Here is a 40,485-nt window from a genome sequence, read left to right as displayed (position 1 = left end):
CAGGCCCTCGCGCAGCGCGTGGCCGACCACCTTGTCCACCGCGTTGTGCCGGCCGACGTCCTCGCGCAGGCAGAGCAGCCGCCCCTGCGCGTCGACTCTGGGTGGAGCGGCGGCGGGACAGGGCGACCAGCGCCGCGCCCGCGGCGACGGCCGCGGCGGCGCCGCCGGCCTCCCAGCCGAGCCCGTCGGTGCCGGTGGCGGCGAGCGCGCCGGTGCCGGAGGTGGTGCCGGTCCCGCCCGTGGTGCCGGTCGCAGCGGTGGTGTCGTCGGCCTTGGTCAGGGCGGCGGGCTGGACGGCCGCCGGCTGCTGGGCGCCCTGGTCCTGCTGCCCGGCGGGCTGGTCGGCCTGCTTCTCGGCGGGCTTGTCGGCCGGCTTGTTCCCGGCGGCCTCGTCCGCGGCGCGGGCCGTGGCCCAGCCCTCGGCGAGGAAGGCGGCGATGTCGGCGTCGCCGCCCTCCATCGCCTTGCCGGCGGCGGCTCGCACGGCCGGGCCGCCGGTCTCCATCAGCTGCGAGACCTTCACCCGGTTGTCGGAGGCGCGCAGCTTGGGCAGGTCGCGCAGGAACTGGGCGACGTCGGCCGGGGTGCCGCTGAGTGCCTTCTTGGCGGCCTCGACGGTGTGCGGGCCGGTGTTCTTGTCGGACAGTGCGACGAACACGGCGACCCGGTCGTCCGAGGCCTTGGCGGCGGGGTAGCCCTCCGCCAGCCACTTCGCGACCTCCGCGTCGCTGCCGTCCAGCACCTTGTTGGCGCCCTCGCGCACCTCGCGGCCGCCGGTCGCCAGCAGCTGGGAGACCTTGACGCGGTTGTCGTCGGCGCGGTTCTTGGGCAGCTCGACCGTGAGGAAGTGCCGCAGCTCGGCGGCGCCGCCCTTGAGCGCCTGCTCCCCCGCCGCGCGCACACCGGGACCGGTCTCCGGGTCGGCCAGGATCCTCTGGACCTCGGCGCGGTCCGCGTCCTCGGCCTGGGCGGCCGGCAGGCCCTCCTCGAGGAACTTCACGAGGGCGGCCTCGCCGCCGTCCAGCGCCTTGCCGCCCGCCGCGCGCACGGCCGGGCCGCCGGAGGCCATGAGCTGGGAGACCTTCACCCGCAGGTCGTCGCCGCGGTTCTTGGCCAGGTCGACCTCCAGGAAGTGCCGCAGCTGGGCGGCATCGCCCTTGAGGGCCTTCTCGGCCGCCGCGCGCACGCCGGGGCCGGTGTTCCTGTCGTCCAGGATCTTCTGGATCTCGGCGCGGTCGCGCTGCTCCTGCCCCTCGGGGGCCCGGGGGCCGGTGCTGTTGCCCGGGCCGCCGTTGACGCCGTCGTCGCCGGGGGTGACGTCCGGCGCGGAGCCGGAGGCGGTGTCAGGGCCGGAGAGCCCGGTCGGCTGCGGGGCGTCGGCCGCCATGGCCGAGGAGGGGAACAGGACGGCGGGGGTCAGGACGGCGGCGGCGACGACGGTGGACACCCGGGGCAGCTTCATGCAGCGGAACTCGTTTTCCTGTGAAGGGATCATGAACGCCCGACAGCATAGATCCTTTTTTACTATCGCCATACCAGGTATTTGCCGGGCTCCCCGGCGCCGGTCGGCCCCCCGCCCGGAGGGGAGTCACGGCCTGTCAGGGGGACGCTCTAGGGTGGGCGCGTGAGCTTCCATCTCGTCGTCGGACACGGGCCCGCCGGGGCCGCCACCGCCCGCCTGCTGGCCGAACAGGGCCACGAGGTCCGGGTCGTCACCCGCACCGAGCACCCCGCCGCCCCCGTCGACGGCGTCGAGCACCTCGCCCTGGACGCGAGCGACCCCGTGCGGCTGGCCGAGGCCGCCCGCGGCGCCGTCGCCATCCACGGCTGCGCCGCGCCCCCGCTGCCGCAGTGGTCCGCCCGCTGGCCCGCGCTCGCCTCCGCGCTGTGCGCGGCGGCCGAGGACAGCGGAGCGGTGCTGGTGATGCTCGGCAACCTGTACGGCTACGGTCCGGTCGAGGGCCCGATGACCGAGGACCTGCCGCTCGCCGCCACCGGCCCCAAGGGCCGGGTCCGCGCGGCGGCCTGGGAACAGGCCCGGGCCCTGCACGAGGCCGGGCGGATCCGCGCGGTCGAGGTGCGCGCCTCGGACTTCTTCGGCCCCGGCGTCACCGACGGCGGCCACCTCGCCGCCCGGGTGCTGCCCGCCCTGCTCCAGGGCCGCCCGGTCTCCGTCCTCGGCGACCCGGACGCCCCGCACAGCTGGACCTACCTGCCGGACGTCGCCCGCGCCATGGCCGAACTCGCCGGCGAGGAAAGCGCCTGGGGCCGCCCCTGGCACGTCCCCACCGCCCCCGCCCTGCCCGTGCGCACCATGGTCGAGCGCCTCACCGCCGCGGCCGGCACCGACCCCGTCCCGGTGCGCCGCCTCTCCCCCGTCCTGCTCGGCGCGGCCGGCCTCTTCTCCCCGCTGCTGCGCGAACTACGCGAGGTCCGCTACCAGTTCGACCGGCCCTTCGTGGTGGACTCCAGCGCCTACGAGGCCGCCTTCACCGTCGGCGCGACCCCGCTGGAGGAGCAGCTCGCGGCGACCGTCGCCTGGTGGCGCGAGCGCTCGTAGGCCCCCGGGGCTCAGTGCCCCTTGAGGCTTTCCGCGCCCCGGTAACCGGCCGGCACGCCCTCCGCGATGATCACGTCGGCCACCATGTGCCGGGTGCGCAGCGGCAGAACCTCCCGGTAGGCGGGCGAGTCGTACCAGGCCCGGGCCCGCCCGTAGTCGGGGAACTCGATCAGGATCAGCCCGAGCGCTCCCCAACTCCCCTCCAGCGTCTCGAACTTCCCCCCGTGCACGACGAACCGCCCGCCGAACTCGTCCAGCGTGGCGTCGATCCGCTCCAGGTACTCCACGATGTCGGGGCACATCTCGGCGGAGTGGACCTGGGCGAGGGCGTAGGCGGTCATGTGCTGCTCCCGTGATGTCGTAGGACGCGGTCTCGTTGACGTCTCCGACGGTAGGACGCGGCAGGTACCGGCCGAATCAGTCACGCATCGGCAGGGGTGACGTACGTACGGCCGGCCCCGGGTTCCGGGGCCGGCCGTACGTCGACGGTCGAGCGGTCGTCAGAACGACTGCAGCGGTCCGCCCTTCCAGGGGTGGACCCCCGCGGCGATCAGGCGCTTCTCCTCACGCCAGTTGAGGAAACGCGGTTCCCGCGCGCCCCGGAGCGAGAGTTCACCGATGGGGCACTCGTCGAACTCTTCCTGGAAGACGCCGACCAGGAAGTCGACCATGCCGCAGTCGTGGATCGCCCAGCGGGCCTTCCCCCGGTGGAAGACGGCAACCGGCCAGGAATCCGCGGGGGATTCCGAGGTGACCCAGCACAGGAGGTCGGCACTGGAGTCGATGCCCCACGTCAGGATCGCCTCGGGGCCGTCGATCCGCTCCCCTCCGGCCTTCTCGAACTCCCAGGCCTTTCTGGCCTCCATCGTCGCTTCGGAGATCGTCAGCGGCGGTCCGCCCGGAGAAGTCGACTTCCCCGGGACGGCCACCTCCAGGGCGTCCTCGATCGAGCCTCCACCGTAGACCGAGAGGAACTCCAGATAGTCCTCGGGAAGCCTCTCCCCGAGGTGGCCGGGAATCGACAGCTCATCCGCTTCCGCCCCGGACCCCGGTGGCATGATGCGGCGAATGAGATCGAGCCGAGAACCGCTCTCCATCTACCTCGCCGGTTTCCGCTCTTCCGCGACGCCGCGCCTCATTCGGTGGAGAACTCCGCCCACGACCGCGCACCCGAGGCGACGTCGAAGACCTCGGAGAGCGTCGAAAAGAAAGCGGCATCGCCGTTCCCGACCCAGAAGTACCGCTTCTCCGGGGATTCCTCATCCCACACGAGGAAGATCCCCACGGTACCGTCCGCGTTCACCGACAACGGGGCCAGTACCGCGTCCTCCGTGAGCCCCTCGTCGATGTGGACGTCGATGCTGGTGACGATGTCGCGGAAACGGAGCGCCCGCGAGAGCGTGTCCCCGGACGGCCAGTCGCGCCACCCCAGGAGGGGCATCCCCGAGCGGAGGTTGTCCATCCCGTCGGAGAACTCCAGGAACTCGCGGTAGCCGGGCTCGATCGGCTGCCGCAACCACCTTTCAAGTTCCGCGATCTGCCCCGCGTCCGCCGGCGGCCGCAGCCCCGGAGGCGCCGAGAGGTCGGATTCGGGATCCGACCGGTGGTCGGCGTTCCTCGCGGCCACGAGCCTGTCGATCCACCCAGCCAAATCGCACCGTTCCCATCGTCATCGTGTACCTGCTAGCGGGTGATGTTACAGATCCCGTATTCACCGCGTGTGACGGACCCGTGGATGTGCTCGGTCGTGTAGGTACTCGGGGTCTTGTTCACACCGGCATAGATGAACTCAGTGGGTTTGTAGCCTTCGTTGTACTTGTTCGCATATGCACCCACAAGCGAGTTCACATCATTGTCCTGTTGGTGCCAGCAGTAGGGGGAGTACTTCCCGGACCACGTGGTGTCGGGAAGGTGACCGGCCACGTTGCCGTTGTACTCGTACGGAGTCCCCTTCACCTCCTTGATGTGGAGATCCTTGTACTTGTCCGCCAGGTCGGAGAGGGTGATCTCCTTCCCATTACGGGTGAAGTCCACGATCTCCTTGCCAGGGGAAACGCGACCCGTGGGCGACCAGTAGCTCGACACTGCGTTCAGTGCGGCGATGTGATCCTTGAGTTCGTCGATCTGCTCCTGGCTCGCCCCTTCGGGCGCGCGGAGGCAGACTATCCCGGACATACCGCGCTGCTTCTTGGTCTTGCTCAGGTGCGTCGTGCAGTCGTCCTGCTGCTGGTTGGTCGTGCTACCGCTTCCATTGCTCGGATTGACTCCGGGCGCGGTCTGGGTGCCGGTGTCCTGGTCCGGGGTGGTGTTCTGGTTCGTGGTCAGCTGGTTGAGCAGGTCGGCGGCGTTGTAGATCGCGGAGATGATCTTGAGGATGTCGCCGGGCTTCGGCGGCTCCCAGTCGGGCTTGGGCAGCGGGCGCTCGACCGAGGGCTTGGTCTTGTCCCACAGCTTGTCGCCGAGGCCGTCGCGGTCGTCCCTCTTGGGCTTGACGGGGCGTGGTCCTCGCCCGGTCTTGCAGGTCACGCAGCCGCCGCGACCACCACCGCCACCACCGCCGCCACCGCCACCGCCACCACCGCCGCCTCCGCCACCGCCGCCACCGCCACCGCCGCCACCACCGGGCCAGGGGTCGGAGTCGGGGTCGGCGGTGACGTCGACGGGGCGCGGGCGGGCGGCAGCGCGGGCGCGGGCGTCGGCCTTGTCCAGCTGGATGTCCCAGCTGCCGGGGATGGTGGTGGCCGGGGCGTAGGTGGTGGAGGCCGCCGCGGCGTTGCTGCTTGCGCCGGCGCCGGTGATCTTGTCGTGGGCCCAGTCGTAGGTGTTGGAGAGGCCGTTCGCCGTGTTGTTGACGACCTGCTGGCCGGCCTGGGCCATCTGCTTGCAGGAGAAGTAGCAGACCACGGCGGCCCCGAGGGCCCACGCGGCGGCCCCCTCCATGACGCAGGCGTCCCAGAAGCAGTGCCCCGAGGGGTCGGTGCCGTTGAGCGGGCCGGCGTTGCCGTAGGTGTAGCGGTTGGCCTGGGCGGAGGGGCTGGGGTTGAGGAGGTAGGAGTCGCGGCTGGTGAAGGCGCCGGTGCCGGGGCGGTACCAGCGGGCGGCCATGTTGACGTCGCCGGTGGCGGGGTCGGTCCAGCCGCTCTGGTAGCCGAGGGTGGTGCCGGTGCCGCTGGTGGCGGTGGGCTTGCCGAAGGGGTCGTAGGTGGTGGAGCCGGTGACGGCGGCGCCGTTGTGGTCGAGGGTGGCGGTGACGTCGGTGTGCTGGTCGGTGCGCAGGCGCACGCTGCTCGTGCCGCTGCCGGCGCCGAGCAGGTTGCCGGCGGTGTCGCGGGCGTAGGTCCAGGTGCCGTCGCCGGTCACGTTGTTGGAGCCGCCGTCGTAGCTGAAGCGGGCGGCGCCCCGGGTGGCGACGCGGTCGAGGCCGTCGTAGGTGTAGGTGGTGGTGCCTTCGGTGATCAGGCGCCCGAAGGCGTCGTAGGCGAGGGTGTCCTGCTTGGCTCCGGTGGTGACGGCGGCCAGGGTGCCGCGCGCGGTGTAGCGGTAGGTGCTGGTGCCGTCGGACAGCAGCCGGTTGCGCTCGTCGTAGGTGGCGGTGGCGCTGCCGTTGCCGGTGCGGTTTCCGGCCGCGTCCCAGGTGTACGCGGTGGTGGCGGTGCCGTCGGCGGTCCAGGAGGTGAGGCGCCCGGCCTGGTCGTAGCCGTAGCGGTTGTCCTTGACCGGGTCGGTGGCGGAGCCGCTGACGGTCTTGCGGGTGAGGCGGTTGTCGAGGTCGTACTCGTAGGCGGTGCCGGCCAGCGGGGTGCCGGCGCCGCCGACGGCGAGCAGCTGGTCGCCGGCCAGGCGGCCGAGCGGGTCGTAGCTGAGGCGCCGCTCGGTGACGGCCTTGTCCTTGGTGACGTCGACCGGGTCGGCCTGGATGTACCACTGCTTGCTGGGGCGGCCGTCGCCGTCGTAGCCGTACCAGTTCTTGATGTTCAGCCTGGGGTTGTTGGACCAGTCGAGCTGGCCGTCGGCCTTGTAGCCGAGGACGGTCTCGCCGGTGTCCTTGTCGCGCCGCTTGGTGACGCGTCCGTCGGCGTCGTACTCCCAGGTCTGGTCGGGGGCGGTCAGGTCGGAGCCGGCCGCGAGGAGCAGGCCGCGGTCGTTGTAGGCGTAGTTCTGGCCGTTGACGGAGGCGGAGTTGTGCCGGATCAGGTGCCCGGCCTTGTCGTAGGCCAGCTCCCGGTCGGTGGTGGCGGTCTCGGCGCCGGTGCCGCTCTCGCGGACCAGGCGTCCGAGCGGGTCGTAGCTGCTGGTGCGCACGACGCCGCCGGGCTCGATGGCGCGCACCGCCTGGCCGGCCACGTCGTAGGCGGTGGTCCAGGTGCGGTCGGCGGCGCCCGGGTGGGCGGTGGTGGCGGGCTCGACGGTGGACTCGGGCAGGCCCCAGGTGTTGTACGTGTAGAGGGTGGTGTTGCCCTTGCCGTCGGTCAGGCGGGTGCGGTGGCCGGCGGCGTCGTAGCCGAGGGTGGTGGTGATCGCCTGGCCGGCGGCCACCGGTTCGGTGAGCTTGACCGCGCGGCCCAGCGCGTCGTAGTCGGTGCTGGTGACGGCGCCGGTGGCCGGGCTGGTGCTGGTGAGCGGCTTGCCCTCCAGGTCGAAGGTGGCGGTGGCGGTGCGCAGCACGGTGCCGGCCGCGTCGAGGTTGTCGGTGGCGGCGGGGTTGCCGAGGCCGTCGTAGCGGGTGCGGGTGGATTCGCCGAGGGGGGCGATGGCACGCACGGCGCGGCCGAGGCCGTCGTACTCGACCTTGCTGACGCGTCCGACGGGGTCGGTGCTGGTGACGGTCTGGCCGGCGGGGTTGTAGGTGGCGGTGGTGCTGCTGCCGGCGGGGGTGGTGACGGCGGTGCGGTTGCCGGCGTCGTCCCAGGCGAACTTGGTGGTCAGGTTCTGGAGGGTGGGTCGGCGCTCGACGACGGTGGCGGTGAGGAGGCGGCCGAGCTGGTCGTAGGTGGCCTCGCCGCGGGCGCCGAGCGGGTCGGTGGTGGAGAGCTGGAGGCCGGTGGGGGTCCAGGTGGTGGTCCAGGTGGGCGGGGTGTCGCCGGTCTGGGGCTGGAAGGGGCCGGTGGAGTTGGGGGCGACGCGCTGGTTCTGGTGGCCGAGGCGGTCGTAGCCGAAGGTGGTGCGCCGCCCGGCGGGGTCGGTGCTGGCGGTGACCCGGGAGAGCTTGTCGTACTCGGTGCGGCCGACGGGGTTGAGGGCGGTGGTGGCGCCGGGCGGGGTGTAGGCCGGCAGGCGGGTCTCGGTGACCCGGCCGAGCGCGTCGACGGTGGTCCTGGCGATCTGGCCGAGCGGGTCCTTGGTGGAGACGGCCTCGCCGAAGGCGTTGTAGCCGGTGGTGGTGGTTGCCCGGACGGTGGCGGGGGCGCCGCCGGTGTTCTCCGCCGTGACGGGCGGGGCGGTGGCCGAGATCCGCCGGCCGAGGACGTCGTACTGGTAGGTGGCGGTGTAGGCGGCCGGGTCGGCGCCCGGGGCGTTGCCGTTGGGGGAGGTGGTGGAGGTGAGCAGGCCGCGCTGGTCGTAGCTGAACGTGCTCACCGCGGTCGGGCCGCCGGTGGAGGAGGCGAGTTGGCTGCGGGTCAGGCGTCCGGCGGTGTCGTAGGTGCTGGTCTGGACGCTGCTCTCGGTGTCGCTGATCTTGAGGGTGCTGGTGGTGACGCGGTCGTCGGCGTCGTAGCCGAGGGTGGTGGTGCGCGCCAGGCCGCCCGGGTCCAGGACGGTCTGGGTGACGCGTCCGGAGGGGTCGACGGTGCGCACGGCGGTGGTGCGGCCGCCGCCGGTGGTCTGCTTGACGAGGTGTCCGGCGCCGTCGTACTCGTCGGCTTCCAGGACGATGGAGCGGGTGCTGCCGTCGGCCTGGGTGACGTTCTCGGCGGTGGTGGTGGCGGGCAGGCCGTCGTCGAAGTAGGTGTAGCTGGTGACGGCGCCCATGGCGTCGGTGCGCGAGGCCAGGCGGCCGGCCGGGTCGTAGGCGCGGGAGTCCAGGGTCAGGTCGCGCACGCCCTTGCCGTCGCCGTTCCAGCCTTCGACGACGGTGGTCGCCGGCTGGCTGCGCGGGGTGTAGGTGTAGCGGGTGACCTGGCCGAGCGCGTCGGTGACGGTGGCCGTGCGGCCGAGTGCGTCGTAGCCGTAGCGGGTGACGGAGCCCATGGCGTCGGTGTCGCTCTCCAGGCGGCCGGCGCTGTCGTAGCTGCTGCTGGTGGTGCGGGTGCCGTCGCTGCCGGCGATGTCGGTGCTGGTGGTGCTGGTGGGCCGGCCGTCGGCGTCGAAGGCGGCGGTGGTCCTGGTCTGGTGGGTGTCGCCGGTGACGGCGTCGGTGGTCTTGGGGCCGGTCTGGGCGGTCCGGCGGCCGAGTTCGTCGTACTCGTAGGTGGTGACGACGCCGTCGGGCTGGGCGTCGGAGACCTCCTTGGACCAGACCCGGCGTCCGGCCAGGTTGTAGCCGTAGGTGACGGTCAGGCCGCTGGGCGCGGTGGTGCGGGCCAGGTCGCCGGTGGAGTAGTAGGCGTACGTGGTGACGGCTCCGGCGGCGGTGGTCTCGCTGGCGAGCAGCCCGGCGGGGGTGGTGCCGCCGCTGTAGCCGGGCTCGGTGCCGGCGGTGTAGGCGGTGCGGGTGGTGCGGCCGTCGGGGCGGGTGGTGGATTCGGGCAGGCCGAGGGCGGTGTAGGCGACGGTGGTGCGGTAGGTGGTGTCGCCGGGCCCGGCGGAGCGGGCGTCGCGGGTCTCGGTGGGCTTGTCGTTGCGCGGGTCGCGCGGGTTGTCCTTGTTGAGGTAGTAGCTGGTGTAGGAGGTCCAGCAGGAGTTGACGTCGCGGCAGGTGGTCAGGGAGAGGGTGTTGCCGCGGGCGTCCTGGCCGCTGACGGTGGAGTGGCCGTTGGGGTCGGTGACGGTGTGGACGAAGCCGCCGGTGTCGTAGGTGTAGCTGGTGGTGTTGCCGGCTTCGTCGGTGCGGGAGATGAGGCGGTTGCCGCGGGTGGCGTCGTGGACGTCGGTGGTGGTGTTGCCCACCGGGTCGGTGAGGGTGACGCGGGCGGCGAGTTCGGTGGCCGAGGAGGCGGAGCGGGCCTGGTAGTGGGCGGCGACGCGCTCGGCGGACAGCGGGTGCTGGTAGATCGCGACCTCGTCGATCTGGCCGGCCAGCCAGGCCCAGCCGCCGTTGCCGGCGGGCCAGTTGCCCAGGTAGCCGCCGCCGAGGGTGAGGCGGTCCATGTCGAGGTGGTTGATGCCTCCGGTGGCGGTGCCGGCCAGGGTGCCGTCCAGGTAGAGGGACTGGGTGCCCTTCTCGGCGCTGATCACGGCGTGGTGCCAGGAGCCGTCGGTGACGGTGCCCGCGGAGGTGATCGGGCCGCCGTTGAGGCCGTAGAACCCGCCGCGCAGCTTGCCGTCGGTGCCGACGTACAGGTCGGGGACGGTGTTGCCGCTGGTGTTGTTCGCCTGGTTCAGCAGGATGCCGGTGCCGCTGGTGCGGAACCACAGTTCGGCGGCCAGGTCGGTGGTCTGGCTGCGCACGATCTGGGCGGGCAGGTCGACGTAGGAGGTGTTGGTGGCGTTGAACTCGACGGCGTGTCCGTCGCCGGGGCCGAAGACGCCGGTGGTGCCGGGCTTGGCGCCGGGCGCGTAGGTGCCGTTGCCCTTGATCGCGGCGACCTCGCTGGCGGCGGTGGTGCCGCCGCTCTCGTCCAGGCGCCAGTAGCCGCCGGGCGAGTCGGCGACGACGGAGCCGCGGTAGCCGATGCCCTGGCCGCCGACCTGGGCGCTGCGGGCGCGGTAGTGGGCGACGACGTCGCGGTCGCTCAGCGGGTGCTGGTAGACGGCGACTTCGTCGATGCTGCCGGTGAAGTGGCTGATGTCGTCGGTGGGGGCGGCGGGCCAGAAGCGGGCGATGCCGGCGCCGAGGTAGGTGTGGGCGTTCTGCTGGTGGTCGACGCTGCCGTTCTGGACGCCGACGATCTGGCCGTCGAGGTAGACGGTCTGGGCGGTGCCCTGGACGGAGAGGACGGCGTGGTGCCAGGAGCCGTCGGTGACGGCGTTCGGGGAGGCGACGGTGGCGTCCACGGTGCCGTAGAAGCGGTTGCGCAGTTTGCCGTCGGAGCCGATGTACATCACCGGGGTCCAGGTGCCGCCGATGCCGTTGGGGTCGTCGATGGTGCGGCTCTGGTCGCCCAGCAGCACGCCGGGCTTGGTGGTGTTGAACCAGAGTTCGACGGCGAGTTCGGTCTTGGCGTGCAGGACGTCCTGCGGGATCTCGATCTGGGACTTGGCGGAGCCGTCGAAGCGGGCGGCGGTGTCGTCGGTGGGGGCGAAGACGCCGGGGGCCTTCTTGACGACGGCGTCGCCGTAGGTGCCGGCCAGGCCGTTGCCGACCTCGCTGGCGGCGGTGGCGCCGTCGCGCTCGCCCAGGCGCCAGTAGGCGGTGGGGGCGGAGGCCTTGACGGCGTTGCTGTAGAGGAAGGAGCCGCCGCTGTAGGTGGGGTCGGAGATCTTCCATTCGCCGCCGGTGGCGTCGGTGACCTTGGTGACGCGCTCGGTGGCGGCGTCGTAGGCGACCTGGGCGCTGGTGCGGCCCGAGGGCAGGGTGGTCCTGGTGAGCTGGGCGCTGCCGGTGCGCAGGGCGTAGTGGTCGGCGACGGTCTGCTCGGTGAGCGGGTAGTCGTAGACCGCGGCCTCGTCGATCTGGCCGGTGAACCAGGACCAGCCGCCGTTGCCGGCGGGCCAGTTGCCGGTGTAGCCGCCGCCGAGGTAGGCGCGGTCCATGTTGAGGTGGTCGATGTCGCCGGGGGTGGTGCCGACCAGGGCGCCGTCGAGGAACATCGCGGTGTTGTCGCGGGCGCCGGCGAGCACGACGTGGTGCCAGGCGTTGTCGGTGACGTCCGCGGTGGAGGTCACCGGGGGGTTGGGGCTGTTGAACTTGCCGCGCAGCTTGTTGTCGGTGCCGACGTACAGGGCCGGGACGACGTTGTACGGGGCCTCGCCCATGGCGCGGTTCTGGTAGCTGAGGATGACGCCGGGCGCGGCGGTGCGGAACCACAGTTCGACGCTGCGGTTGACGGAGGCGCTGATGGTGCGGTTGGGCAGCTCGACGTAGGAGGTGGCGCGGCCGTTGAAGGTGACGGCCTTGTTGCCGCTGGCGCCGAGTGCGCCGTCGGCGCCGAAGGTGACGTCGTTGGCGGAGGCCGGGGAGCGGTCGCTGACCTGGGCGTCGTTGGTGAGGGAGCTGCCGTCGGCCTGGCCGAGGCGCCAGTAGCCGGCCGGGGCGGCGTCGCGCACGGCGGTGCGGTAGCGCGATCCGGTGCCGTAGTCGTAGACGGTGCAGCCGGTGGGGGCCGCGGGGGCGATGCCGGGCGGGCAGACCTTGGTGAGCTTGTCGCCGTCGTACTGGTACTGCCAGCCGCCGGTGGAGCCGGAGGCGGTCACCGAGGTGACGTGCTTGCCGGTCCAGTTGAAGTACAGGAAGCGGCCGGAGGCGGAGTCCTTGACCTGGACGAGGGTGCCGGAGGCGTAGACGAGGTCCTGGGTGTGGCCGGCGGTGTCGGTGATGCGGGTGAGCTTTCCGTCGGCGCCGAAGGTGTGGACCCGGCCGGTGCGGTCGGTCAGCGTCCAGCCGCCGCCGTCCTCCTTGCGCAGGTCGGCGGCCATGCCGCCGCCGGGCACGTAGGCGTTCTTGCCCGGGTCCCAGCCGAAGCGGGCGCGCGAGCCGTTGGAGGCGGTGAGCAGCACGTTGCCGGGCAGGGTGAGCCAGTTGCTGGACTCGACCTGGATGCGCATGTCGTAGGGGGTGGACCAGCCGGCGCCGAAGGCTCCGTCGGTGCGCGGGTCGAGGGAGTTGTAGCTGCGGGTGACGGCGAGTTCGGGGCCGACGACGGGCAGGGCGGCGTCGGTGGCGGCGGTGGTGTAGTTGCCGGCGGCGGTGTTGACGCTGCGTCCGGTGTCGGCGGCGGTGGTGTACTGGTTGGGCTGGGGCAGGACGGTGCGGATGTAGGAGGGGGCGGTCCAGGGGCTGGAGCCCGCGCCGTCGCCGGCCTTGGCGTACCAGGCGTACTGCTCGTTCCAGGTCAGCCAGCCCGCGGGGACGACGAAGCGGCCCTGGCGCTTGAGGTAGTCGGTCTCCTTGCAGTCGACGTGGGCGTCGCCGCCGACGACCCGGCAGACCTGGAACTTGTAGTCCAGTTCGGGGTAGGGCGCGCGGTCGGGGTCGATGCCTTCCGCGGTGAGGGTGGGCTGGAGCTGGTAGACGACGGCGCCCGAGGGCGGGGCGAGGCGGGTGATGTACGGGGGGACGTTGACGGAGGAGATCTGGATGTTGACGGTCGGCACGCCCGCGTCGGCGTAGAAGTTGCTGACCTGGAACTGGTCCATGGTGAACGCGACGGTGTAGGCGCCCTGCGGGAGGGAGCGGATGTGGGCGTCGACCACGGCGCTGCCGCCCGGCGGGACGTCGTTGGGCATCGCCGTCCAGGCGATGTTGCTGCCGTAGTTGGTGATGTTGTTTCCCCACTGGTCGAACAGCAGGTACGACATCTTGTAGTTGTTGGTGGGGGTCCAGGTGTCCATGCCGCGGTTCCACACGCGCAGGCGGACGATGCCCTCCTGGGTGGCGGTCACCGGCTGCTGCAGGCCCCAGAGTTCGTAGTCGGCGCCGTAGCGGGACCAGGTGACGTCCAGGACCGGCTGGCCGCCGTTGTTGTTGGCGCTGCCGAACTGCTTCCAGGAGTAGTTGTCCCAGGCGTCCGTCTTGATGGCCAGGCCGTAGTTCGCGGTCCAGTGGTGGGTCCAGGAGTTGACCAGGTTGCGGCCGTCGGCGCCGAGGTCGATCGACTCCCAGGCCTCCGGGCAGGCCCAGGCGCTGGAGCTGCTGGGCCGCCAGCCGTGGGCGAAGGAGGGGGCGGCCAGCGCGGGGCCGGTGGAGGGGGCGTTCGAGCCGCGCACGCCGCTGGGCGACCACCAGGAGGTGACCTGGTGGATGGTCACGGTGCGCGGGGTGCAGCTGTAGGACCAGCCGTTGTACAGGCTCAGGCGGGCGCCGAGGATGGTGGCGTTGCTGAGGGAGTCCTCGATGCCGGTGAACTTCACGTACGAGGACGCCTGGTTCCTGCCGCCGTTGTTGGTGCCGACCTTGAGGACGGTGTCGCCGGAGAAGTCCTGCTCGTGTCCGGTGTAGGCGTAGGTGGTCTCCACGGCGCGGACGGAGGAGAGCTGCGGGTCGACCTTGACGGGGTAGACGCGTTCGGGGGCGTGCAGCCAGGCCTCGTCGAGCTTGGCCTTGAGGGCCTGGCCGCCGGTCGGCAGCTGGACGAGCTCGTAGGTGACGCCGCCGGTGATCACGCCTTCCTCGGTGTTGGGCGCGAAGTTGGAGTCCTGCATCCAGCCGGCGGGCATGCGTCCGCGCAGGGTGCCGGAGGCGTCGGTGAAGTGGACGGAGCCGTCGGCGTCGAGGGAGGCGGTCACGCCCTGCAGGCGCAGCGGGAAGACCCATTCGGTGGGCGCGGTGGCGTCCTTGAGGACCAGGTTCTCCTTGAAGGAGGAGTTCCCGGCGAGGATCACCACGTCGGCCTTGGGGCGCGCTTCGGGGTAGGTGATGGCGTTGCCCTGCGCGGTGCCCTGGACGGGGGCGGCGCCCTGGAGGCTGTAGCCGGCGGAGATGCCGTCGGCGAGCTGGAGTTGGACCAGCGGGTCGGCGTCGGCGGTGAGGCCGAGCTTGAGGTGCTGCTCGGTGGAGGCGGTGGTCCAGGAGTTCTGCACCGGGGCGGCGCGGCCGAGGGTGGCGGTGCCGTCGGGTGTCAGGGTGGTGTCGATGGCGGCCCAGGAGCCGTTGGAGCGCTGGAAGTTGACCGGCTCGGGGTAGCTGCGGGTGGTGAAGGTCCCGTCGGCGTTCTGGAAGGTCCGTTGCTGCGCGGTGCGCTTCTCGGGGAGTTCCTTGCTGGTGGCCTCGTTGAAGCTCTTGGCCGGGTCGACCTTGGGGGTGGGCAGCGCGGCGGGCTTGTCGGCGGGCTTGGCCTCGGTGGCGGGCAGCTGCGCGGGCTGGGGCGTGAGGGTCTGGGCGGGGGCCTCGACGGGCTTGTCCTCGGGCAGTTCGCCCGGCGCGGGGGCCGCGTCCCGGTTCCCGGAACCGTCCTTCGCGCTGGTCGCGGCGGTGGCGGCGTCGTGGCCGCGCCCCTCGGCGCTGCCCTGCTGCTGCTTGGGCCGGGGGCCGGGGTCGGCGGGCGCGGCATCGGCGGCCTGGCGCAGCACGGACTCGGCGAAGGCCGACCCTTCGGCTGTACCGAGGACGACCAGGGTCATCGCCAAGAGGATTGCCAGGGGGCGGCGCAGCACGTGGAACCCACCAGAGAGTCAAGGGGAAGCAATGAAACGCCAGTAGGTATATCTGATAGTCAGTAGGCAGATAAAGAGACTTTTAATGTGAGTGTCGGAGATCACACAGGAAACACGGTCGGCAGGGAACCGGGCACCGGGAGTGACGACACGGGCCCGGGCCGGGATGACACCAAGGGGCGCCGGGTGAACCCGGCGCCCCTTGGCGGACTTTGACGGACCGTCAATTCCACTGCTGCCGACCGATGGTGGTCAGTCCCACCAGAAGGTCCACTGGTGGGAGTCGACCAGCTGCTCGGCGTAGGCGGTGAGGGTGCCGGCGCCCTGGTGGACCTGGTCGGGACACAGGGCGGTGTGCTCGGCGGCCAGCGGGAGGGCCTCGGCGAGGGTGGCGGGCGGGACGGGGACGCTCAACTGGAGGGTGTCGAAGCCCACTTCGACGACCTGGGCGCCGAAGCGGCGCTCCCAGTCGGCGAGTACGGCGGCGATCCTGGCGGTGTCGCCCTCGTGGTTGACCGGGCCGCTCCAGCCGCACACGGCCAGGGCCTCGGCGCCGCTGCGGGCCCGCACCAGGCCGAGCCGGAAGTCCTTGAAGGACACCAGCGCCTCGGCCAGCCCCCGGGCCTCGGCGGCGGCCGCGCCGTCGGGGAGGGTGCGGGCGGGGGCCGGCCCGGGCCAGTGGGGGCCGTAGGGGGCGAGGGCCTCGGCCGACTCCTCGTCGTCGTCGCCGTCCTCGGCGTCCGACTCCCACCAGGCGCGCAGCAGGGCGGCCGGGTCGTACGAGGCGGGGTCGCAGGCCTGCGCCGGGAACAGCTCCCCGGACAGCCACGGGCGGTAGTCCGGATCGCCCCCGCTCAGCGGGCTGAGCAGCAGCGGCCACAGCCCGCTGTGCGGATGGGCGCGGTGCAGCGCGGCCCACAGGCCGGCGGGGGCGGGCCCGTCGCTGATCCACAGCAGCGGGTGCGCCCCCTCCCCCTCGTCCCCGGTGACGGGACGGCCGGGCGGCAGCACAACGGGCGGGGCGACGTCGAAAGGCCAGGTCATGCGGCCCACCGTAGGGAGGGGCACTGACAGCGCCCCGGCTTCAGTCGGGGCGCCGGCCGTGCAGGAGCAGGGGCAGGGCGCGGCCGGTGAGGGCTTCGGCGGTGCGGGCGGCCTGGGAGGGGGCCATGTGGAGCGGGAGTTCGCGCACGGGCACGAAGCGGGCGCCGAGCAGGCGGCTGCGCTTGTGCGGCGGGACGGCCAGGGCGGTGGTGTCGCGCACGGTGCCGCCGTCGAAGACGAGGCTGAAGCGCTCCAGGTAGCGGTCGGAGGGCGTGTAGTCGAGGGCCACGGCGTGGGTCAGGCGCAGGATGATGCCGGTCTGGGCGTGCAGGTGGCGGGCGGTGAGGCGGAGCAGGTACTCGCACGTCATGTGGCCGGTGTCCCAGTCGACTTCGAGGGTCGGCAGGCGGACCCGGCCCAGGGCCAGGACGGTGGTGAGGTCGTCCAGGACGGCGGCGGCCTGCCGGCGCTGCTCGGCGGTCACGCGGGAGAGGGTCACCGCTCCCCCGGACGCTTGTGGACCTCGAAGAGGCGCCAGGCCGAGAAGGCCTCGTTGAAGGAGGAGAAGCCGCTGCGCTCACCGTCGGGCTTGCACAGCCACTCCCCGGTGCACTCGTTGCGCACCCGGTAGCACCGGGCCTCGGTGTCCCAGCGGACACCGTAGCCGTGGAGGCGGGGGGAGGCGCCGGGGCGACACCCAGCGCTCTCCGTCACATCGCTGAGCGACTCGTTCGCATCGGCATGCATGAACACGATTCCTTCCACGCGGTCTGTGTGGAAATCATCGGCACCCAAATGGACCATAGGTGTTCCATCGCCGAGACACCCTGCTCGTCTTGGCGCTACCGTCCAAGAAAGCCCAAACGTCTCAGGATTCCTCTTGAACACTGCGCTACAGCAAGGTATGGCGGCAGCTCGCCTGTCTCCCCGTCAGCTGGCCGCCCGGGTCGGTGTCACGCCTAAGACAGTGGAACGCTGGCTCTCTGATGCGGCACTGGTGCCGCATCAGCGGAACCGTATCGATGTCTGCGCGGCTTTAGGGGTTGATGAACGAGTGATCTGGCCCAACAGCGTCCGGGCGAACGTCAAGACCGGGCACGACCGGGAGGTGTTCGCCGTCTACCCGCACCGGTCGGCCTGCCCCCGATCGGTCTGGGCGCAACTGATCGCCGATGCGCGGTCCGAGGTCTTCCTCGCCGGGTACACCAACTACTTCGTCTGGCTGGAGCAGCCCGATCTGCTCCAGACCCTCCGCCGCAAGGCCGAGGGCGGCTGCCGGATCCGCTTCCTCCTCGGCGATCCGGACTCCGAGACGACGCGCCGGCGCGAGGAGATCGAGGACGTGGCCCTCACCGTGTCCACCCGCATCAGGGTCACGCTGGAGAGCCTGGCCAAGCTCTCCGGCGTCGAGGGCGTCGAGGCCCGTTTCAGCGCCCCCGAGGACGGGCCGAACCATGTCGGCCTCTCCGTCTTCCGCTTCGACGGGCACGCCCTCGTCACCCCCCACCTCGCCCGCACGGTCGGCCACGACTCACCCCTGATGCACCTGCGGCGCAGCGGGGAGAACGGCCTGTTCGACCGCTTCGCCGAGCACATCGAGGAACTCTGGTCCCGGGGCCGCGACATCCGCACCACCCCGGTGGACGTATAGGAAGTCGGCGGGGCCGACTTCCTATACGTCCACCCGCCCGGCCGGGGGCCGTCCCCCGGGTCTGCCGGTCAGGATCCGGCGGGCAGCAGTGCGGCGATCTCGGCCAGGAGGCGGGCGGCCGGCTGCGGGGCGGCCAGCCACTTGAGGTGGCTGCCCGCCAGGGTGCGGACGTCGTAGGGGTTGTCGGGGGTCAGGGCGTCGCCCTCGCGGATCATCCGGTCCTGCATCGCGGGCGGCACGCTGGCGTCCTCGGTCAGGCGCACGTACGTGCGGGGGACGCGCCCCCAGGTGTCGGGGCGCGCCCGGTCCTGGTCGGTGCCGGCGTCGAGGTTCTCGTCGGGCTGGAAGGTGTTGAGGAGGACCAGGAACTCCTCGTCCGTCCCGTCCGCGAACAGGGCCGCCTTGAAGGCCGCCAGCGCGGCGGGGTCGGCGGTGCGGAAGTTGGAGCGCAGCAGCCCGAGTTCGGCGGGGTTGCCGACCAGTGCGGAGGCGAGCGCGGTGGGGTCGACGGAGGCCATCTCGGGCTCGGCGTAGTAGGCGCCGACCGGCAGGTCGACCGGGCACCAGGAGGACACGTAGACGAGGCGGTCGATCAGGTCGGGCCGCCGGTTGGCGGCGACGGTGGCCGTCAGGCCGCCGCGGCTGTGCGAGAGGAGGATGACGGGCCCGTTGCGCTTGGCGCGTTCCAGGATCGTGATCAGGTGCTCGGCGTTGTCGGCGAGCGTGACGCCCTTGATGTCCCCGGGGGCGGTGGCGAGTTCCGCGAGGTCCTGGGGTGCCTGGTAGGCGCGCGGGTAGGTCGCGGCGAAGCCGTGGCCGGGCAGGTCGACGGCGACCGAGCGGTGCCCGAGGAGGCCGAGTTCGGCCTGGAGCGGGGCGAAGGAGAAGGAGTTGGCGAAGGCTCCGTGGACCAGGACGAACGTGGGCTGCATCGGTGGCGGGCTCCTTTTCCGGGCCTCGCCGGGCTTCGCGCGGGGCCGCTGCGGCGCCGGTGGCCGGGGCGGGCCCACCGGGGGTCGGTGTACGGACGGCCGCCCGTACACCCGGTGGGCCACCCTAGTCGGCGAAGATCATCCGCACCACCCCCGGCGGCCCCGGCGGCCGACTGGCCGTCAGGCCCAGGGCAGGGAGGAGCGGGTGCGCCAGTAGGCCTCGGCGGGCTCCGGCATGGCGGCGAGGGCGGCGAGGTCCTCCGGGGTGAGGGCGACGTCGGCGGCGGCCAGGTTGGAGGCGAGCTGGTCGGGGGTGGCCGCGCCGGACAGGACGATGTCGGCCCAGGGCTGGGCGGCGGCGGCCGCGAGGGCGAGGGCGTCGGGGGTGGCGGCGGTGCGGGCGGCCAGGGCGCGCAGGGCGGCGGTGTCGTCCCCGGTGGCGTTGCGGCCGGCCAGGCGGCCGTTGGCCATGCCCTCCTTGACCACGACCAGCCAGCCGGCCCGGTGGGCTTCGGCGAGGGCGGGGGCGGCGGAGGTCTCCAGCAGGTTCCAGGTGGCCTGGACGGCGGAGAACAGCGGCTGCCCGTCCACGGTGACGGCCAGCGCCCGGCGGACGGCCTCGGCCTGGGCGGGGCCGCTGGTGGACAGGCCGACCCGCACGCCGTCGGCGGCCAGGGCGGCCAGGCGCCGGTGCAGGGCGGGGTCGGTGAGGGCGGGGCTGTCGGTGGTGACCGAGTGGACCAGGTAGACGTCCAGCCGCTTGCCGAGCAGGGCGCGGGTTTCGCGGACCTGGCGGTCGTACACCGCCGTCGAGTGCTCCTTGACCTCGTGCGCGGTGACGCCGGTGGTGCGCCAGTCGGCCGTGTAGGTGTAGCCCCACTTGCTGCCGACCGTCACCTCGGCGGCGGCCCCGGGGTGTTCGGCCAGCCACTGGGCGAGGAACTCCTCGGCGCGGCCGTAGGAGCGGGCGGTGTCGAAGTAGCGCACCCCGGCGGCGTACGCGGCGTCGAGGAGGGTGTGGGTGCGCTCGCGCAGGGCCTCGACGGTGCGTTCGGCGGGCAGGTCGGCCGCGCGCCCGAGGGTGATGTAGCCGGGCCGGCCGACCGCCGCGGTGCCCAGGCCCAGACGCGCGGGCCGCGGACGGGCGGAGGCGCCGGCTCCAGAGGTGGGGGCGGGTTCGGTCGGCATGCTGGTTCTCCTCGGGGCGGCGCGACGGTGCTCACCTGGGACTTTAGGCGACCCTGGAGCCGCGGGGCGGGGCAGGGGCCGGGCACGCCGGGGCCGTCGGGCAGGCCGGGGCCGTCGGGGCCGATGGCTGGTCCAGGCGCAGCACGAAGTTGACGTAGCACCGCGGCTTCCCCGGCCGGTGGCGGTCGTTGCTGGTGAGCAGCCGGCTGCGCACGCCGTCGCGTTCGGTGAGCGGCCCCGGGGTGGTGCGCAGGTTGGGCTGCCAGGCGCGGCCGCGGGGGCGGTGTTCCAGGGTGAGCGTCCAGCTCTCGCCGTCCACCTCCAGGACGGCGCCGGGCCGTCCGGGCAGCACCCGGGTGCCGTACGGGCCGCGGACGACCGCCCGTTGGTCGAAGTCGGTGGTGCGGCCGACCACGGTGATCCGCCAAGCGCCGTGGAACCTGAGCACGTTCGCCTCCCGCCCTCGCGGCGCGCCGTCCGGCGGACGCGCCCCCGTCGGGGTCAACGGACGCGGGGCGCGGGGAGGATCAGGGGATCAGACGGAGGGTGAGCGGGAGGCTCCGGGGCGTAGGGGCGGGGCGGGGCGGGCGGTGTGGGCGAGGGCCGGGTAGCCGTGGGCGGTGAGGACGGCGTCGGCGTAGCGCGGGTCCTCCAGCGGGACGCCGTGGCGGCGCAGCAGGTCGAACAGCTCGGCCAGGTGGCGGGGTTCGGTGCCGCGCGGCAGGCCGTCGGGGGTGGTGCCGACAGCCCCGAGGACCGGTCCGTGGATTCGGCGCTCGCGTTCGCTGCGGGCTGCGGCGGTGCCGGGGGCGGGGGCCAGTCGCAGCAGGAGGACCAGGCGGGCGGCGCCGGAGTCGGGGTCCTCGTCGGCCTCCATGGTGAGGCCGACGATGTCCTGCCAGGGGTAGTGGCGCGGGAGGAAGGCCCGTACCAGGGTGAGGCCTTCGGTGTCGGCGCGCAGCCAGAAGCCGTAGGGGACGGGCAGGGCGACGCCGAGGACGGCGGTGCCGGAGAGCAGGAGGGCGGGGACGGCGCCGAGGCGGCCGGCGACGCCGGTCTGGGCGAGGACGATGCCCATGGCGAGGGCGAGGAGGCAGCCGACGGGTGCGCCGGCGGCCCGCCACAGGAAGGCCAGGCGGACGGTCTGCGGGGCGGGGCGGGGGCCTGGGTGCGAGTCGGCCGCCGGGGCGGGGCGGGGGCCGCTCGCCGGGGCGGCCGGTGTCGGCGGTGGCGCCTGGGTGCGCGCTCGCGCCCGTCCCGCCCGTCCCGGCGGTGCGCTCCGCCCGCGCGGCGTGGTGTCCACGGGTGCCCCCTTCTCGCGTCGTGGCGTCGGGGGTCCGGCCGGTCGGGCCGTTCCCGCCGGGCGGCGGTACGGCGCTGCGGCAGGTGCGGTGCGGCGGGCGTGGTGCGGGTGCCCGGGCCCGGTGTGCCGGCGCCGTGCGGTCTCACGGGAGTCGACCCCTCCGGCCGGGGCGCCGAGGTCGTTCGGGCGGTCCGGTGGAATCGTCAAGTGTCGCCGGGACGAGCTGGCTTGATGGTGTGTCAGATCGATCGGGCGGCGCCTGCGGGCCTGCCCGTCCAGGATGTCAGCCGACGCTACGCGGGTCAACTGGCGTTGATTGCGGGTATCTTCTGATCCACGCCAGCTGATGCCGTTCGGCTATCGTGACCTGGCCGGCCCTGTCCGTCCGCCGAGGTCGCGGCGCGGAGGGCCCGGGCACGAGGAAGGTGGGGCATGACGGAGTCGACGGGGGACGGCGTTCAGGTGGGGCCGGAGGGTGCTCCACCCGAGCTGGACGGGCACGCCGAGGACGGGCCCGCGAACGGGCACGCGGACGGGCACGCGGGCGCGGACGGCCCCGCGGGCGCGGAGGCCACGGGGCTGTCGGACCGGATCGAGGCCCTGTTCCACACCGTGCGCCGCCCCGACCGCGAGCAGTACACCAACGAGGAAGTGGCCCGGGCCTGCCGCGAGGCGACCGGGGAGTCCTTCTCCACCACCTACCTGTGGCAGCTGCGCACCGGCCGCCGGGACAACCCGACCAAGCGCCACCTGGAGGCGCTGGCCCAGTTCTTCCAGGTCCCGCCCGCCTACTTCTTCGACGAGCAGCAGGGCGCCGAGATCGCCAAGGAGCTGGCGCTGCTCGGCGCGCTGCGCGACGCGGGCGTGCGCAGTCTGGCACTGCGGGCGGTGGGCCTGTCGCCGGAGGGCCTGGACACCGTCAGCGAGCTGGTCGACGTGATCGCCCGCCGGGACGCGGCGCGCAGACCCCGCTCATCCTGAGGGCGGGGTCCGGGCCCGGGAGCCGCGGGGCGGACAGGACCGTCGGCGCGCACGTACGGAGGCGCCGGCGCAGGGACCGTAGGGGTGGAGCGGCGAGGGGAGTTCGGCTTGTGGGCTGACTGGTGGGGCTACCGGTCCACGCTGCGGCGCTGTCGCCGGATGGCCGAACAGCTGGAGCTGCCGCGCCCGTTCGACCCGGTGGTGCTGCTGGAGCAGCTGGCCGTGCGGCGCGGACGCCCGATCGAGCTGCTGCCGGTGCCGGCCCGCCCGCACGCCCCCTGCGGACTGCTGGTCTCCACCCTGGAGGCGGACTACATCCTGTACGCGGCGGACACCGGCGTGCTGCACCAACGGCACATCCTGGTGCACGAGATCGCGCACCTGCTGCTCGACCACGCCGGCTCCGCCCCGCTGGCCCCGGCCGCCGCGCTGCTGCCCAGCCTCTCCCCCGCGCTGGTGCAGCGGGTGCTGGGGCGCACCGGCTACGACGAGCCGCAGGAGCGGGAGGCGGAGCTGCTGGCCTCGCTGATCCTCAGCCGCGCGGACCGGGCCGACGCGGCCGACCGGCCGGGGACGGGGGCGGGGACGGCCCGCGGGTCGCTGGACGCGCTGGGCGTCCTGCTGGCCGCCGGCCCCCCGCCCGGCGAGCCCGCCCGGGAGCCCGGCAGTGGGACGCGGGAGCCCGGCGGCGGAGCGCCGGAGGGCCGGCCGTGAGCGAACTGGCCCTCTACCCGGTCGGGTTGTTCTTCGTGCTGAGCTCCGCCCACTTCTCGCGCAGCCGGATCGACTCCCGCGCCGCCGCCCGCTTCACCTGCTACGGCACGGCCCTGCTCGGCGCCGCCCTGCTGGTGCTCGCCCCGCCGACCGTACGGGCGGTGCAGGGCACGGGGGTTGCGCTGCTGGCGGTGCCGGTGATCGTGCTCGGCGACGGGCTGCGCGACGGCGCGGCCGCGGCGATGCGGCTGCTCGCCCCGGCGCTGCGGGCGGCCGACGCGGGACCCGCCGCCGGGCACGGGAGCCCCGTCGCCGAGCCCGTACGGCGGGAGGTGCGGGGCGGACTGGCCCTGCTGGCCGGGGTGCTGGGGCTGCGGCTGGCGCTGATCACCGCCGCCGCGCCGGGCCTGGCGGGCGAGGACCTGACGGTCGGCCCCGAGGTGTCCGCGCGCCTGGCGCTGGCCGGGTACACCGCCGTGGGCATGCTGCACACCGCCGTGTGCCTGACCGCGCTGCTGCGTGAACTGGCCCGGCGCGCCCGCGCGGTGGGCCCCGGGCGCCTGGGCACCGGGCTGCGGCTGCTGACCGGCGCGCTGGTGGCCGGGCTGCTGTGGAACGCCTGGAGCATGGACGACGTGCTGCGCGCGGCCGTCACCGGCAGCCAGGACGGCCCCGAGGACCTCCTGTGCGCAGTGCTGGGCGGACTGTGCGCGGCGCTGATCGCGGCCGGCCTGGCCAGCACCCTGTGGCCGGCCGCGGCCGGGGCGGTGCGGGGCTGGCTGCTCGCCCACCGCCGCTACCGGGCGCTCACCCCGCTCTGGCGCGACCTGCACACCGTGCTGCCGGAGATCGCCCTCGACCCGGCCCGCCGCCTGCCGCTGCCCCCGCGCGACCCCCGGTTCGCGCTCTACCGGCGGATCATCGAGATCCACGACGCCCGCCTGATCCTGCGCCAGCACCTGGACCCGCGCACCGCGCAGTGGCTGGAGCGCGCCGCCCGCCGCTTCCCGCCGCCCTCCGCCCACGCCGCCGCCACCGCCGAGGCGGCGACGCTGGCCGCCGCCCTGGAGCTGGCCGCGGCCGGCACCCGGCCCGGGCCCGGGCCCGCCGCACCGGCCGCCGCACCGGCCGTGAGCGTCGCGGACAGCACGGACACCATGGACGGCGAGGCCGACCACCTCGCCCACCTGGCCCGGGTCTACGCCACCTGCCCGGCCGTCGCCGAGGTCCGCACCCGCGCCCGCGCCGAACGCGCCCGCGCCGAACGGGCCCTCGCCGAACGCGCCCGGGCCGGGGCGGCACCGCTTTGACGTCCTCCCCGCCGCGAAGGACGGGGAGGACGTCCAGGGGGCCGAGGCCGGCCGTCCGTCAGTCCCACCAGAAGCCCCAGTTGCCGGCGTCGACCAGCTCCTCGGCGTAGCCGGCCAGGCCCTCCTCTGCCCGCAGGACGTTGTCCGGGCAGAAGGCAGCATGCTCGGCCGCCACCAGCAGCGCCTCCTCCCGGCTCGCCGGCGGCGCCGCGACGCTCAACTCCAGCGAGGCGGCGCCCACTTCGACGAGGCGGGCGCCGAAGCGGTCCTGCCAGCTGTGCAGCACGGCGGCGATCTCGCCGCTGTCGCCGTGGCCGTTGGTGCCGTTCCAGCCGCAGGCGGCCAACGCCTGGGCGCCGCCGTCCGCGCGGACCAGCGCGATCCGCAGCGAGGGCCGGGCGCGCAGCAGTCGGCGGGCCAGGCGGTCGGCGCACTCCTGCGGGTCCCGCCGCGGTGCCGCGGCCGGGGCGGGGCCGGGCCAGGTGTCACCGTAGGGCGCCAGCGTCTCCCACAGGTCGGCGCACTCCTGCGGGTCGCCCGACGGGCACCACAGCACCGACGTCTCCCACCATGCGCGCAACAGGGCCGCCACGTCGTGCGGGTGCGCCGCGGGCTCCCCCGACCCGACCGGTTCGAGGCCCAGGTCCCGCGCCTCCAGGTGCGGGACGTCGTTGCCGGGCGCCAGCAGCAGCGGCCACAGCCCCGACCGCGCGTGCTCCCGGCGCAGCCGCTCCCAGGCGCCCGCCGGCGCCGGCCCGTCGCTCACCCACAGCGACGGCACCACCTGACGCCCCGGCAGCAGCGGTGCCGTACGGCCTTCGGCACTGCGGTCGGGGAAGCGTCGGCGCAGGTCGCGGAGCAGCCGGGAATCGATCATGCGCCCACGGTAGGGGTACGCACCGACAGCGCCCCCTCGCCCCGCAGGCGGGAGTGCGCAGGCGGGTCCTAGCCTGGTGGCAGGAGTACGGCGGCCGGTCCGCCGTGTCCCGGGGGTCTCCGTTGCGTGCCTGGAGGTGGAGCGATGGGTGGCGCATCCGGTGGGCGTCGGCTGAGGGTGGCGGCGGTGGCGGTGCTGCTCGCCGCGGGCGGGTCGTTCGTGCCCGGGGCGGGGGTGGCGGCGGCGGCCGGGAGTGCGCCGGTGCGGGCCTGTCCGGCGCGGACCGGCGTGCCGGGGCCGCCGCCGGGGGCCGTCCCGGCCTCGGTGCCGGTGCCGGACGGGGTGGAGGTGCCGGCGACGGCGGCGGTGTACGGCGCCCGCTACCCCGGTGAGGTGCACTTCCTGGTCGCGCCCGCGGGCTGGAGCTGCGACGCGGTGTTCTTCGCCGGGGACGGCGGCGAGCAGGCGTACGTCCACCCCGGCGCCCCGGCCGCCGACCCGGCGAGCACCCGCTTCGACGCGGTGGTGCAGGCCGTCTTCGTCAGCGGCGGTGCGCAGACCGACGTCGACCTGGCCTGCGGACTGCTCCCCGCGGCGGGGGCCGCCCCGAACACCTGCAACGCCCCGCAGCGCTCGCCCGCGACCCGGGTGCACCCCGTCCCCACCCGGGCGCCGGGCCTGCTGCTGGCGGCCGTCGGGGTCCCGGCGAACACCCGCGAGCCCAACCTGCCGGCCACCGGCGGGCCGAACCGCACGGTCGCCCTGGTGACCTTCCAGTCCCCCGGCGGCCCCGCCCAGGAGATCAGCTGCACCCTCCCGGCGTCCGCCTCGCCCGTCCCCACCTGCCGGGCCGCGCTGGGCCACCTGCTGGCCACCGGCGCCGCCGCCCGGCAGCTCTCCCGCGCCGACCTGGCCGCGGCCCTGGCCGACCTGGACGCCTTCACGGCCGGCTACCTCGCGCAGCCGTAGCGCCGGCAGCCGTGGCGCCGCAGCCATGGCGGGGTGACCCACTTGTCCGGCGCAAGCCCCGTCCTTCAGGGCGGGGTTAGCCGGGACGGTCCGCAGCGCGGAGCGCTTACAGCGGGCGCTGCTGTTGTTCGATGTACTGCCGGACGATGCTGATCGGTGCGCCGCCGCAGGATGCGGCGAAGTAGGACGGTGACCAGAAGTGGCCGTGCATGATGGCGCGATTCACGTGACCGGTGAAGTCCCGGCGCAGAATGCGGGCGGAGACGCCCTTGAGGCTGTTCACCAGGCCGGACACGGTCACCTTCGGCGGGTAGTTCACCAGCAGGTGGACGTGATCGGTCTCACCGTTGAACTCGACGAGGGTTGCCTCGAAGTCCTCACACACCTTGCGCATGGTGGCCTCGCAGGCGTTCAGCATCTCGTCGTTCATCACGCCTCGCCGGTACTTCGTCACAAAGACCAAATGAACATGCATCACGGAAACAACGTGTCGACCGCGCCGGTATTCGCCACTTGTGGCCATAGACCAAATGCTACGGTCTTGGTTGTGCAGCTCCGGTACAACTACCGGGTGTATCCCACGCCGGGTCAGCGTCATTTGCTGGCACGGGCGTTCGGATGCGCTCGTGTGGTCTTCAACGACGGTCTTCGCGCCCGTCGGGAAGCCCATGCGGCGGGGCAGCCGTACATCAGGGACACCGACTTGCAGAAGCTGGTGATCACCGCCGCGAAGCGCACGACCGAGCGCGGGTGGCTGGGCGAGGTGTCGTCGGTGGTACTGGTGCAGTCCTTGCGGGATCTGCACACCGCCTACCGGAACTTCTTCGCCTCCCTCTCCGGCAGCCGCAAGGGCCCGAGGGTCGCGCCGCCGCGCTTCAAGTCCAAGCGGGACGGCGAGCAGTCGATCCGGCTCACCGCGAACGGCTTCTCCCTTCGGGACAACGGCACGATGTATGTGGCGAAGGTCGGCGACCTCGAGGTGCGCTGGTCCCGGCCGCTCCCGGCGACGGCGACCAGTGTCACGGTCACGAAGGACGCCGCCGACCGTTATTGGGCGTCCTTCGTCGTGGACACGCAGCCGCAGGTCGTCGAAGACCTCGACTTCGGCGGCCCGCTGGACGCCGAGACCGGGATCGACCTCGGACTCACACACTTCGCCGTTCTCCCGGACGGGAGGAAGATCGAGGCGCCGAAGTTCCTGCGCCAGGCGGAGCGCAAGCTCAAGCGGCTGCAGAAGGCCCTGTCCCGCTGCGTGAAGGGCGGCAACAACCGGGCCAAGGCCCGCAAGAAGGTCGCACGTCAGCACGCCCGCGTGGCCGACCGCCGCCGGGACTGGCACCACAAGGAATCCACGCGACTCGTGCGCGACAACCAAGCGCTGTACGTGGAAGACCTCGCGGTGTCCGGTCTCGGACGGACCCGGCTCGCCAGGAGCGTGCACGACGCCGGATGGTCGGCGTTCGTCACCATGCTGGAGTACAAGGCCGCCCGGCACGGCCGGTACTTCGGGAGGATCGGACGCTTCGAGCCGACCTCGCAGGTCTGCTCTGCCTGTGGTGTCAAGGACGGTCCCAAGCCGCTCGGCGTCCGGGAGTGGACGTGCGGGGGGTGCGGGAGCGTCCACGACCGGGACGTGAACGCGGCACGCAACATCCTGGCCGCCGGAAGGGCGGACAGGCTAAACGCCTCGCAGAGCGCAGGTAAGACCGGATCCGTTCCGGCGCAGCGCGTTGAAGCAGGAACCCACCGAGACCGGCACCTGCCGGTGGTAGGAATCCCCGTCCTTTAGGGCGGGGAGGACTTCAAGCTCAGGACTGCCCGACGACCAGCCGGACCAGCGCGACCGCGTCCTTGAGGCTGAGGCGGGGGTGCGCGCGGCGCAGTTCCCGAACGGCCTTGACCTCGGCCGTGCGGGGGTCGATCCCGGCGTGTGCCAGGACGCCGCGGGCCCAGTCCACCGGGGTCGGGGCGGCGGCCGGGACGAAGTCCTCGACGATCTGCAGGGCCCGGCGCAGGCCCTGCTGTTCGACCTGGTCGGCGGTGTCCAGGGCGGCGCGCAGGGCGGCCTTGAGCGGTTCGAGGGCGGCCGGCTGCGGGGAGCCGGGGAGGGGGACGAGCATGGTGGTGCCTCTTTCTTCCTTCGTCGGGGTCAGTGATCCGAAGCCCTGGCGGGCCCGTCCCCACGGGGTGGGAGTCGCCCGGCATGATCGGACGGACCAGGGCGCGTCGGGCGGCTTTCGTATCAGTCGGGCGACTTTCGTATCAGGGGGTCAGCAAGCGGTCCTGGCCGGCCGCTCGCGCTCAAGGCCGCGGCCGGGGACGGCGGCCTCGCCGGCGCAACGGCGGCGGCAGCCCTCCAGGTCATGTCTCCAGCCTCCCCCTTGCCCATGCCCGACACGCTAGTACTTGCCCGGCGGGAAAGTAAATGCCAGGATCTCCGGTGCTGTCAGGATCCTTCCGGAAACGGGGAGTTGGAGCATCGGATGAACTTTCACGACATCGGCCCCGAGGACGCCCTCGCGTCCTTGCGCTCCGCGCACCGGGCCAGGGCGGCGGCCGGGCGGCCCAACCCGCTGCCCGACTGGTACCCGGCCACGGCCGCCGGCCTGTTCGGGGCGGGGTTCGCCGGGATCGGCCTGTCGGTCCTGCTGCCGGAGCGGCTCTGGCTCGCGGCCGCACTCCTGCAGCTCGTCGCGGCGCTGCTGCTGGTGGGCCACGTGGTGGTCAGCCACCGGGTCGAGCACCGGCCGGGCATCGTCCCGGCCCTGCCGCACGGGGCCGCCGGACTGCGCGCGTTCGCGCTCCAGCTGCTGCCGCTGGTCGCGGCCGGGGCGCTGGCCCTGCCGTTCGGCCTGCCCGGGTTCCTGCTCACCCTCGGCCTCACCGGGGGTCTCACCCACCTCCTGCTGCTGCGCCGCAGGCGGGCGGCCGGGGCGGGCGCCGCGTGAGCGCCGACCCGCCGCCCGCTCCGGCCTTCGACGAGCTGATCCACCAGCCCACCCGGCTGACCGTGGTGGCCTTCCTCTCCGGCTGCGCCGAGGCGGAGTTCCGCGCCGTCCGGGAGGGCTGCGGGGTCTCGGAGTCGGCCCTGAGCAAGGTGGTCAGCACCCTGGAGGCCGCCTCGTACGTCAAGGTCCGCCGCGGCTACGTCGGCAAGCGCCCCCGCACCTGGCTGCGCCTGACCCCCGAGGGCCGCCACGCCCTGGCCGCCCACCTCGCCGAACTCCAGCGCATCGCCGCCCGCGCCATCGCCCTCGGCGCCGCCCTGCCGCAGGCCCCGGCCGGGGGGTAGCGGGAGGCTCCCCCGGGCAGCACCGGCCGGGACCATCGCCGCCGCGCACGTCCCCTTCGAGCTGCCGCCGCAGCGGGAGCGGCGGGCCCGGCTGGGCGCCGTCCTGAGCGTCCTGTACGTGGTGTTCACGGAGGGCTCGACGGCCACGGCCGGCACCGACCTGCTGCGCCCCGACCTCGCCTACGAGGCGCTGCGCCTGGCCCGGACGCTGGCCGCCCTGCTGCCCGACGAGCCGCAGGTGCACGGGCAGCTCGCCCTGTTCGAGCTCACCGCCTCGCGCTTCCCGGCCCGCACCGGCCCGGACGGGCAGGCGGTGCTCCTGGAGGACCAGGACCGGCGCCGCTGGGACCACTCGGCGATCCGCCGCGGCCTGGCCGCCCTCGGCCGGGCCGCCGCCCCGGGGCGGGGCCTGGGCCCGTACGGCCTCCAGGCGGCCATCGCGGCCTGCCACGCGGCGGCGCCGTCGGTGGCCGGCACCGACTGGGAGCGGATCGTGCTGCTCTACGAGGCCCTCGGCCGGGTGGCGCCGTCCCCGGTGGTCGAGCTCAACCGGGCGGTGGCCGTCGCGATGGCCGAGGGGCCGGGGCCGGCCCTCGCCCTGGTCGACGACCTGGCCGTCTCCGGGCGCCTCGCCGGCTCGCACCTGCTGCCGGGGGTGCGCGGCGAGCTGCTGAGCCGCCTGGGCCGCACCGCCGAGGCCCGGGCCGAGCTGGAGCTCGCCGCCCGGCTGTGCCGCAACACCCGCGAGCGGGCGGTGCTGCTGCGCAAGGCGGCCGCGCTCGACTGCGCAGGGTGACCGTACGTGCGGCCCCGCGTCCGAGGGCCGGACGCGGGGCCGCACGGCTCGGCCGCTCAGCCGCTCACCTGCTCAGCACTGGGGCCGGCGGCCGTGGTTGGCCCCGCGCCTGGCCCGGGCCTTCTTCTTGCGGCGGCGCTTCGACGACATGGCGACTCCTCTCGCAGCCGGGACCCCGATCCCCTGGCCTTCCACCGTTCCACACCCGGCCCGCCCCGGCCCGTCGAGCGGCCCCCGCGACCACGCGACCCCGCGGCCCGGTCGGGCCCGGAGCAGGTCCCGGCCCCACCGTGGCGGGCCGGGAAGGGGTGGCGGCGGCGGGGCGGTGCTCTCCGTCGTCGTCATGACGACCGGAGCAGGGACGGAAGGACCCACGGACACGGGGCACCCGATCACCGTTTCCACCGCTCGACTCCGCTCGCGGGGCCCGTGGCAGACTGGCCCGGTGACGAGCGCCGCGCCGACCGACGAGCACCTCCTGGAGCGCCAGCGCGCCTTGCAGGCCGAAGCCGACGCGGTCCACGCCGACCTGGGCCTGGACGCCCTGCTCGGCGCCCTGGGCACCCCGGTGCGGGTGGGCAGTTCGGCCCTGGGGCTGATGGTGCGCCGGGACCTGGACGTCACCGTGGTGTGCCCGCGCCTGGACGCCTCCGTCCACGAGCGGGTGGCCGCCGCCGGGGCGCGCCTGGCGCTGCACGAGCGGGTGCGGCAGGTGCGCTTCCGCAACGACACCGGGGTCTGGAACGAGGACCCGGCCGCCTACCCGGACGGCCTCTACCTGGGCCTGGACCACCGCTCCCCCGACGGGCACGACTGGACCCTCGACCTGTGGTTCGTCGACGACCCCGACCGCCAGCCCGACCTCGCCCACCTGCGCGACCTGCCCCCGCGGCTGACCGGGCAGGCCCGCACCGCGATCCTGCGGATCAAGCACGCCTGGGCCGACCGCCCCGAGTACGGGCGCGGCGTGCGCAGTTGGGGGATCTACCGGGCGGTCCTGGAGGAAGGGGTGCGCACCCCGGAGGAGTTCGAGCGCCGCCTCGCCGGGCTCTCCTGAGGCCCCGCCGACGCCCGCAGGCAGGAGGGACTCCAGGGTGGGCGGCCTGGGCACCGGCAGCCCGCGTCACTGTCCCACGCGGCCGTCGACGCACTCGCGCAGCAGGTCGGCGTGGCCGCAGTGGCGGGCGTACTCCTCGATGCGGTGGACCTGCAGTTCCCGGACCGAGAGCCGCTGCTTGCCGAGGCGCTCGCCCAGGTCCGGATGGGCGGCCAACTCGGTGTCCAGCGCGGCCTGTTCGCGCTCCAGGTCGCGCCAGGCGGCCTCGACCAGGGTCGGGTCGGCGAGCGCGCCGTCGAAGTCGGCGTCGCGGGCGCCGTACAGCTTGGGCAGCGGCTCGCCCGCGCGGATCCAGTTGTGCCAGTCGCGCTCCACCTCGGCCAGGTGGCGCACCAGGCCGAGCAGGGACATCGTCGAGGGCGGCACCGAGCGCCGGGCGAGCTGCTCGGCGTCCAGGCCCTCGCACTTCATCCGCAGGGTGTGGCGGTAGTTGGTCAGGTAGTCCTCGATGGTGGCGGCTTCGCCGTCCGGGGCGGGGCCTTCGCTGTTGCGCGGGTCGTCGTCCGGGTCGGCCCACATGTCGGGGTGGACGGTGGCCTGGGTCCATCGCTCGGGTCGCTCGCTCATGGTGTGCATGCTCGCCCGCAACCGCCCGGTTCTTCAACCGGGTTCCCGCGCCGCTCGGTTACCCTGGGGGCGGGCCGTGACTGGCGCTGGGGTGGAGTACCACCGGGGAGCGGCCCGACATCCGTCGATGCCGTGCGCCTGGGCGACTCGTGCGAGCTCAGGAGCGCCCCCGTGACCGACACCCCCGTGACCGATCTCCAGCAGGCCCGTCTGATGGACGGCACCGGCCCGGCCCGCCGGCTCACCGGGACCAGTGCGGCCGCGGCCGCCGAGCTGCGCCGGCGCACCGGGACGGCGCCCTGTCTGGCGACCGTCCTGGTCGGCGAGGACCCGGCCTCGGTGACGTACGTCCGGATGAAGCGCGCCGCCTGTGCCCGGGCGGGCATCGCGTCGCGGCACGTGGCCCTGCCCGCCTCGGTGAGCACCGCCGAACTGGTGGACGCGGTCGGCGGGTTGTCCGCGGATCCGGGGGTGCACGGCATCCTGGTCCAGCACCCGGTGGGCCCGCACCTCGACGAGCGGGCCGCGTTCGAGGCGATCGCCCCGGAGAAGGACGTCGACGGGGTGACCACGCACTCCTTCGCGGCGATGGGCTTCGGCCTGCCGGGCTTCGTCTCCTGCACGCCCGGCGGGATCGTGCGGCTGCTGGACGAGTACGGCGTCGACCTCGCGGGCAAGCACGCGGTCGTGGTGGGGCGCAGCGCCATCCTGGGCCGGCCGGCGGGCCTGCTGCTGCTCGGGCGGGACGCCACCGTGACGTACTGCCACTCGCGCACCGCGGACCTGCGCTCGCTGGTGCGGGAGGCGGACGTGCTGGTCGCGGCGGTGGGGCGGCCGCGGTTCATCGCGGGGGCGGACGTCAAGCCGGGCGCGGTGGTGGTCGACGCGGGCTACCACCCCGGCCCGGTGGGCGACGTGGACTTCGAGACGGCCCGGCTCCGCGCGTCGCTGATCACCCCGGTGCCCGGCGGGGTGGGGCCGATGACGATCGCGGTGCTGCTGGCCCAGACGGTGCAGGCGGCGGAGCGTCAGCTCGGGTGAGCGTCGGCCCCGGTGGCTTCCGGCCGCTCGGGGCGTCGGCTCCGGTGAGTGCCCGCCGCCGCATGGCTCCCGGCCGCCGCCCGCAGGAAGCCGAGGAAGCCGGCCGCCGCGGGCGGTACCCGCTGCCCCCTGCGGGTGGCGGTGGCGACGTGCCGCACGGGGGTGTCCTGGGGGTGGAGGGGGACCAGGACGATGTCGGGGCGGGCGGCGCGGGCGGCCAGGGACGGGATGAGGGTGGGGCCCAACCCGGCGGCGACCAGGCCGAGTTTGGCGGGCCAGGCGCCGACGGCGTACTCGATGCGGGGCTGGAAGCCGCTGCGCAGGCAGGCGGCGAGCAGGGTGGATCCGGGGTCGCGGCGGGCGGCGATCCAGGGTTCGTCGGCGAGTTCGGCCAGGCGCAGGCGGCGCCGGCCGGCGAGCCGGTGGCCGGGCGGGAGGGCGACCAGGACGGGGTCGGCGAGCAGTGGTCGCAGGTCGAACCGGTCGGTGTCGTAGGCGTCCTGGGGGTCGTCGGCGTAGGAGGCGACCACGGCGAGGTCGATGGTGGCGTCGGCGAGGCGGTCGAGCAGTTGGACGGTGAGGCCTTCGGTGAGGGTGGTCTCGACCTGCGGGTGGGCGGTGCGGAAGGCGGCCAGGGCGCTGGGGACGAGTTCGGCGTTGGCGCTGTCGAAGGCGCCCACCCGCAGGCGCCCGGTGTCCAGTTCGGTGAGGGCGAGGAGGTCGCGGCGGGTGGTGTCGAGGCGTTCCAGCAGGGCTTCGGCGTGCGGGAGCAGGGCTCTGCCGTGTTCGGTGAGCCGGACGCCGCGGGCCAGGCGGTCGAACAGCGGGGCGCCCAACTCGGCTTCCAGGGTGGCGATCTGGCGGGAGACGGCGGACTGGGTGAAGCCGAGGCGCTCCCCGGCGGCGGTGAAGGAGCCCAGGTGCGCGACGGTGCGGAAGACGTCCAGCCAAGCCATGTCCATTGCGCATGGGTACCATGCGGGACATTCGTTTGTCGCCTGGCTCGTGGGTGCCTAGCGTGGTGGCCATGGAAAAGATCGCCTTTCTGGGCCTGGGCCGGATGGGGCTGCCGATGGCCCGTCGCCTGGCCGCCGCCGGCTACCCGCTGACCGTCTGGAACCGCACTCCCGGGCGCGCCGACGGCCTCACCGAGGCTGCGAGTGCGGCCGAGGCCGTGGCCGGGGCCGACATCGTCGTCACCATGCTGGCCGACCCGCAGGCCGCGGCCGAGGTCGCCGGCCGGTTCGCGGCCGCACTGGCGCCGGGCACCCTGTGGATCGACATGTCCTCGATCGGCCCGCGCGCCGTGGCCGGGCTGCGCGGGCAACTGCCGGACGGTGTGGCCCTGGTGGACGCCCCGGTGCTGGGCAGCGTGGGACCGGCCGCCGCCGGCGGGCTGACCGTCTACGCGGGCGGCGAGGACGCCGACCTGGAGCGCGCCGAGCCGGTGCTGTCCCACCTGGGGCGGGTGCGGCGCTGCGGCGGGCCGGGGACGGGGGCGGCGCTGAAGGTGGTGGTGATGGGAGGGATCGTCGCCTCGGTCGCCGTGCTGGACGAAGTCCTGGCGGTGGCGGGCGAGTTGGGCGTGCCCCAGGAGCAGGCGCTGGAGGTGCTGGCGGCCGGGCCGCTCGCGGGGGTGGTGGCCCGGGCGCGCAGCGCGGAGTCGGACTTCCCGGTGCGGCTGGCCGCCAAGGACCTCGCCCTGGCGGGCGGCGGCCCGCTGCTGGCGGCGGCCCGGCAGGCGCTGCTGGCGGACCCGTCGATCGCCGAGCGGGACCTGTCGGCGGTGGTGCGGGCGCTGCGGGAGGACTGATCCCCGAAGCGGCGGGCCGGGCTCCGGGGGCCGTCAATCGCGTGCCTCGCGTTCACCCGGCCAGGGGGGCTGGTGTGCGGGCCGGGGTGCCTGGCACGTAGCGTCGTGGCGGCGGACGGCTACGGCCCGGGGAGGGCGGCAGGAGTGCAGGTCATGAGGGCTGGACGGGGTGCGGCGGCGCTGATGCTGGCGGCGGTGGTGCTGGCGGCGTCGGCGTGCGGGGCGTCCCCGTCCCAAGGCGCAGGCGGCGGGAGCGGCGCCGCCCGGGCGGACCAGGCAGCGCCCGCGGGCGGGGCGGGGCCGGACCCGCAGGGCCGTCCGGTGGCCCTGGTCTACCGGGGCCCGGCGGCCTGCGAGGGCTGCCCGGAGGCGGCGCACGACCTGCTGGAGCACGACGGCTACGCGGTGCGCTACATCGGGCCCCAGGAGCAGGTCCGCTTCGGCCCGGACGCGCTGTCCGGCGTGGCGCTGTACGTGCAGCCGGGCGGCACCAACGGGCAGGAGGTGTCCACCGCCTGGCGCCTGCTGCAGCGCGACCCGGGCTTCTCCCCGGAGCTGGTGCGCGCCTACGTGCGCGGCGGCGGGCACTACCTGGGCCTGTGCATGGGCGGCTACCTGGCGGGCCGCGAGCCCGGCTACGGCCTCCTGCCGGGCGACTCCGGGCAGTACATCAGCTCCGGGGGCGCCACCGTCACCGACGAGCAGGACCACCTGGTGGACGTCTCCTGGCGCGGGCGGCCGCAGCGGATGTACTTCCAGGACGGCCCGTACTTCGACGTGGACGGCCCGGGCGCGGACGTGCTGGCCCGGTACACCAACGACCGGGCCGCCGCGGTGGTGGCCGGCTACGGCGCGGGCCGGGTGGCGGTCAGCGGGCCGCACCCGGAGGCACCGGCGGAGTGGTACCGCGACTACGAGCTGTCGGACGAGTCGCGGACCGGCCTGGCCCTGGGCGAGGACCTGCTGCACACCCTGATGGGCACCGCGCCGAAGCCCTGACGCCCCGGGCTCGGCCCCGGCCCGCCCGGCCCGGCCCTGAGCCGCCCCCGAGCCGTCCCTGACGCGCCCCCGAGCCGTCCCTGACGCGCCCCCGACCCGTCGGCCCGCCCCCGCGCGCACTAGTGCACCTGCGGACGCCGCCCGCCTGCGCGAACCCTCGCCGCGGCCCCGGAAGTGCCCTAGTGCACTAGTGCGCAGGCCCCAAACAACCGCAGAAAATGGCCTGTTGAGCACCACGCGTACGGCGTACGGTTGCGGACATGGAGAACACCGACATCCTCATCTCCGGCGCCGGCATCGCCGGCCCCGCCCTCGCCTACTGGCTGCGCCGCCACGGCTTCAACCCCACCGTCGTCGAGCGGGCCCCCGGCCCGCGCCCCGGCGGGCAGGCCGTCGACCTGCGCGGCGCCGGACGCACCGTCATCGAGCGGATGGGCCTGATGGAGCGCGCCCGCGCGCTGTGCGTGGAGCAGCGCGGCATCGCCCTGGTCGACAGCCGCGGCCGGCACGCCGCCCGGATGCCCGTCGAGCTGTTCGAGGGCGAGGGCATCGTCTCCGAGATCGAGATCCTGCGCGGCGACCTGGCCGACCTGCTCCGGCAGGCCACCGACGGCGTCGAGTACCGCTACGACGACACGGTCACCGCCCTGGCGCAGGACGCCGACGGCGTCACCGTCCGCTTCGAGAACTCCCCCGCCCGCCGCTTCGGCCTGGTCGTCGGCGCCGACGGGCTGCACTCCGCGGTGCGCCGCCTGGCCTTCGGCCCGGAGCAGGACCACTACCGCCCGCTCGGCGGCTACCACTGCTGGTTCACCGTCCACGACCCGGCGCTCGCCCGCGAGTTGGACGGCTGGTTCCTGATGTACAACGCCCCCGGCGGGCTGGTCGCCGCCGCCCGGCCGGGCCGGCTGCCCGGCGAGGTCAAGGCCTCCCTGGCCTTCCGCTCCGAGCCGCTCGCCCTCGAGCGCGGCGACGACGCCGCCCGGCGCCGGCTGCTCGCCGCCCGCTTCGCCGGCGCGGGCTGGCGGGTGGAGCGCCTGGTCGCCGGCCTGGCCGCCGCCGACGACTTCGCCTTCGACTCCTTCGGCCAGATCCACCTGGAGCGCTACAGCCGCGGCCGCGTCGCCCTGCTCGGCGACGCCGGCTACAGCCCCAGCCCGCTCACCGGCCTGGGCACCAGCCTGGCCCTGGTCGGCGCCTACCTGCTGGCCGGTGAACTCGCCGCCGCCGCGGGCGACTTCACCACCGCCTACGCCCGCTACGAGGAGCGGATGCGCCCCTACGTCGCCCGCGCCCAGGAGCTGCCGCCCGGCGGCGTCGGCGGCTACGCCCCCGACAGCGCCCTGATGATCCGCCTGCGCGCCGCCTCGATGCGCTGGATGGGTCGCTGGCCGCTGCGCGCCGTCCTGGCCGCCCAGTTCGCCAAGGCCGGCGACATCGCCCTGCCCGACTACCCGCTGCCCGCGCCCGGGCCGCGCGAGCGGCGCGCGCCGACGGCTACGCGGCGCGCGGCTGGTTGAAGCGCAGCATGTTGCCCGCCGGGTCGCGGAAGGCGCAGTCGCGCACGCCGTAGGGCTGGTCCATCGGCTCCTGGAGGACCTCGGCGCCGGCGGCGCGGATGCGCTCGAAGGTCGCGTCGCAGTCGTCGGTGCGGAAGATGACGCCGCGCAGCAGGCCCTTGGCCAGGAGTTCGGCGGCGGCGCGGCGGTCGTCCTCGGAGGCGTGCGGGTCGGCCAGCGGGGGCTCCAGGACGATCTCCACCCCGGGCTGCTCGGGCGAGCCGACGGTGACCCAGCGCATCCCCTCGAAGCCGACGTCGTTGCGCACCTCGAAGCCGAGTACGTCGCGGTAGAAGGCGAGCGCCTTGTCGTGGTCGTCGACGGCGATGAAGCACTGCGCGAGTTCGATGCTCATGGGCATCAAGTTACGGGAGAGGGGCCGTCCTTCGCCTCCGTGCGGCGCGCCGGGCGGGTGCGGATCTTGGCGATGCAGGCGGGGATGGGCTCGCCGTCGGCGTGGTCGCGGGAGCGGTAGGCGCTGGGGCTCTCGCCGACCAGTTCGGTGAAGCGGCTGCTGAAGGAGCCCAGCGAGGTGCAGCCCACCGCCATGCACACGTCCGTGACGCTGAGGTCCCCGCGCCGCAGCAGCGCCTTGGCCCGTTCGATCCGGCGGGTCATGAGGTAGCTGTACGGGGTCTCCCCGTAGGCGGCGCGGAAGCTGCGCGAGAAGTGGCCGGGCGACATCAGCGCGGTACGGGCCAGCGTCGGAACGTCCAGCGGCTGGTCGTACTCGCGGTCCATCCGGTCGCGGGCCTGGCGCAGCCGGACGAGGTCGGCGAGGGGCACACGGGTGGGCACACCGGAAACCGTACCGGGCGCCTCGGACGTTCTCCCCCGCCCGGTGGCGGCCCGCTCGCGCCGGCCCGGCCCCCCGGCTGCGGCTTCCGGCGGCGGCGATCTAGGGTGGCCGCATGATCTCCTCCCCGATATCCGGTCCGATTTCCGATCCCGCCGAGGCCCTGCGGGTGCTGCTGGACGGCAATGCCCGTTTCGTCGAGGGCAGCCCCGAGCACCCCAACCAGGACGCCGGGCGGCGGGCCGCGCTGGCGCCGGCGCAGAAGCCCTTCGCGGTGCTGTTCGGCTGTTCGGACTCCCGGCTGGCCGCCGAGATCATCTTCGACCGGGGCCTGGGCGACCTGTTCGTGGTGCGCACCGCCGGTCATGTGACCGGTGCGGAGGCGCTGGGCAGCATCGAGTACGGGGTGGCGGTGCTGGACTGCCCGCTGGTGGTGGTGCTCGGGCACGACTCGTGCGGCGCGGTGGCGGCGGCGCTGGACTCCCTGGAGCAGGGCAGGCTGCCCGGCGGCTTCGTGCGGGACGTGGTGGAGCGGGTGACGCCGAGCGTGCTGTCGGCGAAGGCGGCGGGCATCGAGGACCCGGACGCGATCGTGGACGAGCACATCCGCCAGACCGTGGACCTGCTGCTGGAGCGCTCCCAGCTGCTGGCCGCCCGGGTCGGCGAGGGGCGGGCCGCGGTGGTGGGCCTGTCGTACCGGCTGACCGACGGCCAGGCCCGTACGGTCGCCGTGCGCGGCCTGGGCTGACCCCGCGGGGGTACGGGAACGCCGTGTCCGATCTCCGCCAGCGCCGGTGCGCGGGCGGGGGCAGAGTCGGTGTCCGGTCGCGGATCATCCGGTCCGGGCCACCGACTCACCAGATGCGAGGACGGCTCTTCCCGTGCACAAGGTCACCGATCTCAAGGTCCTGTACTTCGGCACCCCCGTGGTGCTGATCGGCTCGCGCAACGAGGACGGCAGCGCCAACCTGGCGCCGATGTCCTCGGCGTGGTGGCTGGGCCAGTCCTGCGTGCTGGGGCTGGGCAACAGCTCCCAGACGTCGGCCAACCTGCGGCGCGAGGGCGAGTGCGTGCTCAACCTGCCCTCGGCGGCGCAGGTCGACGCCGTGGACGCCCTCGCGCTGCTGACCGCCAACCCGCGGATCGCCGAGTACCGGCTGGCGCAGGGCTACCGGCACGAGCGGAACAAGTTCGCCGTCGCCGGGCTGACCGAGCTGCCCGGCGAGCTGGTGCGGGCGCCGCGGGCCGCGCAGTGCCCGGTGCAGCTGGAGTGCCGGCTGGAGGAGGCCAGGCCGCTGGCGGGCAACCCGGGGTGCACCGCCTTCGAGGTCTCCGTGGTGCGCGCCCACGTGGACGAGCGCCTGATCGTGCCGGGCACCGACCACTACGTGGACCCGGTCGGCTGGGACCCGCTGATCATGAAGTTCTGCGAGTTCTTCGGCGAGGGCCGGCGCCTGACCCCCTCGCGCCTGGCCGAGGGCTGGCGGATGCCCGGCCGCCTGCCGGCCGCGGTGTGACGCGACCGGCCGCTCCCGTTCTCAGGGGGCGACGGTGGCCCCGCAGGAGTCGCACACCCGGGTCGCGGGCAGTTCGAGGAAGCAGTTCGGACAGATCGCCGGCGGGCGCGGGGCCGTCGCGGCGGCCGCGGCGGCGGCGCCCTTCGCGGTGGCGCCCTTCGCGGTGGCGGCCTTCCTGCGGGTCACCGTGGTGGTGAGCCGCGGGGCCAGCGCCGGGATGCCGCCGTCGGCGGGCAGGTCGGCGCCGAAGTGGCGGTAGCAGGCGAGCCGGGCGGCGGCGGCGTGCTGCTCGCGGTCCATCTCGTCGAGGATCGGCGGCTGTCCGGCGACCTCCAGCACGTCCTGGTAGCCGGCCCCGACCATGCCGTCGGCGGCGTGCACGACCAGGGCGGTCAGCGGCGGGTCGCCGCGCCGGTGGGCCTCGCGCACCACCAGGGCCAGCACCTTGCCGATCCAGTGCCGCTGGTTGACGCTGGTGCGCACCCCGGAGGCCTGCTGGACGGCCTCGGCCAGCTCGGCGTAGGTGATCACCGCGTGGTAGCGGTGGGCCACGTCCACCAGGGCCGGGTAGGCCGCCCTGGTCCATACGATGTGCGCCTGGCTGACGGCGACGGCCGAGCCGTCCGCGTCCCGCCAGTAGCCGCGCTGCTGCTGCGTCATCCGTCCGCCCCTTGTCCCGTGGCGCCTGTCGGCCCCCGCCGGGAGCGAGGCTACCCCGCTGCGGTGTCCGGTTTCCTGTCGGGGGCGCACCCGGGGGCTTGACTTCAAGTGCTGTTGAAGTCGTCGAATGGGTGCCGACCGCAGCCGTACGGGCTTCCGCGGTCGATGCCCCGCCCGTACGGGAACGGACCGGGGCCGGGGCCGCCTCCTTTCCGATCGTGCCGTTGGCGGCCCCGGCCCTTGTCACCCGGGCCTTGCCACCCCGGGCCTTGCCACCCGGGCGTACGGGCTCCGATCCGGCCACGGCTGCCGGTCACGGCCCTTCACAATTGCCGTGTACACGCTCGTATTCTTCCAAGTCCGGGCAAAGCAAGAAGGCGACCGAGGCGGCCATGTCGGAGACGGCCAGGCCGATGAAGGCGAACCGCGGTGCTGGTGTGCTGTTCAT

The 40,485-nt window shown here is 74.2% G+C and carries 36 protein-coding genes, 3 pseudogenes and 1 riboswitch; of the genes and pseudogenes, 17 read left to right on the top strand and 22 right to left on the bottom strand.

Annotated features, from left to right (window positions below):
* Both ABTY61_RS36755 and ABTY61_RS36750 read right to left on the bottom strand, forming a co-directional pair.
* Positions 1 to 90: pseudogene (locus tag ABTY61_RS36755) on the bottom strand (formate dehydrogenase accessory sulfurtransferase FdhD); the annotation flags it as partial.
* 370 nt (positions 91 to 460) lie between these two features.
* Positions 461 to 1,387, bottom strand: a pseudogene (locus ABTY61_RS36750) (ALF repeat-containing protein); the annotation flags it as partial.
* Positions 1,388 to 1,624: 237 nt separating this feature from the next.
* Here ABTY61_RS36750 and ABTY61_RS36745 point away from each other — a divergent pair.
* On the top strand, positions 1,625 to 2,560 hold the full coding sequence (locus ABTY61_RS36745; RefSeq protein ID WP_350509531.1) for an NAD-dependent epimerase/dehydratase family protein: 936 nt from the start codon (positions 1,625 to 1,627) through the stop codon (positions 2,558 to 2,560).
* 11 nt (positions 2,561 to 2,571) lie between these two features.
* Here ABTY61_RS36745 and ABTY61_RS36740 read toward each other — a convergent pair whose 3' ends face one another.
* The 7 genes from ABTY61_RS36740 to ABTY61_RS36710 form a co-directional block, all read right to left on the bottom strand.
* Positions 2,572 to 2,901 carry a DUF1330 domain-containing protein gene (locus tag ABTY61_RS36740; RefSeq protein WP_350509530.1) on the bottom strand — a complete coding sequence of 110 codons (330 nt, stop codon included), beginning with the start codon at positions 2,899 to 2,901 and terminating at the stop codon, positions 2,572 to 2,574.
* A 159-nt stretch (positions 2,902 to 3,060) separates the two neighbouring features.
* Positions 3,061 to 3,618, bottom strand: coding sequence for an SMI1/KNR4 family protein (locus ABTY61_RS36735; protein WP_350509529.1), 558 nt, complete (start codon positions 3,616 to 3,618; stop codon positions 3,061 to 3,063).
* Positions 3,619 to 3,695: 77 nt separating this feature from the next.
* Positions 3,696 to 4,187, bottom strand: a complete 492-nt coding sequence (locus tag ABTY61_RS36730; RefSeq protein ID WP_350509528.1) for an SMI1/KNR4 family protein — start codon at positions 4,185 to 4,187, stop codon at positions 3,696 to 3,698.
* Positions 4,188 to 4,243: 56 nt separating this feature from the next.
* Complete coding sequence (locus ABTY61_RS36725) at positions 4,244 to 14,878, bottom strand: LamG-like jellyroll fold domain-containing protein (protein ID WP_350509527.1); 10,635 nt, start codon at positions 14,876 to 14,878, stop codon at positions 4,244 to 4,246.
* 285 nt (positions 14,879 to 15,163) lie between these two features.
* Positions 15,164 to 15,955: a DUF4253 domain-containing protein gene (locus tag ABTY61_RS36720; protein WP_350509526.1), complete on the bottom strand. Its 792-nt coding sequence runs from the start codon at positions 15,953 to 15,955 to the stop codon at positions 15,164 to 15,166.
* Between the two features lie 40 nt (positions 15,956 to 15,995).
* Positions 15,996 to 16,439: an NUDIX hydrolase gene (locus ABTY61_RS36715; RefSeq protein WP_350509525.1), complete on the bottom strand. Its 444-nt coding sequence runs from the start codon at positions 16,437 to 16,439 to the stop codon at positions 15,996 to 15,998.
* An 11-nt stretch (positions 16,440 to 16,450) separates the two neighbouring features.
* Entirely contained in the window at positions 16,451 to 16,702 is a 252-nt protein-coding gene (locus ABTY61_RS36710; RefSeq protein WP_350509524.1) for a hypothetical protein, read from the bottom strand.
* A gap of 307 nt (positions 16,703 to 17,009) precedes the next feature.
* Between ABTY61_RS36710 and ABTY61_RS36705 the strand changes: the two genes are divergently transcribed.
* Positions 17,010 to 17,606 carry a DUF5919 domain-containing protein gene (locus ABTY61_RS36705; protein WP_350509523.1) on the top strand — a complete coding sequence of 199 codons (597 nt, stop codon included), beginning with the start codon at positions 17,010 to 17,012 and terminating at the stop codon, positions 17,604 to 17,606.
* Positions 17,607 to 17,674: 68 nt separating this feature from the next.
* Here the strand turns inward: ABTY61_RS36705 and ABTY61_RS36700 are convergent, their stop codons facing one another.
* The 4 genes from ABTY61_RS36700 to ABTY61_RS36685 all read right to left on the bottom strand — a co-directional run bounded on the left by ABTY61_RS36700 (position 17,675) and on the right by ABTY61_RS36685 (position 21,029).
* Positions 17,675 to 18,538 carry an alpha/beta fold hydrolase gene (locus tag ABTY61_RS36700; RefSeq protein WP_350509522.1) on the bottom strand — a complete coding sequence of 288 codons (864 nt, stop codon included), beginning with the start codon at positions 18,536 to 18,538 and terminating at the stop codon, positions 17,675 to 17,677.
* A gap of 180 nt (positions 18,539 to 18,718) precedes the next feature.
* Complete coding sequence (locus ABTY61_RS36695; RefSeq protein WP_350509521.1) at positions 18,719 to 19,726, bottom strand: aldo/keto reductase; 1,008 nt, start codon at positions 19,724 to 19,726, stop codon at positions 18,719 to 18,721.
* Positions 19,727 to 19,769: 43 nt separating this feature from the next.
* Positions 19,770 to 20,174 (bottom strand): hypothetical protein, encoded by a 405-nt coding sequence (locus tag ABTY61_RS36690; protein ID WP_350509520.1) that lies wholly within the window; start codon positions 20,172 to 20,174, stop codon positions 19,770 to 19,772.
* Between the two features lie 87 nt (positions 20,175 to 20,261).
* Entirely contained in the window at positions 20,262 to 21,029 is a 768-nt protein-coding gene (locus ABTY61_RS36685) for a hypothetical protein (protein WP_350509519.1), read from the bottom strand.
* A 432-nt stretch (positions 21,030 to 21,461) separates the two neighbouring features.
* On the opposite strand from ABTY61_RS36685, the gene ABTY61_RS36680 reads away from it, so the two are divergent.
* The 3 genes from ABTY61_RS36680 (at position 21,462) to ABTY61_RS36670 (ending at position 24,034) form a co-directional block, all read left to right on the top strand.
* Positions 21,462 to 22,010 carry a helix-turn-helix domain-containing protein gene (locus ABTY61_RS36680; protein WP_350509518.1) on the top strand — a complete coding sequence of 183 codons (549 nt, stop codon included), beginning with the start codon at positions 21,462 to 21,464 and terminating at the stop codon, positions 22,008 to 22,010.
* Positions 22,011 to 22,118: 108 nt separating this feature from the next.
* The gene (locus ABTY61_RS36675) at positions 22,119 to 22,724 is read left to right on the top strand and encodes a ParH-like protein (protein WP_350509517.1); all 606 of its coding nucleotides are present in this window, start codon (positions 22,119 to 22,121) and stop codon (positions 22,722 to 22,724) included.
* The gene (locus ABTY61_RS36670; RefSeq protein WP_350509516.1) at positions 22,721 to 24,034 is read left to right on the top strand and encodes an MAB_1171c family putative transporter; all 1,314 of its coding nucleotides are present in this window, start codon (positions 22,721 to 22,723) and stop codon (positions 24,032 to 24,034) included. The genes ABTY61_RS36675 and ABTY61_RS36670 overlap by 4 nt, the downstream gene beginning before the upstream one ends.
* Positions 24,035 to 24,092: 58 nt before the next feature.
* On the opposite strand, the gene ABTY61_RS36665 is transcribed toward ABTY61_RS36670, so the two are convergent.
* A complete protein-coding gene (locus ABTY61_RS36665; protein ID WP_350509515.1) occupies positions 24,093 to 24,911 on the bottom strand; it encodes a DUF4253 domain-containing protein in 819 nt (272 codons plus the stop codon).
* Between the two features lie 144 nt (positions 24,912 to 25,055).
* Here ABTY61_RS36665 and ABTY61_RS36660 point away from each other — a divergent pair, with 144 nt between their 5' ends.
* Positions 25,056 to 25,880, top strand: a complete 825-nt coding sequence (locus tag ABTY61_RS36660; RefSeq protein WP_350509514.1) for a hypothetical protein — start codon at positions 25,056 to 25,058, stop codon at positions 25,878 to 25,880.
* A 106-nt stretch (positions 25,881 to 25,986) separates the two neighbouring features.
* On the opposite strand, the gene tnpA is transcribed toward ABTY61_RS36660, so the two are convergent.
* On the bottom strand, positions 25,987 to 26,403 hold the full coding sequence (gene tnpA, locus ABTY61_RS36655; RefSeq protein WP_350509513.1) for an IS200/IS605 family transposase: 417 nt from the start codon (positions 26,401 to 26,403) through the stop codon (positions 25,987 to 25,989).
* Positions 26,404 to 26,427: 24 nt separating this feature from the next.
* On the opposite strand from tnpA, the gene ABTY61_RS36650 reads away from it, so the two are divergent.
* Positions 26,428 to 27,669, top strand: a complete 1,242-nt coding sequence (locus ABTY61_RS36650) for an RNA-guided endonuclease InsQ/TnpB family protein (RefSeq protein ID WP_350509512.1) — start codon at positions 26,428 to 26,430, stop codon at positions 27,667 to 27,669.
* Between the two features lie 19 nt (positions 27,670 to 27,688).
* Here ABTY61_RS36650 and ABTY61_RS36645 read toward each other — a convergent pair whose 3' ends face one another.
* Positions 27,689 to 28,000 (bottom strand): hypothetical protein, encoded by a 312-nt coding sequence (locus ABTY61_RS36645; RefSeq protein WP_350509511.1) that lies wholly within the window; start codon positions 27,998 to 28,000, stop codon positions 27,689 to 27,691.
* Positions 28,001 to 28,363: 363 nt separating this feature from the next.
* On the opposite strand from ABTY61_RS36645, the gene ABTY61_RS36640 reads away from it, so the two are divergent.
* The 3 genes and pseudogenes from ABTY61_RS36640 to ABTY61_RS36630 form a co-directional block, all read left to right on the top strand.
* The gene (locus ABTY61_RS36640; protein WP_350509510.1) at positions 28,364 to 28,828 is read left to right on the top strand and encodes a hypothetical protein; all 465 of its coding nucleotides are present in this window, start codon (positions 28,364 to 28,366) and stop codon (positions 28,826 to 28,828) included.
* Entirely contained in the window at positions 28,825 to 29,172 is a 348-nt protein-coding gene (locus tag ABTY61_RS36635; protein WP_350509509.1) for a winged helix-turn-helix domain-containing protein, read from the top strand. The genes ABTY61_RS36640 and ABTY61_RS36635 overlap by 4 nt, the downstream gene beginning before the upstream one ends.
* Positions 29,173 to 29,203: 31 nt before the next feature.
* Positions 29,204 to 29,968, top strand: a pseudogene (locus ABTY61_RS36630) (RNA polymerase sigma factor); the annotation flags it as partial.
* A gap of 72 nt (positions 29,969 to 30,040) precedes the next feature.
* Here the strand turns inward: ABTY61_RS36630 and ABTY61_RS42080 are convergent.
* On the bottom strand, positions 30,041 to 30,118 hold the full coding sequence (locus tag ABTY61_RS42080) for a hypothetical protein (RefSeq protein WP_464336931.1): 78 nt from the start codon (positions 30,116 to 30,118) through the stop codon (positions 30,041 to 30,043).
* A 295-nt stretch (positions 30,119 to 30,413) separates the two neighbouring features.
* Between ABTY61_RS42080 and ABTY61_RS36625 the strand changes: the two genes are divergently transcribed.
* Positions 30,414 to 31,025, top strand: a complete 612-nt coding sequence (locus ABTY61_RS36625) for a hypothetical protein (RefSeq protein ID WP_350509508.1) — start codon at positions 30,414 to 30,416, stop codon at positions 31,023 to 31,025.
* Between the two features lie 66 nt (positions 31,026 to 31,091).
* On the opposite strand, the gene ABTY61_RS36620 is transcribed toward ABTY61_RS36625, so the two are convergent.
* On the bottom strand, positions 31,092 to 31,652 hold the full coding sequence (locus ABTY61_RS36620; protein ID WP_350509507.1) for a DinB family protein: 561 nt from the start codon (positions 31,650 to 31,652) through the stop codon (positions 31,092 to 31,094).
* A gap of 66 nt (positions 31,653 to 31,718) precedes the next feature.
* Positions 31,719 to 31,803, top strand: a riboswitch (ZMP/ZTP riboswitch).
* Positions 31,804 to 31,865: 62 nt separating this feature from the next.
* On the opposite strand from ABTY61_RS36620, the gene ABTY61_RS36615 reads away from it, so the two are divergent.
* Entirely contained in the window at positions 31,866 to 32,693 is an 828-nt protein-coding gene (locus ABTY61_RS36615; RefSeq protein ID WP_350509533.1) for a bifunctional 5,10-methylenetetrahydrofolate dehydrogenase/5,10-methenyltetrahydrofolate cyclohydrolase, read from the top strand.
* Here ABTY61_RS36615 and ABTY61_RS36610 read toward each other — a convergent pair.
* Positions 32,681 to 33,655, bottom strand: coding sequence for a LysR family transcriptional regulator (locus tag ABTY61_RS36610; RefSeq protein WP_350509506.1), 975 nt, complete (start codon positions 33,653 to 33,655; stop codon positions 32,681 to 32,683). The two genes, ABTY61_RS36615 and ABTY61_RS36610, sit on opposite strands and share 13 nt — an antisense overlap.
* Before the next feature lie 65 nt (positions 33,656 to 33,720).
* Here ABTY61_RS36610 and ABTY61_RS36605 point away from each other — a divergent pair, with 65 nt between their 5' ends.
* The 3 genes from ABTY61_RS36605 (at position 33,721) to ABTY61_RS36595 (ending at position 37,025) form a co-directional block, all read left to right on the top strand.
* Complete coding sequence (locus ABTY61_RS36605) at positions 33,721 to 34,506, top strand: NAD(P)-dependent oxidoreductase (protein ID WP_350509505.1); 786 nt, start codon at positions 33,721 to 33,723, stop codon at positions 34,504 to 34,506.
* Positions 34,507 to 34,659: 153 nt separating this feature from the next.
* A complete protein-coding gene (locus tag ABTY61_RS36600) occupies positions 34,660 to 35,505 on the top strand; it encodes a BPL-N domain-containing protein (protein ID WP_350509504.1) in 846 nt (281 codons plus the stop codon).
* A 260-nt stretch (positions 35,506 to 35,765) separates the two neighbouring features.
* The gene (locus ABTY61_RS36595) at positions 35,766 to 37,025 is read left to right on the top strand and encodes an FAD-dependent monooxygenase (protein ID WP_350509503.1); all 1,260 of its coding nucleotides are present in this window, start codon (positions 35,766 to 35,768) and stop codon (positions 37,023 to 37,025) included.
* On the opposite strand, the gene ABTY61_RS36590 is transcribed toward ABTY61_RS36595, so the two are convergent.
* Positions 37,003 to 37,419: a VOC family protein gene (locus tag ABTY61_RS36590; RefSeq protein ID WP_350509502.1), complete on the bottom strand. Its 417-nt coding sequence runs from the start codon at positions 37,417 to 37,419 to the stop codon at positions 37,003 to 37,005. The genes ABTY61_RS36595 and ABTY61_RS36590 overlap by 23 nt on opposite strands.
* 5 nt (positions 37,420 to 37,424) lie before the next feature.
* Positions 37,425 to 37,850 (bottom strand): helix-turn-helix transcriptional regulator, encoded by a 426-nt coding sequence (locus tag ABTY61_RS36585; protein ID WP_350509532.1) that lies wholly within the window; start codon positions 37,848 to 37,850, stop codon positions 37,425 to 37,427.
* 125 nt (positions 37,851 to 37,975) lie between these two features.
* Here ABTY61_RS36585 and ABTY61_RS36580 point away from each other — a divergent pair, with 125 nt between their 5' ends.
* Positions 37,976 to 38,608, top strand: coding sequence for a carbonic anhydrase (locus ABTY61_RS36580; RefSeq protein WP_350509501.1), 633 nt, complete (start codon positions 37,976 to 37,978; stop codon positions 38,606 to 38,608).
* 133 nt (positions 38,609 to 38,741) lie between these two features.
* On the top strand, positions 38,742 to 39,377 hold the full coding sequence (locus ABTY61_RS36575; protein ID WP_350509500.1) for a flavin reductase family protein: 636 nt from the start codon (positions 38,742 to 38,744) through the stop codon (positions 39,375 to 39,377).
* Between the two features lie 21 nt (positions 39,378 to 39,398).
* On the opposite strand, the gene ABTY61_RS36570 is transcribed toward ABTY61_RS36575, so the two are convergent.
* Complete coding sequence (locus tag ABTY61_RS36570; protein ID WP_350509499.1) at positions 39,399 to 40,037, bottom strand: hypothetical protein; 639 nt, start codon at positions 40,035 to 40,037, stop codon at positions 39,399 to 39,401.
* Positions 40,038 to 40,485: the final 448 nt, after the last annotated feature.

It is taken from the genome of Kitasatospora sp. NPDC096128, assembly GCF_040303105.1.
In the GTDB taxonomy this organism is placed as follows: Bacteria; Actinomycetota; Actinomycetes; order Streptomycetales; family Streptomycetaceae; genus Kitasatospora.
The sequence above is the reverse complement of the archived record's forward strand: the minus strand, read 5'-3'. Positions and strand labels throughout refer to the sequence as shown.

Coding starts and splice junctions, on each gene's coding strand:
- ABTY61_RS36740 (WP_350509530.1), bottom strand. CDS start 2,901: ATGACCGCCTACGCCCTCGCCCAGGTCCACTCCGCCGAGATGTGCCCC.
- ABTY61_RS36735 (WP_350509529.1), bottom strand. CDS start 3,618: ATGCCACCGGGGTCCGGGGCGGAAGCGGATGAGCTGTCGATTCCCGGC.
- ABTY61_RS36725 (WP_350509527.1), bottom strand. CDS start 14,878: ATGACCCTGGTCGTCCTCGGTACAGCCGAAGGGTCGGCCTTCGCCGAG.
- ABTY61_RS36720 (WP_350509526.1), bottom strand. CDS start 15,955: ATGACCTGGCCTTTCGACGTCGCCCCGCCCGTTGTGCTGCCGCCCGGC.
- ABTY61_RS36710 (WP_350509524.1), bottom strand. CDS start 16,702: ATGCATGCCGATGCGAACGAGTCGCTCAGCGATGTGACGGAGAGCGCT.
- ABTY61_RS36700 (WP_350509522.1), bottom strand. CDS start 18,538: ATGCAGCCCACGTTCGTCCTGGTCCACGGAGCCTTCGCCAACTCCTTC.
- ABTY61_RS36695 (WP_350509521.1), bottom strand. CDS start 19,726: ATGCCGACCGAACCCGCCCCCACCTCTGGAGCCGGCGCCTCCGCCCGT.
- ABTY61_RS36680 (WP_350509518.1), top strand. CDS start 21,462: ATGACGGAGTCGACGGGGGACGGCGTTCAGGTGGGGCCGGAGGGTGCT.
- ABTY61_RS36665 (WP_350509515.1), bottom strand. CDS start 24,911: ATGATCGATTCCCGGCTGCTCCGCGACCTGCGCCGACGCTTCCCCGAC.
- ABTY61_RS36660 (WP_350509514.1), top strand. CDS start 25,056: ATGGGTGGCGCATCCGGTGGGCGTCGGCTGAGGGTGGCGGCGGTGGCG.
- tnpA (WP_350509513.1), bottom strand. CDS start 26,403: ATGGCCACAAGTGGCGAATACCGGCGCGGTCGACACGTTGTTTCCGTG.
- ABTY61_RS36645 (WP_350509511.1), bottom strand. CDS start 28,000: ATGCTCGTCCCCCTCCCCGGCTCCCCGCAGCCGGCCGCCCTCGAACCG.
- ABTY61_RS36640 (WP_350509510.1), top strand. CDS start 28,364: ATGAACTTTCACGACATCGGCCCCGAGGACGCCCTCGCGTCCTTGCGC.
- ABTY61_RS42080 (WP_464336931.1), bottom strand. CDS start 30,118: ATGTCGTCGAAGCGCCGCCGCAAGAAGAAGGCCCGGGCCAGGCGCGGG.
- ABTY61_RS36620 (WP_350509507.1), bottom strand. CDS start 31,652: ATGAGCGAGCGACCCGAGCGATGGACCCAGGCCACCGTCCACCCCGAC.
- ABTY61_RS36615 (WP_350509533.1), top strand. CDS start 31,866: ATGGACGGCACCGGCCCGGCCCGCCGGCTCACCGGGACCAGTGCGGCC.
- ABTY61_RS36610 (WP_350509506.1), bottom strand. CDS start 33,655: ATGGACATGGCTTGGCTGGACGTCTTCCGCACCGTCGCGCACCTGGGC.
- ABTY61_RS36605 (WP_350509505.1), top strand. CDS start 33,721: ATGGAAAAGATCGCCTTTCTGGGCCTGGGCCGGATGGGGCTGCCGATG.
- ABTY61_RS36600 (WP_350509504.1), top strand. CDS start 34,660: ATGAGGGCTGGACGGGGTGCGGCGGCGCTGATGCTGGCGGCGGTGGTG.
- ABTY61_RS36595 (WP_350509503.1), top strand. CDS start 35,766: ATGGAGAACACCGACATCCTCATCTCCGGCGCCGGCATCGCCGGCCCC.
- ABTY61_RS36590 (WP_350509502.1), bottom strand. CDS start 37,419: ATGAGCATCGAACTCGCGCAGTGCTTCATCGCCGTCGACGACCACGAC.
- ABTY61_RS36580 (WP_350509501.1), top strand. CDS start 37,976: ATGATCTCCTCCCCGATATCCGGTCCGATTTCCGATCCCGCCGAGGCC.
- ABTY61_RS36570 (WP_350509499.1), bottom strand. CDS start 40,037: ATGACGCAGCAGCAGCGCGGCTACTGGCGGGACGCGGACGGCTCGGCC.